At 36.7% G+C, this 57,671-nt stretch carries 65 protein-coding genes, 2 tRNA genes and 1 pseudogene (2 of these 68 only partly in view); 57 read left to right on the top strand and 11 right to left on the bottom strand.

Annotated elements, in window-relative coordinates; translation table 11 throughout:
• The 11 genes from fliP to CPRO_RS13800 form a co-directional block, all read left to right on the top strand.
• Positions 1–563, top strand: the 3' portion of a protein-coding gene (gene fliP, locus CPRO_RS13850) for a flagellar type III secretion system pore protein FliP (protein ID WP_066053115.1). 94 nt of this gene lie to the left of the window's left edge; only the last 563 of its 657 coding nucleotides appear in the window; its start codon lies off the left edge, out of view; it ends in the stop codon at positions 561–563.
• Between the two features lie 15 nt (positions 564–578).
• Positions 579–836, top strand: a complete 258-nt coding sequence (fliQ, locus tag CPRO_RS13845) for a flagellar biosynthesis protein FliQ (RefSeq protein ID WP_066053112.1) — start codon at positions 579–581, stop codon at positions 834–836.
• A gap of 85 nt (positions 837–921) precedes the next feature.
• Positions 922–1,686 (top strand): flagellar biosynthetic protein FliR, encoded by a 765-nt coding sequence (locus tag CPRO_RS13840; RefSeq protein ID WP_066053109.1) that lies wholly within the window; start codon positions 922–924, stop codon positions 1,684–1,686.
• Positions 1,687–1,797: 111 nt separating this feature from the next.
• A complete protein-coding gene (gene flhB, locus CPRO_RS13835; protein ID WP_066053106.1) occupies positions 1,798–2,862 on the top strand; it encodes a flagellar biosynthesis protein FlhB in 1,065 nt (354 codons plus the stop codon).
• An 18-nt stretch (positions 2,863–2,880) separates the two neighbouring features.
• A complete protein-coding gene (flhA, locus tag CPRO_RS13830) occupies positions 2,881–4,938 on the top strand; it encodes a flagellar biosynthesis protein FlhA (RefSeq protein ID WP_066053103.1) in 2,058 nt (685 codons plus the stop codon).
• Positions 4,939–4,955: 17 nt separating this feature from the next.
• The gene (locus tag CPRO_RS13825) at positions 4,956–5,717 is read left to right on the top strand and encodes a sigma-70 family RNA polymerase sigma factor (RefSeq protein WP_236782356.1); all 762 of its coding nucleotides are present in this window, start codon (positions 4,956–4,958) and stop codon (positions 5,715–5,717) included.
• A gap of 91 nt (positions 5,718–5,808) precedes the next feature.
• Entirely contained in the window at positions 5,809–6,555 is a 747-nt protein-coding gene (locus tag CPRO_RS13820) for a flagellar hook-basal body protein (RefSeq protein ID WP_066053100.1), read from the top strand.
• A gap of 93 nt (positions 6,556–6,648) precedes the next feature.
• Complete coding sequence (locus CPRO_RS13815; RefSeq protein ID WP_066053096.1) at positions 6,649–7,419, top strand: flagellar hook-basal body protein; 771 nt, start codon at positions 6,649–6,651, stop codon at positions 7,417–7,419.
• A gap of 30 nt (positions 7,420–7,449) precedes the next feature.
• Entirely contained in the window at positions 7,450–8,076 is a 627-nt protein-coding gene (locus CPRO_RS13810; protein ID WP_066053092.1) for a chemotaxis protein CheC, read from the top strand.
• A complete protein-coding gene (locus CPRO_RS13805) occupies positions 8,069–8,554 on the top strand; it encodes a chemotaxis protein CheD (RefSeq protein ID WP_066053089.1) in 486 nt (161 codons plus the stop codon). The genes CPRO_RS13810 and CPRO_RS13805 overlap by 8 nt, the downstream gene beginning before the upstream one ends.
• A gap of 215 nt (positions 8,555–8,769) precedes the next feature.
• Entirely contained in the window at positions 8,770–9,693 is a 924-nt protein-coding gene (locus CPRO_RS13800) for a chemotaxis protein (protein ID WP_066053087.1), read from the top strand.
• A 143-nt stretch (positions 9,694–9,836) separates the two neighbouring features.
• On the opposite strand, the gene CPRO_RS15095 is transcribed toward CPRO_RS13800, so the two are convergent.
• Both CPRO_RS15095 and CPRO_RS13790 read right to left on the bottom strand, forming a co-directional pair.
• A complete protein-coding gene (locus CPRO_RS15095; protein ID WP_157881691.1) occupies positions 9,837–10,541 on the bottom strand; it encodes a late competence development ComFB family protein in 705 nt (234 codons plus the stop codon).
• A 178-nt stretch (positions 10,542–10,719) separates the two neighbouring features.
• A complete protein-coding gene (locus CPRO_RS13790; RefSeq protein ID WP_066053084.1) occupies positions 10,720–11,493 on the bottom strand; it encodes a ParA family protein in 774 nt (257 codons plus the stop codon).
• Between the two features lie 139 nt (positions 11,494–11,632).
• Here CPRO_RS13790 and fliD point away from each other — a divergent pair, with 139 nt between their 5' ends.
• Genes fliD through CPRO_RS13775 form a run of 3 tightly spaced genes read left to right on the top strand, consistent with a single transcriptional unit; the run spans position 11,633 to position 14,934 of the window.
• Positions 11,633–14,092 (top strand): flagellar filament capping protein FliD, encoded by a 2,460-nt coding sequence (gene fliD / locus CPRO_RS13785; protein ID WP_066053081.1) that lies wholly within the window; start codon positions 11,633–11,635, stop codon positions 14,090–14,092.
• A gap of 25 nt (positions 14,093–14,117) precedes the next feature.
• Positions 14,118–14,504: a flagellar export chaperone FliS gene (locus CPRO_RS13780; protein WP_066054093.1), complete on the top strand. Its 387-nt coding sequence runs from the start codon at positions 14,118–14,120 to the stop codon at positions 14,502–14,504.
• 22 nt (positions 14,505–14,526) lie between these two features.
• Positions 14,527–14,934: a hypothetical protein gene (locus CPRO_RS13775; RefSeq protein ID WP_066053080.1), complete on the top strand. Its 408-nt coding sequence runs from the start codon at positions 14,527–14,529 to the stop codon at positions 14,932–14,934.
• A 98-nt stretch (positions 14,935–15,032) separates the two neighbouring features.
• Here the strand turns inward: CPRO_RS13775 and CPRO_RS13770 are convergent, their stop codons facing one another.
• Entirely contained in the window at positions 15,033–15,884 is an 852-nt protein-coding gene (locus tag CPRO_RS13770) for a C39 family peptidase (RefSeq protein WP_143149011.1), read from the bottom strand.
• Positions 15,881–16,567: a cell division ATP-binding protein FtsE gene (locus CPRO_RS13765; RefSeq protein WP_066054088.1), complete on the bottom strand. Its 687-nt coding sequence runs from the start codon at positions 16,565–16,567 to the stop codon at positions 15,881–15,883. Before CPRO_RS13765 ends, CPRO_RS13770 begins: the two co-directional genes overlap by 4 nt.
• 416 nt (positions 16,568–16,983) lie before the next feature.
• On the opposite strand from CPRO_RS13765, the gene mscL reads away from it, so the two are divergent.
• A complete protein-coding gene (gene mscL / locus CPRO_RS13760; RefSeq protein WP_066053076.1) occupies positions 16,984–17,373 on the top strand; it encodes a large-conductance mechanosensitive channel protein MscL in 390 nt (129 codons plus the stop codon).
• 284 nt (positions 17,374–17,657) lie between these two features.
• Here mscL and CPRO_RS13755 read toward each other — a convergent pair.
• Positions 17,658–17,728 (bottom strand) — tRNA-Gly (locus CPRO_RS13755).
• A gap of 161 nt (positions 17,729–17,889) precedes the next feature.
• Between CPRO_RS13755 and murA the strand changes: the two genes are divergently transcribed.
• From murA to ftsH, 3 genes are all read left to right on the top strand, one after another.
• Positions 17,890–19,152 (top strand): UDP-N-acetylglucosamine 1-carboxyvinyltransferase, encoded by a 1,263-nt coding sequence (murA, locus tag CPRO_RS13750; protein WP_200777687.1) that lies wholly within the window; start codon positions 17,890–17,892, stop codon positions 19,150–19,152.
• Positions 19,153–19,243: 91 nt separating this feature from the next.
• Positions 19,244–19,531 (top strand): MarR family transcriptional regulator, encoded by a 288-nt coding sequence (locus CPRO_RS13745; RefSeq protein WP_066053073.1) that lies wholly within the window; start codon positions 19,244–19,246, stop codon positions 19,529–19,531.
• 244 nt (positions 19,532–19,775) lie between these two features.
• Positions 19,776–21,623, top strand: a complete 1,848-nt coding sequence (gene ftsH / locus CPRO_RS13740; protein WP_066053071.1) for an ATP-dependent zinc metalloprotease FtsH — start codon at positions 19,776–19,778, stop codon at positions 21,621–21,623.
• Positions 21,624–21,889: 266 nt separating this feature from the next.
• Here ftsH and CPRO_RS13735 read toward each other — a convergent pair whose 3' ends face one another.
• A complete protein-coding gene (locus tag CPRO_RS13735; RefSeq protein WP_066053066.1) occupies positions 21,890–23,155 on the bottom strand; it encodes a stalk domain-containing protein in 1,266 nt (421 codons plus the stop codon).
• The gene (locus tag CPRO_RS13730) at positions 23,145–24,581 is read right to left on the bottom strand and encodes a sigma 54-interacting transcriptional regulator (protein ID WP_066053063.1); all 1,437 of its coding nucleotides are present in this window, start codon (positions 24,579–24,581) and stop codon (positions 23,145–23,147) included. The genes CPRO_RS13735 and CPRO_RS13730 overlap by 11 nt, the downstream gene beginning before the upstream one ends.
• A 219-nt stretch (positions 24,582–24,800) precedes the next feature.
• Here CPRO_RS13730 and CPRO_RS13725 point away from each other — a divergent pair, with 219 nt between their 5' ends.
• From CPRO_RS13725 to CPRO_RS13655, 15 genes are all read left to right on the top strand, one after another.
• Positions 24,801–25,943 (top strand): acyl-CoA dehydrogenase, encoded by a 1,143-nt coding sequence (locus CPRO_RS13725; protein ID WP_066053060.1) that lies wholly within the window; start codon positions 24,801–24,803, stop codon positions 25,941–25,943.
• 76 nt (positions 25,944–26,019) lie between these two features.
• Entirely contained in the window at positions 26,020–26,811 is a 792-nt protein-coding gene (locus tag CPRO_RS13720; RefSeq protein ID WP_066053059.1) for an electron transfer flavoprotein subunit beta/FixA family protein, read from the top strand.
• 134 nt (positions 26,812–26,945) lie between these two features.
• Positions 26,946–27,998, top strand: a complete 1,053-nt coding sequence (locus CPRO_RS13715; protein WP_066053056.1) for an electron transfer flavoprotein subunit alpha/FixB family protein — start codon at positions 26,946–26,948, stop codon at positions 27,996–27,998.
• Positions 27,999–28,276: 278 nt separating this feature from the next.
• On the top strand, positions 28,277–29,371 hold the full coding sequence (locus tag CPRO_RS13710) for an iron-containing alcohol dehydrogenase family protein (RefSeq protein WP_066053054.1): 1,095 nt from the start codon (positions 28,277–28,279) through the stop codon (positions 29,369–29,371).
• A gap of 279 nt (positions 29,372–29,650) precedes the next feature.
• The gene (locus CPRO_RS13705) at positions 29,651–31,018 is read left to right on the top strand and encodes an HAD hydrolase family protein (RefSeq protein ID WP_066053052.1); all 1,368 of its coding nucleotides are present in this window, start codon (positions 29,651–29,653) and stop codon (positions 31,016–31,018) included.
• A 1-nt stretch (position 31,019) separates the two neighbouring features.
• Positions 31,020–31,742 (top strand): tRNA threonylcarbamoyladenosine dehydratase, encoded by a 723-nt coding sequence (locus CPRO_RS13700; protein ID WP_066053049.1) that lies wholly within the window; start codon positions 31,020–31,022, stop codon positions 31,740–31,742.
• 452 nt (positions 31,743–32,194) lie between these two features.
• Positions 32,195–33,088, top strand: coding sequence for a hypothetical protein (locus CPRO_RS13695; RefSeq protein WP_066053047.1), 894 nt, complete (start codon positions 32,195–32,197; stop codon positions 33,086–33,088).
• 266 nt (positions 33,089–33,354) lie between these two features.
• Positions 33,355–34,983, top strand: a complete 1,629-nt coding sequence (locus tag CPRO_RS13690) for an ABC-F family ATP-binding cassette domain-containing protein (protein WP_066053044.1) — start codon at positions 33,355–33,357, stop codon at positions 34,981–34,983.
• 3 nt (positions 34,984–34,986) lie between these two features.
• Positions 34,987–36,024, top strand: a complete 1,038-nt coding sequence (ltaE, locus tag CPRO_RS13685) for a low-specificity L-threonine aldolase (RefSeq protein ID WP_330383847.1) — start codon at positions 34,987–34,989, stop codon at positions 36,022–36,024.
• Positions 36,025–36,214: 190 nt separating this feature from the next.
• On the top strand, positions 36,215–36,496 hold the full coding sequence (locus CPRO_RS13680; protein ID WP_082754377.1) for a LysO family transporter: 282 nt from the start codon (positions 36,215–36,217) through the stop codon (positions 36,494–36,496).
• Positions 36,493–37,080 carry a LysO family transporter gene (locus CPRO_RS13675; RefSeq protein WP_066053042.1) on the top strand — a complete coding sequence of 196 codons (588 nt, stop codon included), beginning with the start codon at positions 36,493–36,495 and terminating at the stop codon, positions 37,078–37,080. Before CPRO_RS13680 ends, CPRO_RS13675 begins: the two co-directional genes overlap by 4 nt.
• A gap of 73 nt (positions 37,081–37,153) precedes the next feature.
• Positions 37,154–37,237: transfer RNA gene (locus tag CPRO_RS13670), tRNA-Leu, on the top strand.
• A 160-nt stretch (positions 37,238–37,397) separates the two neighbouring features.
• Positions 37,398–38,354, top strand: coding sequence for a tyrosine-type recombinase/integrase (locus tag CPRO_RS13665; protein ID WP_066053040.1), 957 nt, complete (start codon positions 37,398–37,400; stop codon positions 38,352–38,354).
• A gap of 272 nt (positions 38,355–38,626) precedes the next feature.
• A complete protein-coding gene (locus CPRO_RS13660; protein WP_066053038.1) occupies positions 38,627–38,866 on the top strand; it encodes a hypothetical protein in 240 nt (79 codons plus the stop codon).
• Positions 38,867–38,886: 20 nt separating this feature from the next.
• The gene (locus CPRO_RS13655; RefSeq protein WP_066053036.1) at positions 38,887–39,102 is read left to right on the top strand and encodes a hypothetical protein; all 216 of its coding nucleotides are present in this window, start codon (positions 38,887–38,889) and stop codon (positions 39,100–39,102) included.
• A gap of 328 nt (positions 39,103–39,430) precedes the next feature.
• On the opposite strand, the gene CPRO_RS13650 is transcribed toward CPRO_RS13655, so the two are convergent.
• Both CPRO_RS13650 and CPRO_RS13645 read right to left on the bottom strand, forming a co-directional pair.
• Complete coding sequence (locus CPRO_RS13650) at positions 39,431–39,736, bottom strand: hypothetical protein (protein ID WP_066053033.1); 306 nt, start codon at positions 39,734–39,736, stop codon at positions 39,431–39,433.
• 71 nt (positions 39,737–39,807) lie between these two features.
• Complete coding sequence (locus tag CPRO_RS13645) at positions 39,808–40,002, bottom strand: Arc family DNA-binding protein (protein ID WP_066053031.1); 195 nt, start codon at positions 40,000–40,002, stop codon at positions 39,808–39,810.
• 593 nt (positions 40,003–40,595) lie between these two features.
• Here CPRO_RS13645 and CPRO_RS13640 point away from each other — a divergent pair.
• A complete protein-coding gene (locus tag CPRO_RS13640) occupies positions 40,596–40,823 on the top strand; it encodes a hypothetical protein (RefSeq protein WP_066053028.1) in 228 nt (75 codons plus the stop codon).
• Between the two features lie 99 nt (positions 40,824–40,922).
• Here the strand turns inward: CPRO_RS13640 and CPRO_RS13635 are convergent, their stop codons facing one another.
• Positions 40,923–41,657 carry a hypothetical protein gene (locus tag CPRO_RS13635; RefSeq protein WP_066053025.1) on the bottom strand — a complete coding sequence of 245 codons (735 nt, stop codon included), beginning with the start codon at positions 41,655–41,657 and terminating at the stop codon, positions 40,923–40,925.
• Between the two features lie 93 nt (positions 41,658–41,750).
• On the opposite strand from CPRO_RS13635, the gene CPRO_RS13630 reads away from it, so the two are divergent.
• From CPRO_RS13630 to CPRO_RS13590, 10 genes and pseudogenes are all read left to right on the top strand, one after another.
• On the top strand, positions 41,751–42,611 hold the full coding sequence (locus CPRO_RS13630) for a hypothetical protein (RefSeq protein WP_066053022.1): 861 nt from the start codon (positions 41,751–41,753) through the stop codon (positions 42,609–42,611).
• 58 nt (positions 42,612–42,669) lie between these two features.
• A complete protein-coding gene (locus tag CPRO_RS13625) occupies positions 42,670–43,374 on the top strand; it encodes a hypothetical protein (protein ID WP_159430689.1) in 705 nt (234 codons plus the stop codon).
• Between the two features lie 592 nt (positions 43,375–43,966).
• On the top strand, positions 43,967–44,719 hold the full coding sequence (locus tag CPRO_RS13620; protein ID WP_066053016.1) for a DUF3102 domain-containing protein: 753 nt from the start codon (positions 43,967–43,969) through the stop codon (positions 44,717–44,719).
• 69 nt (positions 44,720–44,788) lie between these two features.
• A complete protein-coding gene (locus CPRO_RS13615; protein WP_066053013.1) occupies positions 44,789–44,974 on the top strand; it encodes a DUF5659 domain-containing protein in 186 nt (61 codons plus the stop codon).
• Between the two features lie 230 nt (positions 44,975–45,204).
• Positions 45,205–46,449 carry a hypothetical protein gene (locus CPRO_RS13610; RefSeq protein WP_066053010.1) on the top strand — a complete coding sequence of 415 codons (1,245 nt, stop codon included), beginning with the start codon at positions 45,205–45,207 and terminating at the stop codon, positions 46,447–46,449.
• Positions 46,449–47,045 (top strand): hypothetical protein, encoded by a 597-nt coding sequence (locus tag CPRO_RS13605; protein ID WP_066053007.1) that lies wholly within the window; start codon positions 46,449–46,451, stop codon positions 47,043–47,045. The genes CPRO_RS13610 and CPRO_RS13605 overlap by 1 nt, the downstream gene beginning before the upstream one ends.
• A 36-nt stretch (positions 47,046–47,081) precedes the next feature.
• Positions 47,082–47,168 (top strand): annotated as a pseudogene (locus tag CPRO_RS16295) (hypothetical protein); the annotation flags it as partial.
• A 24-nt stretch (positions 47,169–47,192) separates the two neighbouring features.
• Positions 47,193–47,717: a hypothetical protein gene (locus CPRO_RS13600; protein ID WP_066053005.1), complete on the top strand. Its 525-nt coding sequence runs from the start codon at positions 47,193–47,195 to the stop codon at positions 47,715–47,717.
• A 72-nt stretch (positions 47,718–47,789) separates the two neighbouring features.
• Positions 47,790–48,008, top strand: a complete 219-nt coding sequence (locus tag CPRO_RS13595) for a hypothetical protein (protein ID WP_066053002.1) — start codon at positions 47,790–47,792, stop codon at positions 48,006–48,008.
• A complete protein-coding gene (locus CPRO_RS13590; RefSeq protein WP_066052998.1) occupies positions 48,001–48,561 on the top strand; it encodes a M15 family metallopeptidase in 561 nt (186 codons plus the stop codon). Before CPRO_RS13595 ends, CPRO_RS13590 begins: the two co-directional genes overlap by 8 nt.
• Positions 48,562–48,563: 2 nt before the next feature.
• Here the strand turns inward: CPRO_RS13590 and CPRO_RS13585 are convergent, their stop codons facing one another.
• Positions 48,564–48,959 carry a hypothetical protein gene (locus CPRO_RS13585; protein WP_066052995.1) on the bottom strand — a complete coding sequence of 132 codons (396 nt, stop codon included), beginning with the start codon at positions 48,957–48,959 and terminating at the stop codon, positions 48,564–48,566.
• A 64-nt stretch (positions 48,960–49,023) separates the two neighbouring features.
• On the opposite strand from CPRO_RS13585, the gene CPRO_RS13580 reads away from it, so the two are divergent.
• The 13 genes from CPRO_RS13580 to CPRO_RS13520 form a co-directional block, all read left to right on the top strand.
• Entirely contained in the window at positions 49,024–49,434 is a 411-nt protein-coding gene (locus CPRO_RS13580) for a phBC6A51 family helix-turn-helix protein (protein WP_066052991.1), read from the top strand.
• A 555-nt stretch (positions 49,435–49,989) separates the two neighbouring features.
• The gene (locus CPRO_RS13575; protein WP_066052987.1) at positions 49,990–51,234 is read left to right on the top strand and encodes a PBSX family phage terminase large subunit; all 1,245 of its coding nucleotides are present in this window, start codon (positions 49,990–49,992) and stop codon (positions 51,232–51,234) included.
• Positions 51,235–51,246: 12 nt separating this feature from the next.
• Positions 51,247–52,563, top strand: a complete 1,317-nt coding sequence (locus CPRO_RS13570) for a phage portal protein (protein ID WP_066052984.1) — start codon at positions 51,247–51,249, stop codon at positions 52,561–52,563.
• Positions 52,553–53,308, top strand: a complete 756-nt coding sequence (locus CPRO_RS13565; RefSeq protein ID WP_066052982.1) for a minor capsid protein — start codon at positions 52,553–52,555, stop codon at positions 53,306–53,308. The genes CPRO_RS13570 and CPRO_RS13565 overlap by 11 nt, the downstream gene beginning before the upstream one ends.
• 128 nt (positions 53,309–53,436) lie before the next feature.
• Complete coding sequence (locus CPRO_RS13560; RefSeq protein ID WP_066052979.1) at positions 53,437–54,003, top strand: capsid assembly scaffolding protein Gp46 family protein; 567 nt, start codon at positions 53,437–53,439, stop codon at positions 54,001–54,003.
• A 24-nt stretch (positions 54,004–54,027) separates the two neighbouring features.
• Positions 54,028–54,813 (top strand): phage major capsid protein, encoded by a 786-nt coding sequence (locus CPRO_RS13555; RefSeq protein ID WP_066052976.1) that lies wholly within the window; start codon positions 54,028–54,030, stop codon positions 54,811–54,813.
• A 308-nt stretch (positions 54,814–55,121) separates the two neighbouring features.
• Positions 55,122–55,418, top strand: coding sequence for a hypothetical protein (locus CPRO_RS13550; RefSeq protein ID WP_066052973.1), 297 nt, complete (start codon positions 55,122–55,124; stop codon positions 55,416–55,418).
• Positions 55,415–55,720: a phage virion morphogenesis protein gene (locus CPRO_RS13545; protein WP_066052971.1), complete on the top strand. Its 306-nt coding sequence runs from the start codon at positions 55,415–55,417 to the stop codon at positions 55,718–55,720. The genes CPRO_RS13550 and CPRO_RS13545 overlap by 4 nt, the downstream gene beginning before the upstream one ends.
• On the top strand, positions 55,710–56,090 hold the full coding sequence (locus CPRO_RS13540) for a hypothetical protein (RefSeq protein ID WP_066051334.1): 381 nt from the start codon (positions 55,710–55,712) through the stop codon (positions 56,088–56,090). Before CPRO_RS13545 ends, CPRO_RS13540 begins: the two co-directional genes overlap by 11 nt.
• A 2-nt stretch (positions 56,091–56,092) precedes the next feature.
• The gene (locus tag CPRO_RS13535) at positions 56,093–56,635 is read left to right on the top strand and encodes a hypothetical protein (RefSeq protein WP_066052967.1); all 543 of its coding nucleotides are present in this window, start codon (positions 56,093–56,095) and stop codon (positions 56,633–56,635) included.
• Positions 56,636–56,699: 64 nt separating this feature from the next.
• Positions 56,700–57,056, top strand: a complete 357-nt coding sequence (locus CPRO_RS13530) for a hypothetical protein (RefSeq protein ID WP_066048766.1) — start codon at positions 56,700–56,702, stop codon at positions 57,054–57,056.
• Positions 57,057–57,103: 47 nt separating this feature from the next.
• Entirely contained in the window at positions 57,104–57,337 is a 234-nt protein-coding gene (locus CPRO_RS13525; protein ID WP_236782355.1) for a hypothetical protein, read from the top strand.
• Positions 57,334–57,671, top strand: the start of a protein-coding gene (locus CPRO_RS13520) for a phage tail tape measure protein (RefSeq protein ID WP_066052964.1). 1,633 nt of this gene lie beyond the right edge of the window; 338 of the gene's 1,971 nt are visible here — the first part of the coding sequence; its start codon is at positions 57,334–57,336; the stop codon falls past the right edge of the window. The genes CPRO_RS13525 and CPRO_RS13520 overlap by 4 nt, the downstream gene beginning before the upstream one ends.

Here is a 57,671-nt window from a genome sequence, read left to right as displayed (position 1 = left end):
TTATTATGACAACGTCATTCACAAGAATTATTATTGTGATGTCTTTTTTGCGAAATGCGCTAGGAATGCAACAGACTCCACCAAATACAGTTTTGGTGGGTATAGCCCTGTTTCTTACGCTTTTCATTATGTCCCCGGTGTTGAATCAAATAAATGAAGAGGCTTACATACCCTATAAAAATGAGCAAATCACCGGGCAGGAAGCATTGGATCGCGCATCGGTCCCAATGAAGAACTTTATGCTGAAACAAACAGAGAAGGAAACCTTGGACATGTTTATGGATTTTTCAGGGGAGAAGATTACGGATCAGTATGAGGATTTACCTTTAACGGTTGTGATTCCCTCATTTATGACAAGTGAATTGAAACGAGCTTTTATTATGGGTTTCCTGTTGTTCCTTCCCTTTTTATTAATTGATATCGTGGTATCCAGTACACTGATGTCAATGGGTATGATTATGTTACCTCCCGCTATGATTTCACTGCCGTTTAAAATTTTATTATTTATTACGGTAAACGGGTGGCAGTTGTTATTCTCTACATTGATTAAGAGCTTTAATTAGCCGGGAGGATAATATATGACAAACGGAGAAGCTTTAGATATTATGCGTTCAGCTATTATGGTGGCGATGAAAATCGGTGGCCCCATCCTTATACTTAGTATGATTATTGGTGTTTTTATATCGATCATACAGGCGGCAACCCAAATTCATGAACAAACAATCACATTTGTTCCAAAGGTTTTATTGATTGTATTTGTTTGTATCATTTGCGGGCCATGGATGCTTGAAACCTTGCAGGATTTTGTGTATGAGGTGTTTAAGCTTATGCTTTGATTGGTTTTAGATTTGTCTTTTAGACAAAAGGTGGGAAAAGGAAAATACATTTTGCACTAATGTAATTTCGGAGGCAAAGAAACAGATGGATTATTATAAAAACTTTGTTTTCTTCTCGTTTATATTAATGAGAATGTCGGGATTTGTTCTGCTGAATCCTATTTTTGGGAGGAGAAATATTCCTGCTATTGTGAAATCCGGATTGATTCTTGCTCTGGCTATGATTGTATTTACTTCTTTGCCACAACAGCAGATGGAGCTTTCGGGCGTGTTTGAATACGGCGTGCTTCTGATTAAGGAATTTGCAGCAGGTGCAGCCATTGGCTTTGTAATCAGTTTATTTCTATTTGTCATTATTTTTGCAGGTGAAATCATTGATTTGCAGCTGGGGTTATCCATGGCAAAGATATTTGATGCACAAAGTAACACCTCTATTGCATTAAGCGCAACCTACTATAATATTTTATTTATGTTTTTGTTCTTTGCAATGGATGCCCATTTAGCTATTATTCATATTTTATTAAATTCAGTGCAAGTGGTGCCCTATGGACAGATTGCTTTGGGTCAGGAAGTGGCTCAAGGTATATTGGATACCTTTATTTTGTGCAGTGAGCTTGCCTTAAAAATGGCATTTCCCGTTATTGCAATTGAATTTATGTGTGCAGTTGGTATGGGAATTTTGATGAGAGCCATTCCGCAAATCAATGTTTTTGTTGTTGATATTCAGCTTAAAATTTTTGTGGGATTACTTACAATGCTTATTATTTTTACGCCAATGGCGGATTTTTTGAATACATTGGTGCTAACTATGGTGGACAGCGTAAGGCTGATTCTGATGCAAATGGGTTAAAAATAATTAGATAAGTGGTTTACTGAATAGTCCTATGCTTTTACGAAATATATAGAAGTGACTTGGGAGGATTTATCCCGCAAATAAGGATTCGTATAAGGGGGGAGAACATTGGCTGGAGATTCCAAAACCGAGAAGGCCACGCCCAAGCGAAGGAAGGACGAGCGTAAGAAGGGAAATATTTTAGTCAGCAAGGATGTGATTGCTGTTGTATCCTTAATCGGAACCTTCTTCGCTTTAAAAGTTTTTTTCCCTCAAATGCTCCAAACGATAAATACGTTTATTTATAAAGCCTTTCATTATGCCCAAACCAAAACGGATATCACGAACGATTTTGCAATGGAAGTATCAAAGGAGACCATGCTTGCATTTTTTCAAATTGCGGCACCCATTGTTTGCATCTCCGTGGCTTTGTCAATCCTTGCAACCGTTGCACAGACTAAGCCCATTTTTGTTGCAGACAGTTTAAAACCGAAATTCAATAGAATGAATCCCCTTCAAGGGATAAAGAAACTCTTTTCTGTAAAAAGCGTATTTGATGTGGTAAAAGGAATTATAAAAATAACCATTTTAATTGTAATGCTGTATTCCTTTATTTCCAAAAGTATTTTATCAGTTACCAGAACAATACAAGGGGATGTTTATCCATCCTGCGCATTGTTGTTGAATTTGACAATGTCTCTTGTTTTCAAAATATGTTTGGCTTTTTTAGTCATATCTGTATTGGATTATTTCTTTCAATGGTGGGAATATGAGCGTCAGATTAAGATGTCTAAGCACGAATTGAAGGAAGAATATAAGCAAATGGAAGGGGATCCTCAGATTAAAAGCAAGATTAAAGAGGTTCAACGAAAAATGGCCATGTCTAGAATGATGCAGGCAGTTCCCCAAGCGGACGTTGTAATCAAAAATCCTACCCATTTTGCAGTTGCATTAAAATATGATTTAGAAAAAGACAGCGCACCCATACTTCTTGCCAAAGGGCAGGATGAGGTTGCTCTTCGAATTATAAAAACGGCTGAAGAGAGCGATGTTTATGTTCTGGAGAATAAGCCCCTAGCAAGAGCTATCTATGCTATGACAGATCTTAACCAAGAAATACCCGCAGATTTTTACGGTACCGTTGCGGAAATTTTGGTATATGTATATCAATTGAAAAATAAAAAGATACTTTAACTTGAAATGGTGTGAGATATGAAAAAGTTATTACAAAACTCAGTTTCCTTGTTTGTAATCTTAATTGTATTACTGCTGCTTATTCCCTTAAGGCCTTTTTTGTTGGATACTTTATTTATTATAAATATTTCAGTATCCCTCATCATATTGCTGATTACAATGAACATAAAGGAGTCTTTGGAGTTCTCTATTTTCCCTTCGCTGCTTTTGATTACAACCCTTTTTCGTCTTGGCTTGAATATTTCTTCAACCAGACTGATTTTGACGGAACAAGGTGAAGCAGGAAAGGTTATTGCGGCCTTCGGCAAATTTGTTTTACAAGGAAATGTAGTTGTAGGTACGATTATATTCATTATTATTGTGCTTGTTCAGTTTATCGTAATCTCTAAGGGCGCTGAGCGTGTTGCTGAGGTTGCGGCAAGATTTACGCTGGATGCTATGCCCGGTAAACAGATGGCAATTGATGCTGATTTAAACTCAGGCCTCATCACAGAGGCAGAGGCAAAGGTTAGACGTTATAAAATACAAAAAGAAGCAGACTTTTATGGAGCAATGGATGGTGCCACCAAAATCGTAAAAGGTGATGCCGTTATGTCCATTATCATTACGGTAATCAACTTTTGCGCAGGCGTTATTATTGGTTTGGTGCAATCGGGAATGTCTTTCTCAGAAGTATTGAAGGTTTATTCCATTGCAACCATTGGTGATGGTTTGGTTTCACAGATTCCCGCACTTTTGATTTCAACTGCTACGGGTATGATTGTAACAAGAGCGGTATCAGACGGAAGTTTGAACACCGATGTGGCCACTCAGTTTTTGGCTCAGCCTCAGGCTATGCTAATGGGTGGGTCAATTGTAGGTTTGATTTCGGTCATTCCCGGAATGCCTACCATAGCGTTGCTGCTTACCTCGGCAATGTTGCTTTCCTTGGGCTATTTCTCACGAAGAAATATGAAACTTGCCATAGCACAGGATGCCGGAATGCAAGAAGCGGAATTTCCCCAGCAGATGGCCAGCGAGGAGGACTACTTTAAGGATGTAAACAATATTTATCCTCTACTAAATGTGGAGCCCATTGAGATGGAGTTTGGATATAGCCTGATTCCCTTGGTGGATGATTCCGGAGGCGGAAAGCTGATTAACAGAATTGTTATTTTCCGACGGCAATACGCCCAGGATATGGGGTTTGTCATTCCTTCCATTCGGCTGCGAGACAGTGCATCCCTAAACCCTAATGAATATTCCATTAAAATAAAAGGTGAAGAAATAGCCTCAGGAGAGATTCTTGTAGACTATTATCTGGCCATTGAACCTTCAGATTTGGCGGGAGAAATCGACGGCATTGACACCATTGAACCGGCTTATGGAATACCCAGTAAATGGATATTGCCTGAGAATAAGGAGTTGGCTGAAATTTATGGGTATACGGTCATCGACCCCCTTTCTGTTATGCTGACACATATGTCAGAAGTGGTTTCCAAACACTCCTATGAGTTGTTATCCAGAGCAGAAGTGTTGCAGTTGATTGAGAACGTGAAGGCGAGCATCCCGGAACTTGTGGAAGAAGCCTTTCCCAATATTATTTCTTACAGCAGTTTCCAGAAGATTTTGTCAAACCTCCTAAAGGAGGGAGTGCCAATCAAGGATTTGGTTACAGTTATTGAAACCATTGTTGATTCTTCTTCTACTACCAAGGATTTAGACATGATTACGGAAAATATAAGGGTTGCTCTAAAGCGTACCATTACCCGTAAGTTCTGCGAAGGTGGACAAATGAAGGTGATAACCCTAGATGCGGAGCTAGAAAAGATAATTGTTTCAAGCATGGCAAAAAGCGAGCATGGCATATATCTGTCACTCAGTCCTGACATATTGCAAAAGGTTTTATTGCAGGTTTCGGAAAATGTGAAAAAATTCAACGATATTTCGGTGAAACCCGTAATATTGACAAGCCATGTGGTAAGAGTATATTTTTATCGATTAATAGAGCAGTTTTATCCCAATGTCAGCGTTATTTCCTTTAACGAAATAGCGAATAATGTTCAAATTCAATCCATTGGAAATATTGTGTTATAACATAGGAGCGAATCATATTGAAGAAAAAACGCAACGAAATGACAAATGAAGAGCTTTTTGCTGAATACAAGGCCACCAGTGATTTGGGGATTAAAAATGAGCTGGTTTTAAGGTATGTACATATCGTAAAGAATGTGGCAATTCAGATGCGTGGTGTCTATCATGATTTTACCCAAATAGATGACATCATAAATGAAGGTGTTCTTGCTTTAATGCATGCAATTGATAAATTTGACATGGATAAAAATGTGAAGTTTGAAAGTTTTATTGCCAAGCGCATGCGGGGGATTGTAATCGATATTGCAAGAAAAAACGATTGGGTTCCCAGAAGTGTTCGAAAGGCGGCAAAAGATATTGATAAAGCCTTAAGTGCCTTGTATACGGAGTTGGGGCGTGCCCCTTCCGACGAAGAAATTGCACAATACCTGAATGTGACTGTTGAAAAATATTATGATGATTTACGCAAAACGAACCTGATGAATGTTCTATCCTTTGAAATGCTATTGGATGATGGAGAAAACGGTGGGTATCAAAATCAGGTTATGAATACGAATACGGAAACCATGCCGGAGCATTACCTTGATAGCATGGAGTTGGAGCGGGAAATAAAAATGGGCTTGGAAAGCTTAAGAGAAAGAGAAAAGCTTGTTGTTTCACTGCATTATGTGCAGGATTTAAATATGAAAGAGATCGCCGCTGTTTTAGGTGTCAGCGAGCCTAGGGTTTCTCAGATACATTCTAATGCATTAAGAAAGCTGAGACTGTACTTAAAAGAATAGTTTAGTATAATGTTTAACATTTTAAAAGATTTTTTAACAAGATGAAGGATTACAAAAAGTGGATTAGAAACACTCCAGAAGGAGGGGGAAAATGTTTAAAGGGTTTTATAATTTATCATCAAGCATGCTAACGCAAAATAAAAATTTAAATGTTATCAGTAATAACTTAGCCAATGTTTCCACCAGTGGTTATAAGTCAGATAAAATGGTTTCGGGAACATTCCAGGATGCAGTAATGTCCAGAACCGGGAATAATATTACGGGTGCAGAAGGGAGCCCTTTGGGCAATTCCTCCATGATCACCGTACCATATGAAACGGTAACAGACTTTTCTGATGGTGGCTGGGAGGAGACCGGTGGTATATTGGATTTTGCGATTAGCGGGAAAGGCTTTTTTGAAGTAGATAGACAAGGAGAAAAAGTATACACCCGTAATGGTTCCTTTAGCTTGGATCAGGAAGGATATGTGGTGCTACAAGGTGTGGGTCGTGTGAGTGGTACAAATGGCCCGATCTTGATAAAATCCGATGATTTTCAGGTGGAGCCTGATGGAGGAATTTATGATGCAACAGGTAATTTGGTTTCCAAACTGAAAATTGTGGATTTTGAAAAATACGATGACATGAGCAAGGTTTCCGAGGGAGTTTTTTCCGGAGGAACAGTCCAGAAAACAGATGCAACCCTTTTATGGAAATATGTGGAAAATTCCAATGTGGATCCCCTCAGGGAGATGACGGATATGTTGGTTAATCAAAGAACTTTGCAAAGTGCAGCTCAAATATTGAAGATGTATGATGCTATGGCAGTCAAAGCCACAACAGAAATTGGCAGAGTATAAAGTAAGGGTTGTAAATGCTTCATAACATGTTTTGACGTCTCTATTGGCAGATTGTAAATTGCCAATGGTTTTACTTGCAAAGGAGAATCGCGTATGGAAATGTCATTTTATAATGGGAAGGTTGGAGCTGCTGCACAACAGACAAAGCTGGATGTAGTTGCCAATAATATAGCAAATGTAAATACAGCAGGTTACAAAACAAAAAACCAATCCTTTTCCGATTTGATGTACAACAATATGGCTGGAAAAGATGGATTAGAATCTAAAGTAAAGGTAGGCAGTGGTGCAAAGGCAGATAGAACCAGTATTTCTTTTGAAAAAGGCAGTACGAATTTATCTTCCTCAGATTTAGATTTTACTATTGAAGGACGAGGATTTTTTGCTCTGCAAAATCCCCAGACGAAAAAGTATTGTTATACGACAAATGGAAGCTTTGTCTTGTCCCAGAAGGAGGATGGCTTCTATTTAACGTCAAAGGAAGGGTATTTTGTCATTGGAGAGAGCGGAAATCCAATTAAAATTAAAACCGATGATGGAAATTTGACAGAGGAGGAAACCGACAAGGATGGCAATCCACTGGACGGTGAAACTGTTTCCGTTAAAGATGCAAAGCCCGCTGTGTTTGATTTTCCTAGAACTGAGGGTATGCTAAGTATTGGTGATACCAATTTTGTTCCCGTTGAAAAAAACGGGAAACCTTTTCTGGTGGAAGCAAGGGTAACAAGTGGAAGCTTTGAGGGTTCAAACGTAGATATCTCTAAGGAATTTGTAAAGGTAATTGAAGCACAAAGAGCTTATCAGTATTCTCTTAGAGTGGTTCAGACAACAGATGAAATTCAAAATTTGGTTAATAATTTAAGATGACGGATAACATTCTAGATGGCTGGAGGGACTATGAAAATAAGTAAATATGAAGAAATGAACGGATTTGCCATAGATATGCTTCGTGAAATCGGCAGTATCGGCACCGGCAATGCCGCAACAGCCCTTTCTAACACATTGTCAGCTAAAATTTCAATGTCTTTACCTGAAGTGAAGATTATGGGTTATAATCAAGTCATTGATTTTTTAGGCGGGCCTGAAAAAATAGTTTCAGCGGTCTTGGTGCACATGACCGGTGAATTCAGCGGTATTATGCTTTATTTATTGGATTTTGATTTTGTAAACATTGTTTTTGAAAGACTTTCCCTTGGTAAAATTGAGCATTTTGAAGATATTGACGAAATCAGGGCATCTGCAATTGCCGAGGTCAGCAATATCATCATTTCATCCTATGCGAATGCAGTATCCCAGTTAAGCAGTATTTCAATCAATCTTTCTGTGCCTGCCATGGCAATTAATATGTTGGGTGGAATTATGTCTGTTCCTATGATAGAATACGGATATGTGACCGATACAATTATGGTTGTTGATGGTAAATTTATTTATAATGGCGGAGAAATGACCAGTAATTTGATTATGCTGCCGGATATCAAATCGTTGAATTTTTTATTGAATAAGCTGGGTGTTTTTAATGAATAAAGAGATTGCAGTGGGAATTGCAGATATGAAGTTTACCAGGATGGAAGGACGCTTGATCACATATGCCCTTGGCTCATGCGTTGGAGTTTGTTTATATGACCCCATTGCAAAGGTTGGAGCCATGGTACATATTATGCTTCCTCAAAGATTAGAAAACAGTGCAGATGCGAATGTATATAAGTTTGCCGACACGGGGATACGAGCAACAATCAAAAAAATGGAGGTCTTTGGAGCCTTAAAAAGAAGACTTATAGCAAAAATTGCCGGTGGTGCCAAAATGTTTGATATCCCCGGTGGTGGTTCCTTAGGGAATATTGGTCAGCGTAATATTGAAAGTGTTCGTAATACCTTACGGGAAGAAGGCATTCCTATTATCAGTGAGGAAGTGGGCGGAAATTTTGCAAGGACTTTGGTTTTTGATTGCAGCAATGGCCAAGGAAATATAAGATCATTTGGAAGAAAAGAAATAATTTTTTAACAAGAAAAGAAATTTTGTCGGTAGTAATGAAATCTGAAATAAATCAGGACTTATAGTTTTTTTTATGAATTCTCTAATTGCTGTTTTTTTGTAAAAATTTGTGGTATTATGTAAGCAAAGGTATTTGCATATCATCACGAATATGTAGTTTTCAATTTATATGTAACATGTTTCATGCATCAAAAGGATTACTACAATTTAATGGAGGAATACATATGGCCGTAAAAAATAAGAGCGAAATTTTACTTGAAACAGGAACAAATGAAATAGAAATTATGGAGTTTAAAATCAATGATAAGCTCTATGGAATTAATGTTGCCAAAGTGAGAGAGATTATGGTGGCAGAGGCTGTTACGGCGATGCCCTTAGCTCATCCTGTTGTGGAAGGCGTTTTTAAGCCAAGAGGTTCCGTTATTACTGTAGTAAATCTGGCTAAATATTTGTATGGAAATGAAGCAACTAACGGTGAGCGAGATTTATTTATTGTCACTAATTTTAATAGAATGCACATTGCTTTCCGCGTAAACAGCGTGGAAGGCATTGTCCGAATTTCTTGGACAGATATCCAAAAACCCGATAAAACCGTAAGTGGCGGCGAAGAGGGGGTAGCTACAGGTATTACAGAAATTAATGGAGATCTGGTAGTAATTTTGGATTTTGAAAAAATAGTTTCTGAAATTGCCCCTCGTACAGGCATTCAGACGGAGGATATTGCTAAGCTGGGAGAGAGAAAAGTTAGTAATGAGCCTATTGTTTTGGCGGAAGATTCAATCTTGTTGTCTAAGATGATACTGGAATGCTTGCACAAAGCGGGATATAAAAACATTACAAAGTTTGATAATGGACAAGAGGCATGGGACTACTTACGTAGCATTCAAGATGAGGATACTCTTGCTGAAAAGGTATCCATAGTGATTACCGATATTGAAATGCCCGCCATGGATGGTCATAGATTAACAAAACTAATTAAAAGTGATAAACTTTTGAAGGAACTTCCTGTTATTATTTTCTCTTCATTGATTAATGAAGAGCTATACATCAAAGGAAAGCAGATTGGCGCAGATGAACAGATTAGTAAGCCTGAAATTGGGAGCTTGGTTGAAGTTATCGATCATTTGCTTGAAAAGAAAAGAAGATAAATATCATTTTGCGTCTTATTTATGATAGATAAAAAGCCCGTATTGCTAAGGCTACAGAGATAACCTGTAGGTGGCAATCGGGCTTTTTTAATAATCTAAATGAATCCGTATCCTCAGGCAGACACAATGATATTTGCTATGCATTAATGCAGAGGTTTTTCCTTTACGGTTACACAAGCGCTTGACAGTTGGGTGGCAACAGGGGTTTTAAATTTTTCACGATAAAAACTAAGTAAAGGAATGATTTTAGGATTATCTACGACGATATATTTTGCAGGAAGGTTTGTAAGTGCAATTGCAATCACATCGGCAGCACATCTTGGGCAGGTACAAACATCAAACATAGTTTGAAATTCTTCCAGACGCTCCAATACCAATTTTTCATAAACATTTATATAATGAAAAACATGTTCTTTGGGTGCTTCCGCGGGTGGCTCCTGATGAATAACTGCAGTGGACGTAGGCACTTCTTCACCTTCCATGTGTTGTATCTTGGGTTCTGGGACAGAAACCTCTGCTGTGGCTTCTGTGTCTGGTTCTATAGTAGGCATTTTATAGATTTCCTCCACGGTACTTTCTTTCTCCACGAGCTGATTTTTTTCGGGAAGTTCTCGAGTAGCGGGGGAGGAGGGGTTACCTTCCTCTTCTACAAGTGCCTCTAAGTTTTCATTGATTTTTTCGGAAATTGATTTATCATTGGAAGGCTCAAATCCCATAAACATTAAATCATTTGACACATCAGAGCCTGTATCATCAATTTCCATTTGTTCATCCAGAGCTTGATGCTCATCCTTTGCCTTAGAGATCAGGTTCAGGACGTGGGCGGTCTTATTGGTTTTACGCGCCATTTTAATACCTCTTTTCAAATAAATAATAGACAAAGCGTATCGTAAATAAATCATAACAGGCATTTGTTATGGGCTACGCTGTAAAAAGTTAAATTAGTTGGCTCATAGCCAAAGTAAGCCCCAAAAAAAGCAATAGAATACCCCTATGTATAGAGAGAATTTCAAGGAGACTATGTGATTATTTTCTTGCTCTTTTACAACGAATCAGAACTTCTTCAATGAAGTCTATGTAATCAAGGGTTGGCTTGGATCTGGGGGCATACATCAGAACACAGGAACCGTGGGCAGGGGCTTCGGCAACTGCCACGCTGGCTCTGATTTTTGCAGAAAAAACAGAGGTATTCAGCTGGCTGGCGATCTCGTTTGCCATATCGGCAACTTCAAGGGCCAGATTTGTACGACTATTATATTTTGTCAACAGCAAGCCCAGAACATTTAATTTTGAGTTATAGAATTTTTTTACTGTCTGTGCAGTCTCTTTTAATTGGCTGACGCCCAAAAGGCTCAGAATTTCGGGAACCATAGGCACAATCAGATGGTCAGAGCAAACATAGGCATTCACTGTTAATATATTTAATGCCGGTGGTGTATCAATTATGATAAAGTCATATTTATCCATGACAGATTCAAGTGCCTCTTTCAGAAGGTACTCTCTGCCGGAGCGGTTGAATTCAAGCTCTGCACTGCTTAACAAAATATTTGAAGGAATGATATCACCGTATTCTGTTTCTTGAATCACATCTTCAATTTTTGCTTCGCCGCGAAAAACATCATAAATCGTTGCTGTATTTTCTATATCAAGACCTAAGGAGAAGCCTAAGTTTCCCTGTGGATCTAAATCTATTCCAAGAACTTTATATTCTTGAAGGGATAAGCCGGTAATAAGCGTTGCGGTGGTTGTTGTTTTCCCTACGCCGCCTTTTTGGTTTGTTAATGTAATGATTACTGACACGAGTATCACCTCATAATTTTTAAATTGTGGTACTGAACTATTAATAAAAGTATACTATATGTCGAAAAATAAGTATAGAGGAAAATTAGATAAGAATGGATATTGAGCACATCATTTACTATATTGAAGGAGGAATACTATGGCAACAATATCAAGCCTCACTTCTACGTCATCTTCCAGTAATGCCTATGGAAGCCAATCCAAGGGGATTGGTGGTCTTGTCAGCGGTTTGAATACCGATGAATTGATTGATGGGATGACGGCGAGCACAAGAAGTAAAATAGCAAAGCAAAAGCAAAATAAAACATTATTGTCATGGAAGACAGATGCATATCGTGCAATCAGCGACAAACTGGTGAGCTTCGCCAATAGTTACACTTCGTACTCATCTGGCACAAACCTTTATAGTGCGAATTTTTACTCAAGAAGTGTAATCACCCCATCGGGTAGTAACAGCAAGTATGTTACAGCCAGTGGAAGTGTTACCGGCGGTCAGCAATTTACTGTAAATGGGATTAAGCAATTGGCACAGGATGCCAACTTTACTACAACAGAAACTTTATCAGATAACTACATACAAACCGAAGCAGTTAATTTTGGAAATGAAGATATCTCGACTATATTGGGGAAAGCTTTTATTGTCCAATATGGAGATAAACAATACACTGCTTTTATGCCTCCAAAAGAAGGGGGCGGCCCTTATACCAATGCGGAAGAAGTAGCCAAAGGGATGAACAAAGCCTTAGAAAATGTAGACATTGGTGGTAATAAAACTTTAGCCAGCGTCATGAATGTGTCTGCTGATGGTGAAACATTAAATTTCAAAAATACCAGTGAAGCCGGCAATGCTTTAAAAATTGTAAATGGCGATGCCGAACTTTTCAAATCTTTGGGAATTATTTCTGGTTCTTCCACCATTATGGATAAAAGTATTACCTCAGCAGGATTAAATGCTCTTGCAGAGATAAACCCGGATGACCTTAAAAAGGAAACAACTTTTGCAGAAAGAATGAAGGGGAAATCCCTTTCCTTTGAATACAATGGCACAAGGAAGGTTATTACCTTTAATGACGAAACAAAATTAAATGAAACAGATTTCAAAAATTATTTGCAAGATGAATTGGATACTGCATTTGGTAAAGGCAGAATTCAATTGACAAAAGGCAGTGATAATACTTTTCAATTTAAAACAGTGCTTCCATCTGGGGCTGAGGATAAATCATCTGTATTATACGTTTCCAGCTCATCCATTGGTATTACGGGAGAGGGCAGCGTTTTTGGCATTGAGAATGGCTCATCAAACAAATTGAATTTGACAACAACCCTAGATAAATCCGGACTAAAAGGTGCTGAAACTGCAGGTCTTGTTGATGGCAACGAATATGAGATTACAATTAATGGGGAAAGCATTAAAATAAAATATGAAAAGGATAAAACTTCCCTGAAGGATATTATTGATGCAATCAATTCTAATAAAAATGCGGATGTCAACATTTCCTATCAAACAAACAGTGACTCGTTCTCCATTGTTTCTACACAAAATGGTGCCTCGGGTTCTGTAAAAATTGGCGCTAGAGATGGTGATGGGAATATAACGCAGTTAAATGAGCTGGAACAACTGCTTTTTGGAAAACGTAAAGCAGACGGGACAATTGATTCCAGCAATAAAGAGTTGAATGGAAAAGAGGTTAAAGGACAGGATGCAATTATCCTAGTAGACTTTGACGGAGAAGGCGGAGCAGATGCGACGGAAATTTCTCGTTCAACAAATTCTTTTAATCTAAATGGAATGAAAATTGTAGCCAATGGTACCTTTGGATATCAGGATAATGGGTCTGGTGTGATGGAATATGTTGGTGGAACAGAAGGAATTAAATTTAGTGCCGGAGTTGATACAGAGAAAGTAATCAAAGCCATCAAGAGTATGATTGATGAATATAACACCTTGGTTGAAGACAGTAATGCGGCTATCAAGGAAAAACGTGACAGAACTTATACACCCCTCACAGATGAACAAAGAAAGGACATGTCGGAGTCTGAAATCACTGCATGGGAGAAGAAGGCGAAAGCAGGGCTGTTGCTTGGAGATTCAGATATATCTAGCTTAGCCAACGATTTAAGATTTGTCTTTATGAAGACAGGCACCGAAAGTAATCAGTTATCGGATATTGGTATTACCGTTTCGTCCAATTGGGCGGATAATGGAAAGATAACACTGGATGAGACTAAGCTCAAAAATGCATTGCAGGATGATCCGGAGAGAGTTAAGGATCTTTTTACAGAAGATTTGAAAGATAATAACCTTATGACAGGCGGGGTTATGTCGAGAATGAAGGCGATCACAGATAAGTATGCTGCAACTGTGGGCGCAACAAAAGGTAAATTAATAGAAAAAGCCGGTAATGTAAAGTCCCCTAGTTCAATGCTTAAAAATGCTTTACTTACGGAGATGAACGATATTGATAAAACAATTAAGAAATATGAAACAAAATTAAAAACAGAGCGGACAAGATATCAGAATCAGTTTACACGATTAGAAGTGGTTATGCAGAAGATGAACACGCAAAGTGGTTGGTTGAGTCAGTATAGTGGCCAGTAATTGGTTGAAAGGATTGGCATACAGTATGAACAATTATGGTTATCAAAATTATAAACAGCAGTCCATTAGCACAATGACCTCCGGTGAGCTATTGACGCTTCTTTTTGATGAATCCGCAAAAAGACTTACAAAGGCAGAAATGGCAGTGAAAGCTGAGAATTATCCTGAGTTTGAAGCATGCATGAACAGGGTTTCGGAAATTATCAGATATCTTGACTCGACTTTAGATAAAACGTATTCCATCGGGCAAGAGATTTCTAAGTTGTATGAGTATTTTCAGTTTCAGATTGCTAGAATTAATGCGGGAAGAAATATTGAGTTGATTCAAAATTTAAGGTCTATGCTTTTGGATCTTAAAAACACCTTCAAAGAAGCGGATCGTATCACTCAGGCGGAGCTGGTGAAAAATTAGAATCGCGGAGGATGAGCCCGGTATGAATACAGCATGGATGGAGATTATTTTGAATCTCCAAAAAAAATATAATAAGGTGAATGAGTTACAGGATGTAACAAAACAAATGTCGGAATGTTTGCAGCGTAACGACTTATATGCGTTCGAGTTGTTCGTAGAAATGCGCACAGAAATCATGCTTGAACTGGACAACTTGCAATACTTACAAGAAGACTTGTTACAGAATTTGTCTGAAGAAGAGCAAGCATTGGCAAAAAGAGCACTGACATTGGACGTAGAAGCTACTTTGCTGGAAAATCCCGATATCAGGAGAATGAACGAGATTTATTGTAAGATAAAAAGAAGCGTGGAAAGTACAATCCAATATGATAAGGCAATTAGCCTTAAAATTGGAGGAGATGATTCTTTTTATAGAAATAAAGGGGAATAAAGGTCTGCGCAGTACATACTTCTTTTGAAAAGAATAAATAAAAAAGGCTTATGCGAGAGTGCATAAGCCTTTAATAATTATAAAGATATGTGAAAAGCCTAGGTGGCTTTTCCGATGGACCAAAATGGCCCGCCTGAACTAGCGGAATATTTTGCTTCATCTAAGATTGTTTGAATATCCCAAGTTTGTTTGCTGTTTTCCGGGCTTTGAGAATCGGCAATCAAAACCTGTCCCTTCGGTGTAACGCCTCGAAGAATGATAAAATGCCCTTGGGAAGTGAATAATCCTCGATCCATGAGCACCACCACCAATTTTCCATTGGATAACTCCTGAACAATGGTTTCTTTCGTCGGGCTTTTCAAACTCTTTGAGGAAAGGCCATAATTCTGTGCGCCTTTTGGAATGATGGAATGGTAGGAGCCACTGTTGTTACAAAAATGACCATTGTCAAAAGCCCATTTTGCAGTGGTTTCCGGAGTCACTTCATTTTCTGTCAGACTGCTTACCACCATAGCAAGGGTGGTTGGGCCACAACCAAAAACACCGATGATATTATCACCACCATAAATCTTTGTTTTCCAGCGGGAATCATTTTGAGAATAATAAATCAAGTCAATTGTGTCGGAATGCAGAATTGTTTCATCTGTTTCCGTTTCTTTATCTTTCTTTTTTGCGGATTCTTTTTTCTCAGCAGCTTTTTTTTCAGCTGCAAGAGCTTTTGCCAAGGCAGCAGCTTCCCGCTTTGCATCAAAAGCCGCCTTTTCTGTTTTCAGCGTCAATACTAGTTGAGAGGCATGCTGGGAGACACCTTTTATAAAATAATCTACATCCCATGGGGTAACCCGAGTAGCAAATAAATACAGAAAGAACAAAAAGCTGATATATGTTCCAACAAATGCTGTACTAAAAAATTTTTTAAATGTATTTTTTTTCCGTTTTCGTTTTTTCATATAATCCAACCATATTTTCCTTTGCTCACATCACCAAGAACTTTTCCATTTTGCATTGTTATCACGCGTTTTTTCATGATATCCACAAACTCTTTTGCGTGGGTGGCAATTATGATTGTGATTCCCAATTGATTGATTTCATTAAATAAAGACATGATATCGAGGGAAGAATCATAATCCAGATGGGCAGTGGGTTCGTCAGCTATTATAATTTTTGGATTATTTATCACAGCCCTTGCCATAAGAACTTTGAAGGTCTCACCGCCTGACAAATTACTTGGATAGTCATACATTTTTTTACTCATTCCAACCAAACCAAGGGCTAAGGGGATAGATTCGCGAATGGATTTACTGGAATGACCTGTTGCTAACATGGGTATCTCTAAATTTTGATAAATTGTTTTATGTTCAATCAATAAACAATCATAATTAATGATACCCAAAAGTCTTCTGTAATAGGGGAAATCTTTATGGTTCAAACTGCCTAGAGAGAGATTATTTACAATGATATCTCCCGTTGTAGGCTTTAACTCCCCTGTAAGAAGGTTGATTAGCGTACTCTTTCCTGAGCCTGTTTGCCCCACAAGAAATACAAAATCCCCATCCTTAATTTCAAGAGAAACATTTTCCACACCCATTTCGTTATTTGGATAGGTTTTTGACACATTATGGAATATAATCAAAATTCTCATGCCTTTCAAATAAGTTTGATTTAGACAAATAAAGCCCTTTTTCTTTCTTTTAGTATAACACCGAAGCGAAAAATTGTATATACTGCTAAATAATAGAAAAGAAAATATTTCAGTGAAATTTTTTATTTCATTATATCCAATTTGGCTGAGATTATAAGGATTCTTTGTAGAATAATTCAAAAAACGCGGAGATAAAACATAATAATTGATAGTATTTATGAGACGGTTTTATATTGAAGAGGGAGAAAATCGGTATTTAGATATCTTAGGAAAGAGTATTGTAATTTTTAATGATATAAGAGCATTAATGCGGATTTTGTAATATGATTGATATTTATTGTAGAATATTGTATATTGAAAAGAAAATCAGTTTTACTCTTTTGATCAATATAAAAGGAGGTCGTTATATGCTTCATGAATTTAAAAAGTTTGCGTTAAAAGGTAACGTAATTGATCTGGCAGTAGGTGTTATCATAGGTGGTGCTTTTGGTAAAATTGTTACTTCATTAGTAAATGATGTTTTGATGCCTATTCTTGGCTTGCTTTTGGGGGGAATCAATTTTGTTGATTTAAAGTACGTCATTACCCCTGGTGTAGGAGATGTCCCAGAAAGTGCAATTTTATATGGTTCTTTCATACAGTCTATTGTGGATTTTTTGATTATTTCATTTTCGATTTTTATTTTCATTAAGATAATTTCAGTGAGAAAAAAAGAAGAAAAGTCTGCGCCCCCACAACCAGCCCCAGAGGTTTTATTACTGGAAGAAATTAGAGATTTATTAAAAGAAAAAGAATAAAATAGATTTTTATAGACACGAAGTTTTTTTCTTTGTGTCTTTTTTCTTTGCTATGGTTTTTAAAATTGTAATTTTAAAATTAATGGGTGCTGTTTTATTGGACAAAATAAAAAAATCTCCTCAAAGTGAGTAGATTTTTGAAATTTTTCATGTGATAAATGAATCCCATTTTTTTAAATATACAAATGATTTCTGTCCCGAAGAACAGCTTTTTTTTGTAAATTTTTCTTGATAGTTCAAGGCTTTATTGATATTTTTAAGAACTTTCTGGTAATACTGCAAAAAGCGGATGATGGGAATCGAACCCACCTCTAAAGCTTGGGAAGCTTTCATTCTACCGATGAACTACATCCGCAAAGATATATATTTATTATACCAGAAGATTGCCAACTGTAAAGCGTGAAATTAAACAAAAATTTTACAAATACGGTGAATATTTTATCGGTTGCTTTTGCTTCCGACGGACATAATAAATTCGCAATCATTATTATTTTTATAGAAATGCGAGGGATGGGTATGGAAAAATTTGTAATTCATCATACAGATTTGCTTCAAGGAAAAGTGCGCATAAGTGGTTCAAAAAATGCAGCTTTACCAATTTTAGCAGCCTGTTTATTAACACATGAGCCCTGCATCATTGAAAATGTTCCTCCTCTCACGGACGTTTTAAATATGCTGGAAATTTTGAAGGGTTTTGGCGCAGAGGTATCCTATGACATGGAAAAAGAAGTTATTTCTATTTGCGCCAGAGAATTGACTTCCATTGAAAGTTTTTATGAGCAAGCAGGGAAGATGCGCGCCTCCTTTCTTGTGGCCGGACCGTTGCTATCCAGATATGGTCAGGCAAGATTGCCCCATCCCGGAGGCTGTCAGATAGGAAGCAGACCCATCGATTTGCATTTAAAGGGCTTTCATACAATGGGGGCAAAGAGCAAGCAGGAACACGGAATCATAGAACTAACGGCAAAAAAATTAAAAGGTGCAAATATTTATTTGGATTTTCCCAGTGTTGGGGCAACGGAAAATATTATGATGGCGGCAGTATTAGCCAAGGGTAAAACGGTAATTGAAAATGCGGCGGCAGAGCCGGAAATCATCGATTTGGCAGATTTTTTGAGAGAATTAGGTGCAGATGTACAAGGTGATGGCACTGATACTGTGGAAATTATTGGTGGGAAAGAGCTTGGAGGTGCAACTCATCAGGTGATTCCTGATAGAATTGAAGCAGGAACTTTCATGGTTGGAGCGGCAATTACGGGAGGAGACATTATTCTAGAGAATGTAAGAGAGGAGCATTTAAAACCGGTGATTGCAAAACTTGCGGAATGCAATGTGAAGATTGAATCAATCCCTGAGGGACTTCATGTTTATCGGAAAGGAAAGCTTCAGCCCTTGCAATTAAAAACAATGCCTTTTCCCGGTTTTCCCACAGATATGCAGGCTCCTTTTATGAGTTTGATGACTATGGCTAAGGGAACCAGTGTAATTACTGAAACTGTTTTTGAAAATCGATTTACTCATGCTGGAGAGCTTCAACGTATGGGGGCGGATATTCGTATTGAGAGCCGCAATGCAGTGATTGAGGGCGTGGATGAATTAACAGGCAGTAAAGTTCGTGCAACGGATTTAAGAGCAGGTGCGGCATTAATTCTTTCAGCTTTAGCGGCAAAAGGGGAAACGGAGATAGGTGACATTCATCATATCGAGCGAGGGTATTATAAAATAGATGAGAAATTAAGAGGATTAGGTGCGGATATTCAACGTACCGAGGAAAATTAGTAATGATATAGGAAATCTTAACTGTATTTTAATTGCCTTACGATTGTTAGGGTGTTATACTGTCAGCAACCTAACAATCGGAGGTGATTATATGGAGTTTCAGTCAAAATTTTGTGTCGAATTGAAATCTATTGTCAATTCTATTTGCAGACAAATTGCCCAACAGCCAAGCAATAAAGAAGCTGAAAATTTAACTACAATGCAAATTTGGATTATGCACTATCTTTATGACAATCAAAACAAAGATGTTTTTCAAAGAGATTTAGAAGCGGATTTTAATATTAGAAGGTCAACTGTATCTGGCATTCTTCAAATTTTAGAAAGAAAAGGATATATTATGAGACAAAGCGTCGCCCATGATGCAAGGTTGAAAAAATAACCCTTACAGAGGAGGCAAATTGTCTTTACCGTGATATTTTACAGCAGCTTTGCCTTATGGAACAGAAAATGACAGAAAACATTTTGGATGAAGAATGGATGGTATTTTATAAGGTTCTCGAGAAGATAAAAGAGAATTTGAATGATATGTAAATGAGAAGTGACAGTGGGGATAAATATAGAAATGAAAATATACATAGCAAAGGATTTGAAACCTTGGGAAGAAAAGAAAGAGAGTGGACTGTATGGAGAATAAAAAGAAGCCATTTATATATTATTGGATATTGGCCTTATTGGCCATGTTCCTATTTAATACCTTTTTACTGCCTTTGTTTACAAAGGATGCAATGGAAAAGGTTAGCTATGATGTGTTTTTAGGTGATTTAAAAAATGAGAATGTCAGTGAAGTACAAGTGAATGAAGATAATATATATTTTATTTTAAAAGGAACCAAAGACGGGGAAACTGGAGTTCAGCCAGAGAAGGTTTATGTAACCAGCCGTATGGATGATAGCATGTTGGTTGATCGGTTGGACAAGGCTGGAGTTAAGTTTAATGAGGTAAAACCGAAGCAATTATCCCCCCTCATTAGTACTGTGATTATGTTAGTTGTATTTGCTTTATTTTGGCGGTTTGTTATGAGTAAGATGACGGGAAAAATGGGCGGCATGGGTGGTAATGCCATGTCCTTTGGAAAGTCAAGCGCAAAAGTTTATGTGAAAGCGCAAACAGGCAAGACTTTCGTAGATGTGGCAGGACAGGATGAGGCAAAGGAAGCCCTCACCGAAATTGTTGATTTCCTTCATAACCCATTCAAATATACAGTTGTAGGGGCAAAGATGCCAAAGGGTGCTTTGCTTGTGGGCCCTCCGGGAACGGGTAAAACCCTTTTGGCGCAAGCTGTTGCAGGGGAAGCAAATGTACCGTTTTTTTCTATCTCTGGCTCGGAATTTGTTGAAATGTTTGTTGGTATGGGTGCGGCTAAGGTAAGGGATTTATTCAAGCAAGCAAACGAAAAAGCTCCATGTATCGTGTTTATTGATGAAATTGATACCATTGGTAAAAAGCGTGATGGGGGCAATGGAATGGGCGGAAATGATGAAAGAGAGCAAACATTAAATCAACTTTTAACGGAAATGGATGGATTTGACGGCAAAAAGGGTGTAGTCATTTTGGCGGCGACAAACAGACCTGAAACGCTGGATAAAGCATTGCTTCGTCCTGGTCGCTTTGATAGGCGCATTCCTGTGGAATTGCCTGATTTACAAGGGCGAGAGTCCATTCTAAAAGTGCATGCACAAAAAGTAACCATGGAAGATAACATTGATTTTGGCCCTATTGCAAGGGCAACTGCCGGAGCATCCGGAGCTGAACTTGCAAATATTATTAACGAGGGTGCCCTAAGAGCCGTTCGATTGGGACGTTCTAAAGTAAGCCAAAGCGATTTAGAGGAGAGTGTAGAGGTAATTTTAGCAGGCTATCAACGAAAGGGAGCTGTCGTTTCAAAGCATGAAAAGGAAATCATTGCCTATCACGAAGTGGGACATGCCTTGGTTGCGGCAAAGCAGAAAAATTCGGCGCCGGTTCACAAAATTACCATTATTCCCAGAACCTCAGGAGCCCTTGGCTACACTATGCAGGTGGACGAAGGAGAATTCTTCCTGATGGATCGGGAAAAAGCATTTAATAAAATTGCAACTTTAACAGGTGGACGTGTAGCAGAGGAGATTTGCTTCAATTCCATAACTACAGGGGCGTCTAATGATATTGAACAGGCGACCCGAATGGCGAGAGCCATGATTACCCGCTATGGTATGAGTGAAGAGTTTGGCATGGTAGCGCTGGAAACGATAAATAATCAGTATTTGGGTGGGGACACAACCTTGGCATGCTCCAACGAAACCGCCGCAAAAATTGATAAAGCTGTCATTGCAATGATTAAGGAAGCCCATGACAAGGCTTATGACATTATCTCTGAAAATAGAGAAAAGATGGATGAAATAGCAGCATATCTTCTTGAAAAAGAGACCATAACCGGGGATGAATTTATGGAGATTCTAAACGGTGAAAAGAAAGGAAGAGATGAACTATAGACCTTGGGCTTCGCCCAAACCTACTTGGGTGTCGATAAAGTTGACACCCTTTTTATTTATTTAAAGCTTTTATTTGTATATTCCAGCATAGTTTTAATCGTATTTGACTTTCTAGAATAGCCAATGAGGTATGGAAATTTTACAACAAAGAAAGAGGTGTCTACAAAGTAGGCACCCCTTTAAAGTTCAAGGTTTATTGAAATAGAAGTGTCATCTGCTCCAAAGATAGTTTTAGGAAGCAATGTGCTGAGCTAAAAGGCTCTGATTTATCCCGCTTGGGCTTGTTTTTTATCCCCTGCATCCCCTAAAGTAACAGGGTCGTTTGTTTGAAAGGAAAGGCTGTGTCCATCGGTTTTCATAACAATTGTACCACTGCGGAAGGTTCCGTAAACGGTGGCACCGCTGTTTAAATAACGTTCCAATACAGCTTTATGGGGATGACCATAGCTGTTTTCCTTTCCCGCAGAAATAACTACATATTCTGGTTTTAATATATCTAAGAATCTTTGGGATGAAGAGGTTTTTGAACCGTGGTGCCCCGCTTTTAATACATTTACCTTGCCAAATTTAGAAAGGGAAGCGGCCTCTGCTTCCTGTTCCATATCTCCGGTAAATAAAACAGAAACTTCACCATAATTTAATTGTGCTACAACGCTATTGTCATTAACATCTTTATAGTGGTCTCCTGTTTCGATGATTTTCAAATTGGCACCATGTCCTAGATCAAGAACTATGTCATTATCAAATAGCACTTTGCAATTGGGCTCATTCTGAGCTGCTTGCCAATAATCTTCATAGGTTTTGGTATCTCTTGTGGCGCCGCTGTCCATAATTTTCGATACATCATAAGCCTTTATCACATCATCTAAACCGCCGATATGATCGGCATCGGGATGGGTGGCAATGACCAAATCCAGATTGCCGTCAATATAATCCTTCAAATAGGCTACGATAGCCTTCCCATCTTTATTATTCCCTCCATCAATAAGCACTTCAAAATCTTGATTATCTATCAAAATGGCATCCCCTTGCCCTACATCGATAAAATGCACGGTTAATACTCCATCTATTTCTTGCGTAATGCTCAGTATATTCTTTTTTGCATCCCAACTGACTTTAGCACCGAAGGCTTCCAAAACAGAACGAATTGGCAAGTAGGTGCGTCCGTCCTTTACAAGGGCGGAGGTATCTGTAGCCTTTTGTATACCATTTATGACCAAATAATTCTTCCCAATGGGAACCTGTACAGTGGTATTTTCCTTATTTAGTGTCACTGTTTTTTCTGCTTCATTCCAAGAAGTTTCGCAGCCATAGGCTTCCATTGTCGCCCGTAGGGGTACCTGCATCCTTCCGTTGTTATCCGTAAAGGGATAGCCTGTCTCTGTTGAAAAAGGAATATTTTGATTATTGATATAAACAGATGCTGTAGAAGGCGCAGCATAAACAATTCCAATAAATAAGTAGAAGCCAATGAGCAAAATGCCGAAATTTAAGTATTTTCTTCCATGCATTTTATCCCGTTTATTTGCCATTATGTGAGCCCCCTTCTTGGTTATATTCTTTTTTCAGGTAGTAAGCCACTTTGTAATAGGGGAGGTCATAGCCCATTTCAGTCAGGCGGTTGGAAATTTTTCTGGGTCCGTCCCCATTTTGATATCGTTCAAAAATAAATTGAGCTACATCCTCGGTTATTTTATTTGTGGGGGGAAGAGAATCGTTTTTTTCTGTCTCTGATTTATCAGACACATCGAAGGGGATATGCTCTAATCCAACGGTGGTAGTAATATCTGTTTTTTCTCCAATATCCTCAATTAACGGAGAGGAGGCGTCAATACTATAATTAATCACATCTCGCATTTGACGAATATTTCTTGGATAAACAGCATTTAATAAAGCATGCTTTGCCTGAGGCGTAAACACCACGTGATAGTGGATTTTTCTAGCCTCCCAAACAGCAGTTTCATATTTTTTCACAAAGTGCAAAAACAACTGCTCTTTTTCCTCTAGAGAACGTTCTTGTAGAGAGGGTAAATACATTTCATATTGTCCCAACCGCTGATAAAGCTCGGGAAGAAAGACCTCATGAAGGTTTTTTGTGGATGCGGCAATGACAATAACGTTGATATCCACCTCTCTGGTATCGCCAATTCGGCGGATTTTCCCCGATTCTATAGCTTTTAAAAGAAGGTTTTGATAGTTTTCAATGGTATGGGCTTCATCTAAAAAAAGAATTCCGCCATTTGCCTGCTCAAAGAGCCCTTTTTTCTTTTTTGAACCGGTGTAAGCCCCCTCTACAGAACCGAAAATCTCCATAGCGGCAATATCCGGGTTTGTAAACTGGGCACAGTTGATTTCGATAAAAGGTGCATTTTTGCTGATTACACCAATCTCTTTGGCATAGTTATAAATTAAATTTGCCAGCATAGTTTTGCCTGTGCCCGATGCGCCTGTAATGATGGAATGACGGGGGCCACCCAAGGAGCCTACTATTTTTTTTGCTTGTCTAAACACACTTTGCATAGTTCCCAGATGAACCACATGGTTAAAATCACCTTCTGGTCTGGTGAGCTTCACCTGTATTTCCAATTGCTTGATTTTGCTGTTTAACTGATCCAGCTCCTGAATATCCTGAAAAACAGAAAAAGCCCCTAAAAATTTGCCATTGTGTATAATGGGATAGGAGTTTACAATATACTTCTTTGGGGGAACAAAATGAATGGTTTTATCCAAAACAGGCTTGCGATCTTGCAGAACAGTCAAAAGGACTGCGGCGGGGTAAAAATCTGTAATTGATTTTCCAATCATCTCTTCCTTCGTTTTCCCCGCATAATTTGCACTGATTTCATTTACATAAACAAGAATACCATCTGTATCTACTACATTTACCCCGTCATTAATCCGATCCAACACATCAGGGAGAATATCCAGAGATAAAAACAGCTCTTTTGTCAGTTTCATTAATAGTTACACCTCAATTTTGTGAGAAATTAATATTATAACAATTACTTTGTTACATTCTAACATTTATTGCAACAATTATCTATCATTAAATTTAGATTTAAGCGTAAAATCAGTAAAGGGCTTGTTTGGCACGCTAATTGCTGATAATATATAATCGTTAGAGAAATAACAATTTAGTATGCTAAATATGAAAATGATTTAAGGAGGAACAAGTTTATGGAGTTTGGCTATTCTAAAGAGCACGTTTTACTGCGAGATCTTTACAAAAAGTTCGCTGAAACAGAGGTTAAACCTTTGGCAGAAGAGCTTGATGAAGAAGAGAGATTTCCTGTGGAATCGATAAGCAAGCTGGCAAGATTCGGGTTTATGGGTATTCCTTTCCCTAAAGAATATGGCGGCGCTGGCGGAGATTATTTATCTTACTCGATGGCAGTGGAAGAGCTTGGCAAGGTTTGCGCAACAACATCAGTAATTGTTTCTGCCCACACATCCTTGTGTGCTGGCCCAATCTATATGTTTGGTACTGAGGAGCAGAAGCAGAAATATTTGGTACCTTTGGCTAAGGGTGAGAAATTGGGTGCTTTTGGTTTAACTGAACCCAGTGCAGGTACTGATTCCTCCATGCAGCAGACAACAGCAAAGCTGGATGGCGATGAATATGTATTGAATGGCACAAAGGTATTCATTACAAATGCAGGCTATGCAGAAATCTATGTAATTATTGCAATGACAGATAAAGCAAAGGGCAACCGTGGTATTTCCGCATTTATCGTGGAAAAAGATACACCCGGGTTCTCTATCGGCAAAAAGGAAAGAAAAATGGGTATTCGCGGTTCCGCAACCTGCGATCTGATTATGGAAAACTGCCGTATCCCCAAAGAAAATCTTTTGGGTAAAGAAGGACAGGGCTTCAAAATCGCAATGCAGACATTGGATGGCGGACGTATTGGTATTGCTTCTCAGGCATTGGGTATTGCAGAAGGCGCTATCGAAGAATGCGTGAAATATGTAATGGAAAGAAAGCAGTTCAAAAAGAGAATTGGCCAGTTCCAGAACACACAGTTTGAATTGGCTGATATGGCAACAAAGGTAGAAGCTACAAAGCTTTTGGTTTACAAAGCAGCTTGTGAAAAAGATGCTCATAGACCTTACAGCCACCTGTCTGCTATGGCAAAATATATGGCTGGTTCTACAGCAAGCGATGTAACAAGAAGATGCGTTCAGTTATTCGGCGGATATGGTTATACAAGAGATTACCCTATGGAAAGAATGATGCGTGACGCAAAAATCACAGAAATCTACGAAGGTACATCCGAAGTGCAGAAAATGGTTATCTCCAGCTGGTTAGGCTTGAAATAATTTGCTACAGATGTGTTTTCCAATGTAAGAACACAATCCTAAAAGATTCCAAAATATGAAAGGAGAAACTTTTCCTATGAAAATAGTTGTTTGTATCAAGCAGGTACCTGATACCGTAGAAGTAAAGATTGATCCAAAAACAGGCACACTGATTCGTGACGGTGTTCCCTCTATTATTAACCACGACGATAAGACAGGCATTGAAGCTGCCTTGACATTGAAAGAAAAAATGGGTGGCACAGTTACTGTTGTATCCATGGGCCCTCCTCAGGCAGATGTTGCTTTGAGAGAAGCATTGGCAATGGGTTGCGACGAAGCTTACCTTGTTTCCGCCAGAGAATTTGGTGGTTCCGATACTTATGCTACATCCGGCATTTTGGCTGCGGCTTTAGATAAAGTTGGCTATGATGTAATTATCACAGGCCGTCAGGCAATCGATGGTGACACAGCTCAGGTTGGTCCTCAGATTGCTGAAAAATTGCACTTGCCTCAGGTTTCTTATGTAGAAGAAATCGTAGATGCAGGAGCGGATTATGTTACTGTAAAAAGACAGTTTGAAGATGGCTATCACATTGTGAAGGTGAAAACACCTTGCCTTTTGACTGCAATTGCAGAATTGGCTGAGCCTAGATATATGTCTGTTGGCGGCGTATTCGAAGCATACACCAAAGAAATCAAAACCATTGGCTTTGAAGAATTGAAGGATGGTTTGGAATTGGATATGATCGGTTTGAAGGGCTCTCCTACAAACGTATACAAATCCTTCACAAAGGAAATGAAGGGTGCAGGTACTGTATTGAACGACCTTACACCTGAACAGGCTGTAGAAGCAATTGTGAATAAATTGGAAGAGAAATTCATTATCTAGTTTAGATAACAGATTTTTCTTGTACATAAAATGTGCCGTGAAAAAAGATTTTGAACGGCAAAGGGTCAGGGCATTTTCTAGGCAAGCTAGGCTATGTTTAGAAAGATGCTGAAAAATTTAAGGAGGAAACACCTATGAGCAAAGGTATTTTTGTAGTAATAGAGCAAAGAAGCGGCAAGGTTCAGAACGTAGGCCTTGAGCTGATCGGCGAATCCACCAGATTAAAAGAAGACCTCAAGGATGAAGTAGTTGCAGTCCTGTTGGGTCATGAAATTGAAGGTCAGGTTGACAAACTTTTCCACTATGGCGCAGACAAGGTTATCCTTGTTGACAGCCCTTATTTGAAAGAGTATGTAACAGAGCCTTATACAAAAGCTATCACAGCAATCGTTAACGAATATGATCCTGAGATCATGCTGTTTGGTGCATCTTCCATCGGCCGTGACGTGGCTCCTCGTGTAGCTAGCCGTGTAAAAACAGGTTTGGTTGCAGATACAACAGGCTTGAGAATGGCAAAGACAGAAGAAGAATTCGCGAAGGAAGCAGCTATGGGCTGTGAAGATCCTACAAGAGCACTTCTTATGACTCGTCCTGCATTCGGTGGTAACATCATGGCAACATTGATGTGCCCTAGAACAAAACCTCAGATGGCAACAGTACGTCCTGGTGTTATGAAGAGAATTGCAAAAGACACAGCAAGAACAGGCGAATTAATCAAATTCAACGTTGATTTTACAGACGCTGATATGAACGTTGAAATTCTTGAAGTTGTAAAGGCTGACAAGAAGGCTGTTGACTTGACAGAAGCAAAATTGATCGTTTCCGGTGGCCGTGGTATTGGTGGTGCACAGGGCTTCGATTTAATCAGAGACGTAGCAGATGCATTGGGCGCAGAAGTTGGTTCTTCCAGAGCATGTGTTGACGCTGGTTGGATTGAAAAAGATCGTCAGGTTGGTCAGACAGGTAAGACAGTACGCCCTGACCTGTACATGGCTTGTGGTATTTCAGGTGCAATTCAGCACGTTGCAGGTATGGAAAACTCCGAATTGGTTATTTCCATCAACAAAAACGACACAGCTCCCATCTTCGAAGTTTCCGACTTGGGTATCGTTGGTGACGTTAAGGTAATCCTGCCTAAATTGGCTGATGCAATCAGAAAATATAAAGCAGCAAAGGCAAACAACTAAGGGTTTGTTTGTCGAATATTTTAATATAAGGCAATACCGTATAAATCCCGCTGGATGCTTTGTAAGCCTATTGGAGTGCTCAGGTTAAAGAATGATGCGGTATTTAACTTAAGAATTTCGCAAGCCCCACGCCTTTTGGCGTCGGGGGCTTTCGGAATGCAGTCAAAGTATAAGCTTTATTTGAATACAATATACAGTATTCCTTATTCTTTGACGCAATATATAGTATCACTTTTTACAAATGGGTTTGTTTTTAAATCGATAAGGGGGTTGTCGAGATGGAGAGTAATTCTATTTTTTTCCCTGGCTATACAGCTGGGGAGAACGCATATCGTGAGATAGAAGCTGTATGTTCACCTTATGGGACAAAGGCGGTAGTCATTGGCGGCAAAACAGCGATGGAAAAGACCAAAGAGTATTTATTGGAAGCAACGCAGGGGAGCTCCGTAAAAATTACCGATTTTATTTGGTATAAAGGAGAGGCGGCTTTTGAGTACGCTGAGGAATTGCAGCAATTGGATGTGGTAAAAGAAGCAGATATGGTTTTTTGCGTCGGGGGCGGCAAAGCGATTGATTGTGCAAAGTTGGTTGCAGATCATCTGAAAAAACCTTATTTCACTTTCCCTACCATTGCAGCGACCTGCGCGTGTATTTCCGCATTGGGAATTTATTATCACACAAATCATGTATTCCGTGATTTTTTCCGTGTGGAAAGACCACCTGTGCATGTATTTATTTCAACAAAGGTTATCGCAGAGGCTCCAGAGGTATATCTTTGGGCAGGTATTGGCGACGGCATGAGCAAGGAAGCGGAAGTTAAATTTTCTGCAAGAGGCAAAGAGTCGGAATTAACCTTATCCGAGCAGGCTGGGGTTGCTATGTGCAGCTGCTGTACAGAGCCTTTGCTGAAATATGGTATCCAAGCTATGGAAGATTGTCGGTTAAACCGCCCTTCCGAGGCCATTGAGCAGGTTGCTTTGGATATTTTCATTAACACTGGTATGGTATCTAATATGGTAGATTCCCATAAGTATAATACCAATTTGGCACATGCGCTGTTTAACAGTATGACCATGCTGCCTCAGGTTGAGGAAAGACATCGTCATGGCGAAGTTGTTTCTTACGGCACATTGGTTTTATTGACACTGGATAAGCAGTATGACTTATTGGATCGTTTCTTTGCGTTCTACAAGGGAATGAACTTACCTACAAAGCTGTCTGATATTGAGGTTTCCGTTGAGGAATTGGATCCTGTTTTAGAGGCAGCAGTTAAAAAGTATGATTTGGACTATACGCCTTATGAAATCACCACTGATATGATTAAGGCAGCAATTTTGGAGCTTGAGGATTTTAATCTGAAGGCAACCGCTTAATGTAATACATAGAGTGAAACTTTTGAGGCAAAGGAGAAATCCTTTGCCTCGGATTGTTCATTGGAATGATTTTCAACAGGAGAGGTTATCCTTTGTTTGTAAAAATGTAAAGCCTATGTTTCCAGGATTTGTAATAAAAAATCCGTGTAAAGCAGTGGGGCTTTTTTTCTTTGCTGTTTTCAAAATACCTGCTACTTTTAGCCTTTTTTGAAGCTTGACAGCTGTGACATATGCTTTTATACTTGTGAAGAGAAAAATTAGACTTAAGGAGTGCGTAGAATGGCATATTTTCCAAGAATAGGCATGCGTATGATTAAAACAGCAATCGCTGTGGGAATATGTTTTTTAATCAGCAGTTTAACGGGCGGAAATGGTAAGCCTATTTTTTCTGCTATTGCTGCAATTATTTGCATGCAGCCTTATGTGGAGCATAGTGTGGATGTGGCTTTTAACCGTATTATTGGAACGATCATAGGGGCAGTTTTCGGGTTGATTGCGGCATCTGTGAGCTTATACATTCCTCCTGAATATGAGTATGTGCATTTTTTGGTGATATCCTTAACGGTTATCCCTGTTTTATACACAACAGTGTTGTTAAAAAAACCAGGAGCCTCAGCTTTAGCGGGGGTTGTTTTATTAAGTGTTACTTTAAGCACTGGCGATTCCACACCCCTTATGGATGCAGTCAATCGTTCTGTGGAAACCATCGTGGGGATTTTAGTCTCTTTGGGAGTAAATATGGCTCATTTACCCCGACGCAAAGAGAAGGACTTTCTTTTTGTATCTGGGTTTGATGGGGTAATCTATGGAGAAAAAACCGGAATGACCCCCTATAGCATTTTTGAATTGAATCAGTTGCTAAAGGATGGCATGGCGTTTACCATTGCAACGGAACGTACGCCTGCATCACTAATGGCGGATATAGGCATGCTTCATATGAAATTGCCAATTATCGCAATGGATGGGGCTGTGCTTTATGATATGAATGAGAAGCGTTATTTAGCTTGTCACGGTCTTTCCAAGGCGATGACGGAGAAGATTGAAGCTTTTTTGCGGGAGCTGGATTTACATTATTTTTTAAACGTAGTTTGGCAGGATGTTCTGCTGATTTATTATCATGACTTTAAAAATGAAGAAGAACAAAAGCTTTATCACCAACTGCGTCTTTCCCCCCATAGAAACTATGTTTATGGAGAGCGTCCCGAGGAGGGCATTGTAGTTTATATTCTCCTTGTAGTAAAGGATGAGACTGCGGACTTTGTTACGGAAAAATTGGTTGAAATAGATAAAGAGAGAGAACTTCTCTTTTTGAGGGATAAATTGGAGACCCCAAAAGACTACTGTCATTTAAAAATTTATCATAAAAATGCCACAAAGGAATATATGATGAATAGGCTTTTGGAAAAGATGCCTCAGAAAAAAACGGTGGTTTTCGGAAGTAACAAGAATGATGCGTCCATGATGCAGGCAGCAGACTTGTCCTTTGTAACGGTTGATGCCAGCGAAGATGCCGTAAAGGCGGCGGACTATCAGCTAAGGGGCGCAGGTGACAGCATTGTCCGTAAGATGTTCCACATATATGAGCCTTTGCCTTGGCAATCTTTGCCTAAAGAGCTGAGGAATGAAAAAAAGAAAAAGGTGAAATGAAATGCAGAAAGAATTACACGAGTTATCCAGAGCAGAGCTTTTGTTGGGGGAAGACGGTTTAAGCAAGTTAAAGCAGGCAAAGGTCGCTGTTTTTGGAATAGGTGGAGTCGGCTCCTTTGCCACGGAAGCATTGGCAAGGGGAGGAATCGGGCATTTAACCCTGATTGATGGTGATTGTGTGTCCTTAACAAACATGAACCGCCAGCTCATTGCAACCCAAAAAACTGTGGGGCAGTTTAAAACAGAGGTAATGAAAGAACGTATTTATGATATTTTACCGCAAACAACAGTGGAGACACATTCTGTTTTTTTTACCAATGAAAACAGAGGTTTGATTGATTTTGGGAAATACGATTATATCGTGGATGCCATAGATATGATTACCTCCAAAATAATATTAATTGAAGAGGCAAAAAAAGCAGGCGTGCCCATCATTAGCTGTATGGGAACGGGAAATAAGATTGACCCTTCCAAATTTGAAGTGGCGGATATTGCAAAGACCTCTGTTTGTCCTTTGGCGAAGGTGATGCGCAAAGAACTGAAAGATAGAGACATACGAGACGTTAAGGTGGTTTTTTCCAAGGAACTGCCGAGAAAACCACGGGAGTCTGGGGAAAGCGGAAAGAGACAGATACCGGGCAGCCTCTCTTTTGTGCCTCCGTCAGCCGGGATGGTTTTAGCAGGTGAGGTAATTTGCCATTTGGCGGAGATTGTGCGGGATTAAAAAAAGTCCAAGTGGCGAATAAAGTAAAAAAATTCCAGAAAATATCGGAAAAGTGGAGAGAACTATTAAGAAAAAGAAGCATTTCTTATATTTTTCTGAAACATTTCAAAATCCCTTGAAAGGGCATATATATTTGGATAGAATAAATGTAACCATAAATTTATGAATTCTTATCTTCTTCACTGAAAGCACCACTTTACTCATGCGGTGTCTGATTGGCAGGCTATGAATGTGAAGGCGGATGAAAAAAGAATCCCTAGGATGGGCATTGCCCCAGTCCAGAGGAATAGGCGTTTCAATGACCTTTTGGTAGCAAGGGCGCAACTATTTGTTAAAGGATAATTGAAAAAGGCTAAAAGCAAATGAGCTTTTTTCAATGGATGTCGACCTTATGGACATCCTGATCCCGTAATTTTTATGGTTTCTGATGAATTGCTAAAGGAGGTGTTAGGGTGAAAAATAAAATTAAAGTTGCAATCACTATGGCTTTATGTGTAATGGTTTTCTTAAGTGGATGCAATGCAAAACCTACCTCCAATGTGGAAGTAGCTTTGGCCGAAGGCGGAACAGAGAATTATATTGCTTCGGCGAAGGCGAAGCTGGAAGCAGCCCCAAGCTTTGCCGCTGATTTTTATGCAGAGGCGCAAATGGGTAAAGAGGAAGACAAAACAATTTCAAAAGCTAAAATTGAAATGCTTCGAGAACCATTGGCAGTGGGGATTTTAACTCAAGACTTGTTTGGAAAGACAACGATGGATTCTCAAATGTATTTGGAAAAAGTGAATGATGATGTAAACATGTATATGTCATATGATGGACAGTGGACAGAAATGACATTGGCAGAAGAAAATGCGAAGAAGTTTGTGGGCATGTATGATGCCGTTAAGGATATGAGTATTTTGTTGGATGCAGGGGATAAATGGAAGCTGGTTTCTGCAAAAAGCGGTATTGTGACCATAACCGGAGAGATACCGGCGCAAAAGGTTTATGACGTATCCGAAGCGGGATTTTTCCTACAGATTGCGGGAATGAATGGTGTTGGTGAAAATTATTATTCTGATGTGGAAGCAGTTCCCTTTGAAATTCAGTTAAAAGAGGATGGAACACCCCTTTCCTTTACCGTTGATTTTGGGAAAACCTTAGAAACTGTTATGAACCATGTTTTGCAGGAATTGGGGCAGGAAGGTACTGAGTCTATCAAGGTTGAAAAATATACGATTACGCAAAATATTTCTAAGCTGGGAGAAGTGAAAAAGATAGATATTCCATCTGGAGCGAGAAGTGCCATTAATTATGAAAAAGAAATTTCTTTGATAGAAAGCAATTCTGCAAAGGATAAAAAGTAGATAAAGCGTGTGCTTTTTCAGGCACATGAAAAAACCTTGAAAGAGCAGTGCATTTTTCAAAGAATAGTTACTTTATTTCGATAGCCTGAGACCCTTGTGAAAACAGGGGTTTTATTTTTTTGGTAAAATGAAGAGGAAAGGGATGAATTTCAGTAAAAAAACGTAAGAAGTGCTGATAATGAATGGATTTCATAAATAATACTGTTTTTTTTGTGGGATGATGCTATAATAAAAAGGATTGACTTGAAAAAAGGAGAGAATATACTATGATCGCAGCACAAGGTGTCAGCCTTCAATACGGGGGCAGAGTGCTTTTTAATGATGTAAATATTAACTTTACAAAAGGAAATTGTTATGGACTCATTGGTGCCAATGGCGCCGGAAAGTCTACTTTTTTAAAAATTTTATCTGGGGAAATTGAACCCAACAAAGGTTCTGTATTTATAACTCCCGGCGAAAGAATGGCTGTTTTGAAGCAGGATCACTTCCTGTTTGATGAATTGGAAGTTGTTCAGACGGTTTTGTATGGTCATAAAAGATTGTATGAAATTATGAAGGAAAAAGAAGAGCTTTATTCCAAGGCGGATTTTACCGATGAGGATGGTATTAAGGTTTCTGAGCTGGAAGGGGAATTCGCAGAATTGGACGGATGGTCTGCAGAATCTAATGCGGAAATCTTGTTAAACGGCTTGGGTATCACCAATGAATTGCATTATGTAAAAATGAAGGAATTGACAGGTACCCAGAAGGTAAAGGTGCTTTTGGCTCAGGCGTTATTTGGAAATCCTGATATTTTACTTCTGGACGAGCCAACCAACCATTTGGATATTCATGCAATCAGATGGTTAGAAGACTTCTTAATGAACTTTGAAAATACCGTTATTGTTGTATCCCATGATAGACATTTCTTAAACAAGGTTTGTACCAATATTGCGGATATTGATTATGGTAAAATTACAATGTTTGTTGGTAACTATGATTTCTGGTATAGCTTTACCCAGTTGACCCAGCGTCAAATTAAAGACCAGAATAAACGGACAGAGCAGAAAATGAAGGAATTACAGGAATTCATTCAGCGCTTTAGCGCAAATGCTTCTAAGGCTAAGCAGGCGACCAGCAGAAAGAAATTGTTGGATAACCTTCAGATGGATACCGTTAAGCCTTCCAGTAGACGCTATCCCTTCTGTAGCTTTAAGCAAGATAGAGAAGTGGGAAATGATGTTTTATTGGTAGAGAATATTTCTAAAACAATTGATGGCAAAAAGATTTTGGATAACATTAGTTTTATGATTCGTCCTAACGAAAAGGTTGCCTTTGTAGGCAAGGACGAAATTGCAAGAACTGCTTTATTCCAGATTTTGATGGGGGAAATGGAGCCTGATGAAGGCAAATTCAAATGGGGCATTACAACCAAAACAGGATATTTCCCTAAGGATAATTCAGAATATTTTGAAGGCTGCAAAGAATCTTTGATTGAGTGGCTGAGACCCTTTGCCAAGGAAGGCGAGCAGTATGATGCGGATATTCGTGGATGGCTTGGACGCATGCTCTTTAGTGGTGAGGAAGCTTTGAAATCTGCCAATGTTCTGTCCGGTGGTGAAAAAGTTCGTTGCATGCTTTGTAAGATGATGATGAGCGGTGCCAACGTATTGATTATGGACGAGCCCACAAACCATTTGGATTTGGAGGCAATCACCGCGTTAAACGAAGGTTTGTCTGAATATAAAGGTACACTGCTTTTTGATTCTCATGACCATCAGTTTGTACAGACCATTGCTGATAGGATTATTGAAATTCTACCAGGTGGAATCATTGACAGACAAATGACTTATGATGAATATTTGGAAGATGAAGAGATTAATAATTTGCGCTTAAAATTGACAGAGGAGGCGTAAGGGTTGATTAACGGAAAAATTGATTTCAGAAGTGACACAGTAACTGTACCAACGGAAGAAATGAGAAAAGCAATGGCAAGCGCTGTGGTTGGCGATGACGTTTACGGAGACGACGCCACAATCAATGAGCTGGAGAGATTGGCTGCTGAAATTTTTGGCAAAGAAAGTGCCCTTTTTGTTCCCACGGGGACAATGGCCAATCAGCTTGCTTTATTCACCCATGTACAAAGGGGTGAGGAGGTTATCCTTCCTGATAACTGCCATATAATTGCCCATGAGGTAGGGGCGTCCGCAATCATTGCAGGTGCACAGTTGCGCTCTGTACCCAATGTTAAGGGTGAAATGTCTCTGGATTTGGTTGAGCACTATATCAGAAAAGACCCAGATGATATTCATCAACCAAGAACTGCGCTGATTAGTTATGAAAATGCAGATTCTGATGGTCAGGTACGGTCTTTGGAGTATATGAAACAAGTGAAGGCGCTTGCTGAAAAATATCAATTGCCCGTTTATGTTGATGGTGCACGTATCTTTAATGCAGCTACTTATTTAAATGTGGATGTAAAAGACATGGCGCAATATACAGATACCATTTCTGTGTGCTTGTCCAAAGGCCTTTGTGCTCCCGCCGGGTCCCTATTGATGGGTAGCAAAGAGTTTATTACCAAGGCGAGAAGAAAGCGGAAAATTCTTGGTGGCGGTATGCGTCAGGTGGGTATTTTGGCGGCAGCGGGTATTCTTGCACTGAAGGAAATGTCAAGAAGATTGCAGGAAGATCATGATAATGCAAAATATTTGTGTACAAGCTTGAAAGAAGTTGAAGGCTTGGAGGTTTATGAGGAACGTCAGCAAATTAATATGGTGTTTTTCCGCCTAAAGGACTTCCCCATGGATTCTGCTACATTGGTAAAATATATGGCTGAGCATGATGTACGCATCAACGGTGAGGACAACGGAATGATGCGGTTTGTGACCCATAATTATGTTTCCAAGGAAGAAATTGATAAGGTTGTGCAGTTGTTAAAAGATGATGCTCGATAAAAGTGTTGCCCTCGTATTTCGGGGGCAGCTTTTTTATTCATAAGGGGGAATGGTTGCCATTCTAAGGTCTATGGGCATATTATAAAGTAATTTTAGTGGGGTTTATAGTGCAAGCAATTTCTTGAAGACTTGATTACCTGAATGAATTGTAAACCGATGTAAGAATGAAAATATTTATGGGGGAATGTAAATGTGGAAGATTTTTTTGGTTTTGGCAATGGGTTTTGCAATTGGTTTTTTTGGACTACTTAAGGAAAAACAAATTAAATTAAATTGTCGTCTGGAAACCCTCTGGCTTATGCTCTTGATTTTTTGCATGGGGGTTAGCATAGGCAGAAATGGCGATGTGATTCGGAATTTACCTGTATTGGGCGGGAAGGCTCTGTTATTTGCCATTTCATCAGTTATTGGCAGTATCCTTTTTGTATTTCTTTTGAGTAAGCTGTTTTTTGAAAAGGAGGGGGAAAAATGAGTATAGCCATTTTAATTGTACTGGCATTGGGCATTCTTGGAGGCATGTATATGCCTATGGAGATAGCAGCTTTTTTAGATGAAGCATCTTCTTTTATGCTTTTGATATTATTATTTTCAGTTGGCATAGATTTGGGGCTAAATCGTCAAGTTTTTAGTCAGGTGCGCCAATTGGGCTTTCGCATTCTCCTGATTCCTCTCGGTGTAATTTTAGGTTCCTTGTGTGGTGGTGCCATTGCAGCACTGATTACCCAGATGCATTTTAAAGAAGGAATGGCAATTACCGCAGGCTTGGGTTGGTACAGCTTATCTGGAATCATTTTAACAAATGCGGGAAATCCTGTTGGAGGAACCATATCCTTTTTATCTAACGTATTTCGTGAAATGCTTACCTTTATTCTAATTCCTTTTTTGGTGAAATACTTAAATTCTTATAGTGCCATTGCGCCAGCAGGGGCGACAGCTATGGATACTACTTTGGGGATGATTAGTAAACATACTGATGGCAAGACGGCTGTCATTGCTTTTATGAGTGGAATCACTTGCACGTTGCTTGTGCCTGTTTTAATACAATTTTTTCTGTAGGAGAAAAAAATTGAAGAAATCCCTTGACTTTTTTGGTCGAATATATTATTATTACTTAGCGAGTTGTCCACATGCGGATGTGGCGGAATTGGCAGACGCGCTAGATTCAGGTTCTAGTCGGGGTTTCCTGGTGCAGGTTCAAGTCCTGTCATCCGCATCAATGTAATTAGAATTACCCATAAACTCAACGGTTTTTACACTTGTTGAGTTTTTTTAGTTCCCATTTTTTCATGCTTTCATATGATTTTGACGCGCTAGATTCTTTTTAAAAAATATAGGGTTTAACGAGTGATTTTTTAATTGAAAGGATGTCTAAAATGAAAAAAATTAGCCTTAATCAGAATGAACCTATTACCATGTCAGAATGTTTTGAGCAATATATTGTTCGCTGTAAAGTAAGAAATTTGTCTGAAAAAACATTAGATATTTACAGGGTTCATTTTTCTGTACTAGAGAAATATTCAATAGCAGCAGATTGGAGTTTAAGCACTATTAATTTATTGAAAATAGATGGTTTTATCCTTTATTTAAGAGAAAGAGGTTGTAATGATATTACTGTGCAATCTTATTTAAGAGATTTAAGGGCATTTTTTTATTTTTGTATGGATAATGAGTGGATACCGCAATTTAAAATTAAACTCCCCAAGGCTGATAAGAAAATAAAAGAAACATACACAGATGAAGAATTAAAAGTATTACTTAAGAAACCTAACCTTAAAAATACTGATTTTACGGAGTACAAGACTTGGGTGTATTCTAATTATTTATTAGCTACTGGAAATAGAATTTCTTCAGCGTTAGATATAAAGATACGCGATTTGGATTTTAACAACCAATTAATTCAGATGAATACAAGTAAAAATAGAAAAGCCCAGATAATTCCTATGTCGGATAGTTTAGCTGTTATCTTAAAGGAATATCTTAACTACAGAAAGGGTACTAGTGATGATTATTTATTTTGCAATTCTTTTGGAGGAAAATCAGATTTGCGTACCTATCAAGAAATGCTTGTTAAATACAATAGAAGTAGGGGAGTAATAAAAACATCCTCTCATTTATATCGTCATACATTTGCAAAAAAATGGATTCTTAATGGCGGTGATATTTTTCGCTTACAAAAGCTATTAGGGCACAGTGATTTAACGGTAGTAAAAGAATATGTAAATATGTTTAGCAAAGATTTATCGTTGAATTACAGCCAATTTAATCCACTGGATACACTGGAAATTAACCAGAATAAAACACGAATTCATATAGAGAGTAAACGTAGGTAAATATAATATATACCCCTTTTTAAGCATAAATATTGCTTTTTAAGGGGGTATTTTTTTTAGGCATAGAATTAGTCAACCAATGTGTTAAAACCTCTGTAATCTCTGTAGATTGACGTTTTCGCTAGTAGAATAGGTAAAGAAATCTCAATCCAATTCAAAGAATTGCTGTTGCCGAAAAGTATCGCCCTATTTATGAGAAACAAGCAAAAGAAAAACAGGTCAAATTTTACGGCAACCAATATCAAAGTGTTGAAAGTGGTATTACCCCAAATTTGGTGGAAGTCCAAAAAGAAAACAACAAAAGACAAGGAGAACGTACGGACTTAAACATTGTGCCGAAACTGGCGGAACGGGATGAACAAGGAAGACAAGCCTTATTAAACGGGAAAACACAGCTCATGGCAGAACCGCCAGAAGCATCCAGCGCTAAGCAAATAGCAGATGTGCCAGTTTCGGCACCTCTGGTAGAACAAGGCAAATCTCGTGATATTGTAGCCAAAAAGTGGGGCTGAGAATTAAAGAGTTGGAAAGATTGTATGGAGTGACTGTTGGAGGTAATGGGTCTAACCAATATAAAGAGCAATTACCGCAAAATGCGGAAGTTGCTAATTCTAAAAAATCTCAAGAAGATATTGCCAAACAGATGAAGATGTCTGTTGATGAGTTAGAGCAAAAAGGAGAAACAGAAAAAATATGGTATCCACCATTTAAGGCATACCTATACGGAATATTATTCCTATCAGCTTAATTGTAGGTATACCCTAAAACAGGGCATACCTCATCCACAGAGTATGGTGGGTAACAAAACGTTATATACCCTCACTCAACTATGTTAAATTTAACATGGTTCAACCAACGGAAAAATCCGCTCGTTACTCCATTCAATATTGACCATCCTTTATCTATATCCCTTAGAAAAATGCACGTTTTTCCACTCTATTTTAAACGATACTACTTTTTTTGAGCAATTCTTCACCTAAAACATTTGAAACGAAAATAGGGGTATATTCTTAAAATATACTCTTTGTTATTTGACAAAGAAAAAAGGATATGCATTTAATGCACATCCCTATAAATTATTTTATCATTTTCAATCTGGTAATTTCCTCTGTATTATGAAGTATTGCATTTTTCAATAGTTTAATATCTAAGTTAATATTACTTACATCTTCCGCAATAAAATCTAGTTTCTCAATCTTGTCAATATTCCCCATATATCCTTCTACTAATAACTGTATATTCTTATTGGTTTGATTTTCTAAAGTTAATTTGATTTCATTTTGTCCTTGCTCTAAACTATATAATTTTTCGTTAATTGGTTGTAATTTTGTATCAAGTAAAGTTGATATATCAGTAAGTAAATTTTTTATATCATTGTCCATGTAACAACCTCCTTTTACTTAGCGGTACTGTACTATAATTTTTTAATCTAAATCTTGAATTAGTTATATATCTATTTTTTTTTATATAGCTCATCTTCATCTATTTCAATTTTCCCATGTTCAGCTTCATATTCGGAAATAACATTCTTCAATAATATTTCAATCTCTTTATTTACAGAACGTCCATTTTCTTTTGCTATAATCTTAAATTTATCCATTGTATTTTTATCAATTCTTAAAGGGTAAGGATTTTGTTGAACTGCCATTTTTATAACCACCTTTCAATATCTTAATTATATCATATAGATATCAAAGTTCAAGTATTCAAATAGATATCAAAAAGATATTGACTCGACAAAACCTTTGTGATATATTTTAGATATCAAATAGATACTTAATATCACCCAAGGTTTGAAAGCATATACTTCCCTTGTTTCTAATGTCCCTCTAACGGACAATAGGTACTAAATAAGATAAGGTGTAATGAGCCGATGCAAAAAATCATTCGCAGTAACTTCCTACACTGTACTAGGGATTATATGCGTCAGTGAGAATTTTTCTTGTATAAACTCACAATAAACAAAGAATAAGAGGGTGGAACGGTATAAGAGGATATAAGCTGACAAGGGGATATACATACTTGGTTATTAGGCTTACTAATGAAAATTAGACTCGTACAGTATTAAGCGAAGGGCAATGGCTCCGAAGTGATGATTAATAGAGGTATCTTTCCACTTGTTGGGAAAACTCTATTTTCGCTCCAAACAATCCACCAAAATGATAATTTTTAAAACCAAAATGTCAAGTGAAATTTCTAATGTCAATAAAGTTGACAATACAAATTAAAGGAGAGATTCAAATGAGATTATTAAATGAAGTTGCAAAAACTATCGTATCTGTAACAGCAGAGAAATTATGTGCTATGAAACAGAAAGAAAATGAGATTAAAGCAATATATACACCACCAGTGATTGAAAATGGTGTATTAGTTCAGATGGGGAGCGTCAAATTTGAAGCACCTGTAACTCATGTAAATAATACCGCTGGAATCAAATGGTATGAGGACAAGCTTGTGTGTCAGAGTTAAAAATTATTTAGGTATACCCTAAAATGCAGTATACCTATTAATTAGGAGTGGATAAGCTATCTATTCCTAATTTTTTGTTATTTTAATGAACAACTATTTTCACGTTTGATTTTTCTTAGTTGGCATCCCATAAAGCATTGCTTGGGATGTAAAAATGTCATATGTTGAAACAATTTTATTTACATCATAAATTAATATAGCTTTACCTAATTCAGATAGATTTTTTCTGTATTGCTCAGGGAAATAACACATAACACCATCTAATAATTTGCATGCTTTTGTTTTGTCTTCTAACATTAAATAACCGCAAAAGTAGCAAAACTGAGTTCTACCAGAATTAAAATCATATGGATTTTTGGTTAATAAAAAATTATTAAAGTGATGTATGCTTTGATTTATATAATTAGCTGTAATCAGGTCTAAGTTTTCTTTACCATTTCTCCAAGTCAAAACTCTATTATTTAAATTAATTCGTGATGTTTGATTCATTGAGATATGTAATAAATATTTCAATTCTACTGTAGTTGCATGAGATTCAGAAAATGTTTTAATCATTGCGTCAAAAACAATTTTAGATTCGTCTTTAAATTTTAGAGAATCATACATATGAGTAAATTCATGCCATAAAACAGCTTTTTGATATTCTTTTTTATACTTGTAAATGTCATTAGATATTAATAGTTCATATCCATTTTCTATCTCATTATTACGACGTACTTGAGCTATAAAATCATCACTATTAACATGTAAACAATGTTTAATAGGTGGTATTTTGTATGAAGTTGATTTGCAGAATTTTTCTATCTCTATATTAATTTCTTCAATGGTATACATTTTTTACCACTCCTTTAATAATAAATATAACACATGTATCTTTAATTAGCAAATAGAGGTACCAAAAGGAGAAGCAAAAAAGAATATAGAATTATGTGTGGTCAGTTATTTCAGCAGAATGCTATTGATAAAACAAAAGGAATTATTGCAAAACCTAGACCTAAACATTGGTTTGACTATGGTTCAAATAAAATTAAAGATGACGACTCAAAAGAACAGCGTGAGTTGAAAGAATTTAATAAGCGGCTTGTGGCTGATAAAAAACCGTACTTCATGCAATACATTTACCCAGACGTAAGAAGGATATATAAAAAATACATAACTGATTCAAATAAGAAATGTCAAACAGAGTTTAAATTTACTATCAATGAATTAAAAAATAAACCCAACAAGACCACTCAAGAAATAGAATTTTTAAAATATTATGATTATCGTATGCCAGTGGGGACACATAATTGCTTAGTAAATAAAATCTGTTGGTTGTTTGAAAATGAGTTTGATGACTACTTAGCCAACTTTAAAAATAACAACACATTCGATTACTCTATTTTAAAATCAAGCGTAAATTATTCTGCTTATACTAAAAATAAAATTGAAAAGATATATAAAGACTATTGCGATAAATTGCAAAAATATCAACAACTAATTAAAAGAGAACGAATTAACGACGATGATGCATTTGAACAAAAAAACATGATGCTGACTGTATTTAAACAAGAGTGTTCATGTATATGTCCTGACCAAAAAGAACTTGCAAATATATTAATTGATTTATGTTACCCTACAAATAAGTCAAAACAATTTGTTTGGGACATGTGTAGTTCACAAGTTATAGAAAATTTATTGGAAAAAAATAATTACATTGTTAATTATCCAGAAAAAGATGAAAATGGAAATATTTTATACATAGGTGAAAAATATTCAATGAAACAAACACAGATTGGAGAGGTTTAGTATTAACATAATTTTAAAAGAAAAAGAGTACGCAGAGAACGTATTAAAAGAGCCTAAATTGAGCAAAAAACCATCATACGATTTAAGAATTGTTGCTAAATATTTATATCATGTTGAAAATTTAAAACCAAATCAAATATATAAACGACTTGTAAAAATAATGGAAGAAAAATATTATAATTTTGCTATTTCTCAGTGGCAAGATTTATTACTTAATATTGCAAAACACGCAAAAAAACGTGATTTGATAAATATTGATTATATACCAGTTACTAAAAACGAATTACTAACAATTGACGGCATAAAAAGTAAGCCTATGAAACGAATCGCTTTTACAATGTTATGTCTTGCAAAATATCGCAATATGGTAAACGAGAACAATCGTGATTGGATAAACTATGATTTTAAAGATATTTTTAGGATGGCTAATGTTACTGCTACGATAAAAGAACAATGCTTTATGATTCACGATATGAAAGCATTGGGTTTAATAAAAATGAATAAGTTGGTAAATAATTTAAGTGTAAATGTTTGTTACATAGATAAGACGGAATCTGAAGAGGTGCTGAAGATTGATGATTTTAGAAATTTAGGATATGAATATTTGCTATATTGTGGAGAAAAGTTTTTTAGATGTAAAAGATGCGGGGTTTTGAAAAGAAGAACTGCTTCCAATATGAGTTATTGCCGAGAATGTGCTGAAATAGTAGAAAATCAAAAAACGAAAGAACGGGTACAAAAATTTAGGAGTAGTAAAATGTAACGGTTTTAAAAGTGCTACAAACCTAGTAAAATCAATGGTTGTAGAGCTTATGTCAGAATTGCTTTAGTGTATAGTAAGTAATTGTTTTATTAATCGTCTACTATGGAGAAGGAAATGTAAAAATGTATAAAAATTCTTGATGTGTTGACATTTATTTTTTGTTAAGTCTCTCAAACCCACTGTTTACAAGGGTTTCAACCACTTTTTATAAATTTTCAAAAACAGAGATAATTACAATAAGGGGACGAGCAAAAAGTGTAATAAAAGATGTGAGAATGCAATTTGTGTACTCCCCTATTTGCAAAAAAAGAGGTCTAATTGCGTTTTGTAAATTTAAAAAATGTTGATTTATCAATGTTTGTGACACTTTTTTTAAGTTACTATGGAGGACATATTTAAATTTACAAAAAAAGAGGTGAATTCGCAAATCTAGTGTCAATTTCGCCCTAGAACTAGGACTATTTTTAAGTTACTATGGAGAGGGTAATTTCTAACTCTATCATCACCACCACCAAGAAACTAAGCATCTAAACAGGTGCTTTTTTATTATCAAAATACTTTCAAAATACAAACTAAAAGGAGAAGATGTAAAATGGAAAATTTAACAGTAAGAAATTTAGAGGTAATTGAAAATGAAATCATCCAACTGAAAGAACAAACAGCACGCAATATTATTTTAATTGGTAAAGCATTAATTGAAGCTAAGAGCCAGTTAAATCATGGTACATGGGGTATTTGGTTAGAAGAAAAGTTTGATTTTACACAAAGAACAGCAAACAAATTTATGCAGTTGGCAACTACATTTAATGTGTCAAATTCGAATTCGCTTTCCAATTTGGGGCAGACGAAACTATTTTTACTTATGGATTTACCAGATGAAAAAAGAGATGCGTTTATAGAGGAAAATGACATTGAGAGTATAACCACTAGGGAATTGAAAGAAAAAATCAAAAATGTAAAAAATATTATCAATCAAGATGAAAGAGATTACAACTCATATCAAGTTAAAGTTTCAGAATTAAAAGAATTTCCTAACCACACAAAATATTTCCCTAACATTGTAGGGGAGCAATATATTAATTTCCTAAGAAGTATTGAAACATCAGGAGTTATTGAATCAATTATAATTACTCAAGATAAAATGATTGTTTCTGGACATCAACGTGTTAGAGCTTGTAAAGATTTAGGGATTGAAACTATTCCAGCTAGATACTTTTATTATGATAAAAAAGGAAATGATTCATATGAAAAAGAATTATTTTCTTGGTTTTGTATTGGTAATTGTATGTGTGGTCAAATGGATTATTACAGAGAAGCTAAAAAACATTTAGATGAAATGAAATAAATTAATAACTAAATGGGGTACGCCAGTTTCGGCGTATGCCCATAATATCTAAAGGAGAGGATATATCCAATGAATAAAAATTTTAAAGTCATTCATAGCCTACAATTAATGATGCACTTAGTTAGAAATGGATTCAATGTATCAAAAGTAACAGATGCCTACCCTAAACAGGGTGAAGAGAAATCAAAGTATAAGGTATTTCTATTTGAGAATACACCAGAATTGAATGAATGTTGTTTGATGTTTAAGAAATAGGTTCTCACCTTTGAAGGGGAATAGTATTTTTGATTCGCCTTTGAAGGCGTACCAATAATACAATTTGAGTTTGAAATCATTGATTGCCAGACAGACCATTGGTCGCTTTGCCAACATATTGATTAACGTTTCACTTCAAAGGGGTTCGTAAAAACATAGTTACCAGATATTAACCACTCAATTATTGGAGTGGCTTTTTTTATGCAAAGAAATAAGGAGGATATTAAATTATGACAAAAGTAAAATGTATGTATTATGGCAAAAGGTACGAAAGCAAACCACAAGGCTATGAAATTGCAAGTGTTCAAAAGAATTTAACCAAAACAGAAATATCTATTGAGGATTTGGCACAAGGGTTATCACATGGAGCCACGTTTAAGCCAGCATATTTAAATGGCAAGAAAACAACTGACTGGATTCAGCAGCAACTATTTGCTTTAGATTTTGACGAGGGTACAACTATTCAAGAGGAATTAATTAGATGCAAGGAATTAAATATATCACCTTGTTTTGGGTATACCAGTTTTAGTTATACACCAGAGCATGAAAAATTTAGATTGGTATTCTGTGCTGATAGAGTGATTACAGATATTGAAACCAGAGATAAAATTCAATCATCGTTAATGGAAGCTTTCAAACATTGTGACATAAAATGTAAAGATGGCAGCAGATTATTCTTTGGCGGTAGAATGTTAATTTATGAAGATTATTCAGCTACGATTAACACTGATGAAATTATAAGTAAACATTATGTGGAGGAAATTAAGTCTGCTAAGGTTAAGAAAGCTCTTATTGCCAATAGTGGTAAGGTAGATAAAGTTAAGAAAGAATGTAATATTGTCAATAAATCAGGGGAAAATATTCAAGCTATTATGGATAGGAATGCTGATAAATTAAGGGTTATTCTCGGTATGGGGGATTTAGGGGTAGGTAATAATAAGATATCTTCTTTATCACCTACTATTAAAACCCCCCTCACCATATTTAAGTGTCAGAATGATTTATATAGTTACATAAACAGTATTGATTTAGCGGAATATTTAGGAGTAAGTAATGAAATGTTCAACTGTATTCTACCATCACATGAAGATGATTCACCTTCAGCACATATTTATATTTCTGATAATGGAACACCATTATATAAATGTTTTGGTTGTGATAAAGTAAGAACTATCATAGGAATTACAGAGGAATTAGCACACTGTAGAAGAAGTGAAGCGATTGAATTTATCAAAGCGGTATATGGATTAGAATTAGTTGAAAGTGATTGGACAAGACAGCAGAAACAATTAATGATTGACAGTGCAAATTATCTTGATACTGAAGAATTTAAAGAAGAATTTCCAGAGTTATCAAAATTGATTAGGACTAGGAAACATCATATTCAGAAATTGTTGATGCACTTTACACAGTACGTTAATGAGGATTTACAAGTTGATGGAAAACCTTTATTTTTGGAAGTTATACTACATTAATGAAAGTGTGTGAAATAAATCCTAATAGAAGCCAAACATTCTCACAATCATTAACATTATTTACATTATTGAATATGCTGGACAAAGTAACCGTAGAAAAGATACCAGAGGATGAATTAGCGAAAGCTAGAGCAATTGCTATAAAATATGGACATAAAAAATTAACGAACTTCTATTCATTTGAAGAATATGGAGTCACTTCTCTATCAAATTCAGAAGAGATTGCAAAAATATTAAAAGAAAATAATATTACATTAAAGGGTATAAGTAGAGAATATGTATTAAGGACGTTTGGTACAGAATTAGCTGACAAGGTGTTTCCCCAGTACAAGTATGAGAATAAAAAAGGTACAAGTGAAAAATCAGATGATGCTACAACAGAGTTAGCTAAAATGGTTGCAAACGCTATCGGAACAGATAAGTATATATTAGAAAGCGAATTAAAGAAAACACAGAAAATGGAATTACAATGGAAGAAATCAATGCAGGAAATATTGAACGCCTATGACTTAAAAAGAGTAAGGTTAAATAAACAAATAAAAGCTGATTTTGGGATAACTTGTGAGGGGTATCCTTTTGTTATAGTTAGAAGTTAGTTATTGCTAATTTAATTTATGTAGGTAGTTGGTTGTACATCATGTACAACTTTTTTTATTGTAAAAAATTATACCCTGCGTCCATTTGGTCGCAAGGTGAGAGACACTATTCAAACGATTTAAAGAAAGGTAAGAGTGACTAACAGAATGAGTAATTATCAATTTACAAAAGATTTAAAACATGGCAAAGTAGGAGAAAAGTGGTTTCATGATTTCTGTATCGACAAAGGTATTATTTGTATTAATGTAGGGGAAGATGGATTTTTAGGAATTGAAAGTGGTATTGATTTTATTGTCCAGTATACAGATGGTACTATTGCTAAATTTGACGTTAAGTTTGATTCAGTAATGCATAGGACAGGGAATATGTTTATTGAGACTTACCAAGATACAGGTAAAAAAGGATGGTATTACAATTCTAAATCAACCTGTTATTGCTACATTGACGAATACAATGGTGTCCTATGGATGTATACCAAGTCAACATTAGAAGAATACATAAACAGCCACAAATTAAACTTGAGAAGCATTACTAAGAAGATTGATAATAGAGAAGTTACAGGAATTCTAGTTAATATCAATAAATTCTCTGATTGGTGCATTGAAAATAATCATAATTTAATTAAGTATGTTAGACTGCTTGATATTGATGATATTGATGAGGTTTTATAAGGGCTAGACATTATTTAGGGGTACCGATTTTTTCGGTATCCTTTCTACTATTACATATAAGGAAGTGTAAAAATGAGCGATAATGCAAAAATTACAATTCAAAACTTATTGACAGTGAAAAGCATAGTTACAATACTATTGACTGCTATATTCAGCTATTTGGCTGTAATTGGTAGAATCAGTGGAGAACAATTTCTGACTATTTTCTCAGTGGTAATTGCTTTTTATTTTGGTAGCCAATACCAGAAAGGAATTCAATCGCCAAATAAGGAGGTTGAGAATAATGAGTGACATAACTAAGCCTTGTAGAGACATTCAAGAGTTGTCTCCACTGGCTCAAATAGCCTGTAATCTGTTCCGAGACGAGTGCAAAAAGGTTGGATTGATTGTTTGCATTACAGAAACTTATCGTCCGCAGCAACGGCAAAACTGGCTATATGAGCAAGGCAGAACTAGGGCAGGAAATGTGGTTACATGGACAAAAAATAGTAGGCATACTAGTAGAATGGCTTGGGATATTTGCAAAAATGTTAAGGGGCAAGAGTATTCTGATAGTGCTTTCTTCTCCAAGTGCGGAGAGATTGCAAAGCGTTTAGGTATCACTTGGGGCGGCACATGGAGTACACCAGATAAGCCACATTTTGAGATTAATAAAAGCTGGAAAGCACCAGTAATGGAGGACGACGAGGTGGTTGAGAAGGATAAGTTGATTGTTAATGGTAAGGAATTTACTGTTGAATTGATTCGTAAGGATGGAACTACTTATATTAAGACAAGGGACATTGCCGAGGTGCTAGGGTTGAAAGTTGGAAGCAAGGGAAAAATTCCTGTGATTAACAGATGATATTAATATTCAGGAGGTACAGGTGTAAATGAATTACAAATTTCTGTAATGAGTTTATTTCCTTGTGTGGCGAGATAATCATAGATTAGGATTGTAATGTTTCTAGCTAATTCTGTTGATAATGGTGTAAGCGTAAAAATTAAATATAAGAGGGCAAATATACATCTTGTTTTCCAATGTTTAACACTTGTTTCATATCCATTCAATCCAAGAATATTTTTAAAAAATCCTGCTATCTTATACGCAATTGCATAAGCGAATAAGTCAACCAATTCACCTATGCTCAATATTACAAAATAACAAATAAGAGTTTGTTGTGGATTATTAAATGCAGGTGTTTTGATTGTTGCAATGGAGGAAATAATCATATATACAGCAATAAAGAAAATACGGGACATAAGTTTCCTCCTAAAAGATTTATTACTATAATACCATATATTTACATAGAAAGGAAGTCATAATATGCCAAAAAATAGAGATAAAGATGGAAAATATATTCCTGCAACAGGTTTAACCAAACAACAAACAGAAGCTATTTATTTGATTGTTTATGAGGGGAAACAGGGTAAAGGAGTTTATGAGGCTATAGGAGTTTCTCCAAGTACATATTACGATTGGTACAAGCAAGATTTATTTAGTCAAGAGTTGGAAAAAGAAAGAAAAGTAATGAGAAGACAATTTAAGAATAAAGCTTGGAAAAGACTAGGAGATGTATTGGAGAATGCAAGTTATAGAGATGTGATGCCAGCTATAAGAATGGTGCTGGAAGATGATGAGAGTAGTTTCTACTTAAACAATAAGTTGGAAGTCAACCAAAATACCACAGAAACTATTACAATTAAGCTTGTAGATGATAGTGAAGATGTCGATTAAACTATAAGTTACTTCTATATTATACAATTAACTATTCGCAAAATTACTGTTTCGTGAACAGATTAAAGCCTATGGGAAATAGCTATAAACGTTGATTTCATAGGCTTTATTTAATGTAACAATCAAATAAAAATTTTATCTGTTGGTACTAATAGTAATATAACAGTGAAAATTAATGAAGAAATCCACGACACAAGGACAGAATGAAGTAGTTTATAAGTTAGGTAGGGGGAACACCCTTTTAAAATATACCCATCCCCCTGTTTGAGTACAGATATATCACACAGCTAATTTTATTACCAGAGTTCAATCAAGGTTTGGTAAATTTACCAAAGGCTGAAGATGGGGAAGGTTTTCAGAAATCTGAAAAGGTTACTCAAAAAAAAGAAACCAATGTATCCATCATAAGGATACTTATATGAGGTGGTGTTTTACCACCCCAAAACGGGTGTCGCTACAAAATAGAAAGCGATTTCTAATTTGGAAACGCTATTTTCAATCATGCAGGATATGCATAGTACGCACAACCTAACATAAGGAGGATGACAACAAAAAATGAATATAACAATAGACAAAAATATATTTAACCCCGTATACTCCCCATACTTAACAGATTATTCAAACAGATATGAAGTCTATTATGGTGGCAGAGGTTCGGGCAAAACAAAATTCATATTTCAGAAATTACTTCATAAATCCCTATCTAATAAGCGCCGTATTCTTTGCATGATGAAAACAACCAATGCAATTAAACAAGGTATCTGGCGAGAATTAATGGACTTACTGGACGAATGGCAGATAAGAAAATTAGGCAAAGTGGAAATCAATCGTTCCGATATGACAGTGAAATTGCCCAATGGGAGTGAGTTTATTTTCAAAGGGTTGGACAATGAAGAAAAAGCAAAAGGTATCTCAGAAATTTCAGATTTATATTTGGATGAAGCAAATTTATTTTCACAGGATGATTTTATTGCGCTGAATGGTTCTATCCGTTCCAGAAAATATAAAAATCTGCAAGTGCTAATTTCCTTTAATCCAATGAGTAAGTCAAACTGGATTTATTCTTACTTTGGCTTCGATACCGAAACAGTACCCAAAAATACAACAATATTACATACAACCTATCGGGACAATAAATTCCTACCCGACACATACCATGATGAAGTTTTGCTTCCCATAAAAGAAAGAAATCCAAGGCTATATAATATTCTTGCGAACGGCTTATTTCAAACAACGGACAAGCTTATTTTTAGCAATTGGGAAGTACAAAATTTTGACATGCATGAGTTAGTTCAGAATAACAATGAATTACATACTTGTACAGGAATGGACTTTGGTTTCAGCAATGACCCGACAACGGTTATTTTATCACTGGTGGATGAAAAGACGAAAACTTTATATATCTGTGATGAAATTTATAAAAAAGGTATGCTAAATACTGACATTGCAAGGGAAGTCAAAGAAAAAGGATGGCATAAAAATGTTATTGTCGCAGATTGTGCGAATCCGAAGGATATTACTGATTTGCGGAGAATGGGCATAGATAGAATTCGTAAATGTCGCAAGGGAAAAGATAGTATTCTTCATGGGATTAATAAGTTGCAAGAGTATAAAATTATTGTCCATAAGAAATGTGAAAATACTATTTTAGAACTGGATAACTATACTTGGGAAAAAAATAAGCAGACAGGGGAATATATCAATGTTCCGATTGATGATTTTAACCATGCGATTGATGCCCTACGTTATTCCATCCAGTCCATAAAGAAAAAAGCTAATATATTAACAGCACGATTGTAAAGGGGTGAGAAATTGTATTACCTAGATAAAAACACAGCATTAACCATAGAACGTATTGAAAAGTACATAGATGATTTCAAGTTCCGTTATCAGCCGAGACTATTGAAAAACAAGCGATATTTTGATTGCAAGAACGATAAAATTATGAACCGTACTTTTAAGGACTTCAGTAAACCTAATAATAAAATTGCTTCCCCTTGGGCTGAATATACCACTACATTGATTAGTGGCTACTTTGCTGGTAAGCCAGTGACCTATGACACACAAAGCGAAGAATTGAAATCTATTTTAACTTCATATGCAGTAAAGGAAGTTTCGCATAACCAGAGCATTGCAAAGGATTGCTCAATTTATGGTATAGCTGCGGAGCTCCTTTTTATTAACGCAGATAAACAGGTACAATTTGAGAAAATTGAGCCTAGCACTGTAATTCCTATTTATTCTACGGATATTACCAAAGAATTGAATTATTGTATTCGCTTTTGGGATAGTACAGATATTCTTACAAATGAAACTACGACTACTATTGAAGTGTATGACAGTAGAGAAGTAACATACTATAAGAAGTCTGTAAATGGGACAGTACGAACAGGTCAAGAGAGCCACTATTTCAGAGAAGTTCCCATTAATATTTACTATAATAATGAGGATTTAACAGGGGATGCGGAAAAGGTACATCATTTAATTGATGGTTATGATATTAGTCTATCAGATACCGCAAATTTCAGAGAAGAATTGAATGATTCCTATTTGCTTGCGATTAATACTGGTTTAGCTAATGAGGATATTTATGCCATGAAGCAGAATCGAATTATTGCAGTAGATGGAATTGGAGAAGGACAACAAGCAAGCATTTCATTTTTAAATAAGGATTCCAACGATACCGAGAATGAAAATTATAAGAATCGCCTTGCAAGTGATATTAAGATGTTCTCTTGTATCAGTGAGTTGGAAAACAAATCTCATACAACGGCGACACAAGCAAAATTGTCTATGTTGTCTCTTGAGCAGAAATGTGCTATCAAGGAAACCTTTTTCCGCAAAGCATTATTGAACCGTTGGGAAATGGTATGCAATTATTATACTCTTTTAGGGAGTAGTATTTCTATTGATGATTTAAAAATTACGTTCCTTAGAAATATTCCCTTAGATTTAGTAAGTATCGGTGATTTTGTGGCTAAAATGGCACCTTATATTAGCAAGCGTTCGCTAATTTCACAAATTCCGTTTATTTCAGATATTGATGGGGAATTGTCTGCAATAGAGCATGAAAACGCTATTAATTCATATGAGGAAGATATTTTAAGTGGTGATGATAATGAACAATAAAGCTTATTGGGCTGAAAGAATGGAGAATGCGCTTAAGCTATCTGAAAAGCAAGTGACACGTCCACTAAAATTATTGTATCGGAAAGCCTTTAAAAATATCAGAACTGAGTTACTTAATATTTGGCTTGATATGGCTGGTGAGGGTGAAATATCCCAATCAGCCTTATATCAGAGAAATAGAATGTCCAACTTACAAGCATTACTTTCCAAAGAATTAAGGAAGCTTGGAGAAACCAACATAGAGTATATGCAAACAAGCCTATATAATACTTTTCGCAATGGGTATGAAAGCATGGATAAATTTCTTGGTATCAAGGGTACATTCTCTTTTATGGATGAACAGGTAGCAAAGCAAATTGTCAGTCAAAATTATAAGGGTGCAAATTTTTCAGAACGTATATGGATTGATATGGATAAATTACGCTTGCAGATTGAGGATAGCATTACTAAGTCAGCATTACAGGGGAAAGACGTAAGAAAAGTTGCAAAGGTATTGCAGGAAAGAATGAATGTGGCATATTCCAGTAGCAAAAGGATTACAGTAACGGAAACTGGACGTATATTTAATGAATCTGCAAGGCAAAAAGCTATGGACAGGGGATATAACAGTTATAGCATTTTAATTGAACCTGATGCTTGTGATGATTGTGTGAGAGAGTTTACAGGGAAGCATTTTAATATAAATGAGAGTGTACTTCCTCTGCATCCCCATTGCCATTGCACCATATTAATTGATATTAATTAGAGCATTCTCCCAATTTGGGATGGTGTTATTTTTATGCCTTTTTAGGGGTTAGGCTTTAAATAAACAACTATTACAATACAGAATTAAGGGTTGGCAAATTTGCCGAAACTTCATAGGAGGAATTTATTATGGAAGAAAATACAAACATTAATGTTGATGAAACACAGGAAACAGAAAATACAGAAAACAAGACATACACTCAAGAAGAGGTTATGGCTTTACTTCAAGCTGAAGCTGATAAACGAGTAACACAGGCTTTAAAAAAACAGCAAAAAGATTATGAAAAGAAGCTTTCTCTTTCTGGCTTGGATGAACAGCAGAGAAAACAGGCTGAAAAGGATATGGAGATTCAAGAGCTGAAAGACAAGCTTAGAGAGTTTAATGTAATGCAGACGAAAACAGAAATCACCAAAGTATTATCTGCTAGGGGCTTAGATGCTAGATTTGCAGATTTAATTGAGATTGGTGATGATGTGGAAGAAGCACAATCTAGGATTGATAGTTTGGACAAGCTTTTCAAGGCGGCAGTAGCAAAGGAAGTACAATCAAGAATTGGTAGCAATACGCCGAAAGCTTCTACCACTGGCTTAGAGGGCAATATTACCAAGGAGCAGTTTAGGAAAATGAGTATGTCAGAACAGACAGCACTTTATCAAAACAACAAAGAATTATATGAACAGCTTGCAAAAATGTAAGCTTATAGAAAGGATGATTAATTTATGGCAACTTTAGGAACAGGATATGAAAATTTTATTATTGAGAACAAAATGACAGATTTGGTAAATACCCTTTTGGATGCTCGTTCTCTTATGACAGTAGACTCTTCTTTGTCTGGTGTAGCAGGTTTGAAAAAGATTGTAAATAAGTATACTTACAGCGGTGCAGTTGAAAAGCTTGAAAAGGGAGCAAAAAATACTGTAATCGGTAGTGTTGCGTTCGTACCCACTGAGTATGAAATTGAAAGATACCAGCAGACATTTAGATACAATGATATGGATGTGATGCAAGACCCATACTTACTTGATACTGCAACAAGTGGTGCGTCAGTTGTAATGGCTAACAAGATTAAGACAGATTATTTTACTGAACTTGCAAAAATCTCAAATGGATTTGAGTACACAGCTTTTAATTATGCAGCAATTGTAGATGCCCTTGCAGAATTGAATAAGGAAGTTGAAGAAAATATGTTCATTATCATGGGTAATGACTTACGAGCAAAAATTAGAAAGGACAGCGATTTCATTTCCAGCAAGCAAGGCGAAATTTTATATACTGGACAGTTTGGCACGATTTGTGGACTGCCTGTTCTATTCTCCAAACTTGTACCAGCGGACACTGCCTATATTACAAAGAAAGATGCAATTAAATTCTTTGTAAAGAAAGAAGGTTCTGTGGAACAGGATAGAGATATTGAAACAAAAGATAATACTGTGACTTATGATAGATATGGTGTTATGGCTTTGGTAGATGAAACCTATAGCATTAAGTTAACAAAGAAAGCTTAAATTGTATTGAGAGGGGTGTGTCAAGTTTGATGCACCCTTTTATAATGAGGTGAGAAAATAGAACAGTATTTAGATGTTGCCAAAGCTGTTTTTGAAGCCTATACCAATATTACCTATGATGAAACCAATGTAAAGCACTTCGCCATGATTCAGGAAATGGCAAAATGTCATAAAACCAAAGAGGGTAATGAGGGATTAAATAGTATTTCAATTTCTGGCACAACAGAAAACTATAATGAGTTTTATCCTTATTATATTAGAGTTATGTTGGATAGCGTAGCAAAGCCTAGAAGTAAGGTGAGATTTCTATGAGATATGAAACCTATAAATTATTTCAACTGGTAGAAAATTTTGATGATTACGGCAATAGCAAAAATGATTTTGAATTCCTAGAAAATATTTCTGTTCATATCAATGAACAACATATTAAAGTATTGGGAACAGAAACTTGTTATTTTGTAAAGGCATTACAAGGGGTTACACCTTACGATAAATTTGAACTTGGAGCAGAATACATGATTTCAAATTTTAGTCATGAGTATAAAATAATTTCTTTCATCAATGGACGATTAGCACAGCTTATATTGGAAGAGGTGAAGGTATGAATGAGATTTCTTTAAATATTGAGAATGTTATAAAAAATATACTTCCCTCTGTGATAGATAAAGGACTGGATAAGGCAGGATATATTGTGGAAAATGATGCAAAAAGAAAAGTAGGTGTTAAAACAGCCACACTTAGAAAAAGTATTACCCATGATGTGGAAGATGGTACTTGCTATATTGGAAGTAATGTTGAATATGCGCCTTACCATCATGAAAAGAATCCATTTCTTGAGGACAGTATACAGGAAAACATACAAGAAATTAAGGATTGTTTTAAGGGGGTGCTTGACAATGCTGAATGAAATTTTAACAATTCTAAAAGCTGACAGTGAATTATATTCCCTCTTGGGTGCTACTGTATCAGACAGTAAAATTTATATGAATCAAGGGAAAGCTGAAACTTGTATCAGCTATAAATATTCTATCATTTCGAGTGATGGAATTAAGGCACAAAGCAAGCTAGAAATGAACTGTATTAGTCCCGATTATGGTAAAGCTGAGAGTATATTGAGTAGAGTAAAACAGCTATTAATTACAGTTGGAAATAAACAATTAAACAATGACATTTTAAACGTAGCCTTGAATGGTGGAGGGAGTCTTTTTATTGAAGAAACCAAACAACACATCATTAAGGCTTATTTTATTTTGTCAATTCGAGAAAGGATGATTTAAACATGGAAAAAATCGTATTAGGTAGTGGCAAACTGTACATTGATGAATTTACTGGTGCTTTACCTGAAGATGCTGTTTTGGAAGTCGAAACTAAACTTTTGGGATACATTCAGGGCGGTGCAACGTTGAGTTATAAACCTAGTTTTTACGAAGCAAAGGATGATTTAGGTATAGTATCTAAAAAAATGATTACCGATGAAGAAGCCGTTTTAAAATCTGGTGTTATGACTTGGAATGGAAAAACATTGCAAAAACTTTGTTCTACTGCGAGAGTGACAGAGGATGCAACAAAGAAAATCAGAATTGTAAAAATCGGTGGTGCATCTAAATATGATGGGAAGAAATATGTAATCCATTTTGTACATGAGGATGCGGTGGACGGTGATATTCGTATTACAATTGTCGGCAGCAATGAAGCTGGATTTGAACTTGCATTTGCTAAAGATAAGGAAACGGTTATCAACGCAGAATTTAAAGCGCAGCCACAGGATAACGAAGGAACTCTGATTCTGTATAAGGAAGAAGATAGCGGTATTACAGCGTAAATGACTAAAGGGGGATACCATAAAAATGGTGTCCCTTTTCTATTTAAAAAAAGGAGTGAAATAAATGCTAGATTTGCAGAAAGCTTCAACCGAACTATATGAAGTAAAATGGCTTGACGGTAGTATTTTGAAATTGCAGAAACCTACCAGAGCTATGGAGCTTAGTTTCTTTGATATGCAAAATAAGGAAATGGACGAAAAAACAGCACAGACATTATTGTATAACCTTTTGTTCCGTATTTTCAACAGACGAGAGCCTGTAACTATTGAAAAGAAAGGTTTCTTTCATAAGCTCACAAAGAAAAAAGAATTGCTTGAAATCACAGAAAGTGAAATTGAGAAAATCCCCTATGATATTTTGTTTGAGGTATTAAAGGAATACTTTGATTATTATTACAAAAATCTGAAAATGGGGGAATAGTTCTCCCCTATATGCCCTCTGATACAGGGGAGGAAGTCAAGGAATACTTGACAACGGAAACAGAGGAATTAAAAAAAGTATCCGATTATTCAGGGTTAAATTTTGATGAATGCTTAAGCCTTGGAATGGATACCTATAAACAACTTTTTAGAGATGCGTTCATTCACGATATGAAGCAATCTAAGGAAGGTAAAGAGTATCTGGAGGACTGTTGGCTTTTACAGCAAACGACACCTGATAGGGGTAAATTAAAGGAACGGTTCGGAGGTGACAATAAATGATTGACTTAGGTGCTTTGGTTGCTAGAATACAGGTTGATAGCGGAGACAGTACCCAACAACTAGAAAATTTCAGTGGTAAAGTTGAAAATGCAGATGGGAAAAGTGTTGGTTTAAAAGATGCATTGAAAAAGTTAGCAGCTGGTTTTGCTATTGGTGCAGCTATCAAAAAGACTGCGGATGCTGTGGTGGATTGTGTCAAAAAGGCTGATGAATTAAAGCAATCTTTTAATACCCTCCAAACACAGACAGGCGCAACAGATACCGAAATGGAAGGGCTAGAGCAATCCCTTAAAAATATCTATGCAAATAATTACGGTGAAAGTTTTGAGGATAT

Source organism: Anaerotignum propionicum DSM 1682, from assembly GCF_001561955.1.
Classification (GTDB): Bacteria; Bacillota; Clostridia; order Lachnospirales; family Anaerotignaceae; genus Chakrabartyella; species Chakrabartyella propionicum.
Note: the sequence above shows the minus strand (reverse complement) of the source record. Positions and strands in the feature narration are given on the sequence as shown.

Coding starts and splice junctions, on each gene's coding strand:
- fliQ (WP_066053112.1), top strand. CDS start 579: ATGACAAACGGAGAAGCTTTAGATATTATGCGTTCAGCTATTATGGTG.
- CPRO_RS13840 (WP_066053109.1), top strand. CDS start 922: ATGGATTATTATAAAAACTTTGTTTTCTTCTCGTTTATATTAATGAGA.
- flhA (WP_066053103.1), top strand. CDS start 2,881: ATGAAAAAGTTATTACAAAACTCAGTTTCCTTGTTTGTAATCTTAATT.
- CPRO_RS13820 (WP_066053100.1), top strand. CDS start 5,809: ATGTTTAAAGGGTTTTATAATTTATCATCAAGCATGCTAACGCAAAAT.
- CPRO_RS13815 (WP_066053096.1), top strand. CDS start 6,649: ATGGAAATGTCATTTTATAATGGGAAGGTTGGAGCTGCTGCACAACAG.
- CPRO_RS13810 (WP_066053092.1), top strand. CDS start 7,450: ATGAAAATAAGTAAATATGAAGAAATGAACGGATTTGCCATAGATATG.
- CPRO_RS13805 (WP_066053089.1), top strand. CDS start 8,069: ATGAATAAAGAGATTGCAGTGGGAATTGCAGATATGAAGTTTACCAGG.
- CPRO_RS13800 (WP_066053087.1), top strand. CDS start 8,770: ATGGCCGTAAAAAATAAGAGCGAAATTTTACTTGAAACAGGAACAAAT.
- CPRO_RS15095 (WP_157881691.1), bottom strand. CDS start 10,541: ATGGCGCGTAAAACCAATAAGACCGCCCACGTCCTGAACCTGATCTCT.
- fliD (WP_066053081.1), top strand. CDS start 11,633: ATGGCAACAATATCAAGCCTCACTTCTACGTCATCTTCCAGTAATGCC.
- CPRO_RS13780 (WP_066054093.1), top strand. CDS start 14,118: ATGAACAATTATGGTTATCAAAATTATAAACAGCAGTCCATTAGCACA.
- CPRO_RS13775 (WP_066053080.1), top strand. CDS start 14,527: ATGAATACAGCATGGATGGAGATTATTTTGAATCTCCAAAAAAAATAT.
- CPRO_RS13770 (WP_143149011.1), bottom strand. CDS start 15,884: ATGAAAAAACGAAAACGGAAAAAAAATACATTTAAAAAATTTTTTAGT.
- mscL (WP_066053076.1), top strand. CDS start 16,984: ATGCTTCATGAATTTAAAAAGTTTGCGTTAAAAGGTAACGTAATTGAT.
- murA (WP_200777687.1), top strand. CDS start 17,890: ATGGAAAAATTTGTAATTCATCATACAGATTTGCTTCAAGGAAAAGTG.
- CPRO_RS13745 (WP_066053073.1), top strand. CDS start 19,244: ATGGAGTTTCAGTCAAAATTTTGTGTCGAATTGAAATCTATTGTCAAT.
- ftsH (WP_066053071.1), top strand. CDS start 19,776: ATGGAGAATAAAAAGAAGCCATTTATATATTATTGGATATTGGCCTTA.
- CPRO_RS13735 (WP_066053066.1), bottom strand. CDS start 23,155: ATGGCAAATAAACGGGATAAAATGCATGGAAGAAAATACTTAAATTTC.
- CPRO_RS13730 (WP_066053063.1), bottom strand. CDS start 24,581: ATGAAACTGACAAAAGAGCTGTTTTTATCTCTGGATATTCTCCCTGAT.
- CPRO_RS13725 (WP_066053060.1), top strand. CDS start 24,801: ATGGAGTTTGGCTATTCTAAAGAGCACGTTTTACTGCGAGATCTTTAC.
- CPRO_RS13720 (WP_066053059.1), top strand. CDS start 26,020: ATGAAAATAGTTGTTTGTATCAAGCAGGTACCTGATACCGTAGAAGTA.
- CPRO_RS13715 (WP_066053056.1), top strand. CDS start 26,946: ATGAGCAAAGGTATTTTTGTAGTAATAGAGCAAAGAAGCGGCAAGGTT.
- CPRO_RS13710 (WP_066053054.1), top strand. CDS start 28,277: ATGGAGAGTAATTCTATTTTTTTCCCTGGCTATACAGCTGGGGAGAAC.
- CPRO_RS13705 (WP_066053052.1), top strand. CDS start 29,651: ATGGCATATTTTCCAAGAATAGGCATGCGTATGATTAAAACAGCAATC.
- CPRO_RS13700 (WP_066053049.1), top strand. CDS start 31,020: ATGCAGAAAGAATTACACGAGTTATCCAGAGCAGAGCTTTTGTTGGGG.
- CPRO_RS13690 (WP_066053044.1), top strand. CDS start 33,355: ATGATCGCAGCACAAGGTGTCAGCCTTCAATACGGGGGCAGAGTGCTT.
- CPRO_RS13680 (WP_082754377.1), top strand. CDS start 36,215: ATGTGGAAGATTTTTTTGGTTTTGGCAATGGGTTTTGCAATTGGTTTT.
- CPRO_RS13675 (WP_066053042.1), top strand. CDS start 36,493: ATGAGTATAGCCATTTTAATTGTACTGGCATTGGGCATTCTTGGAGGC.
- CPRO_RS13665 (WP_066053040.1), top strand. CDS start 37,398: ATGAAAAAAATTAGCCTTAATCAGAATGAACCTATTACCATGTCAGAA.
- CPRO_RS13650 (WP_066053033.1), bottom strand. CDS start 39,736: ATGGACAATGATATAAAAAATTTACTTACTGATATATCAACTTTACTT.
- CPRO_RS13645 (WP_066053031.1), bottom strand. CDS start 40,002: ATGGCAGTTCAACAAAATCCTTACCCTTTAAGAATTGATAAAAATACA.
- CPRO_RS13640 (WP_066053028.1), top strand. CDS start 40,596: ATGAGATTATTAAATGAAGTTGCAAAAACTATCGTATCTGTAACAGCA.
- CPRO_RS13635 (WP_066053025.1), bottom strand. CDS start 41,657: ATGTATACCATTGAAGAAATTAATATAGAGATAGAAAAATTCTGCAAA.
- CPRO_RS13630 (WP_066053022.1), top strand. CDS start 41,751: ATGTGTGGTCAGTTATTTCAGCAGAATGCTATTGATAAAACAAAAGGA.
- CPRO_RS13620 (WP_066053016.1), top strand. CDS start 43,967: ATGGAAAATTTAACAGTAAGAAATTTAGAGGTAATTGAAAATGAAATC.
- CPRO_RS13615 (WP_066053013.1), top strand. CDS start 44,789: ATGAATAAAAATTTTAAAGTCATTCATAGCCTACAATTAATGATGCAC.
- CPRO_RS13610 (WP_066053010.1), top strand. CDS start 45,205: ATGACAAAAGTAAAATGTATGTATTATGGCAAAAGGTACGAAAGCAAA.
- CPRO_RS13605 (WP_066053007.1), top strand. CDS start 46,449: ATGAAAGTGTGTGAAATAAATCCTAATAGAAGCCAAACATTCTCACAA.
- CPRO_RS13600 (WP_066053005.1), top strand. CDS start 47,193: ATGAGTAATTATCAATTTACAAAAGATTTAAAACATGGCAAAGTAGGA.
- CPRO_RS13595 (WP_066053002.1), top strand. CDS start 47,790: ATGAGCGATAATGCAAAAATTACAATTCAAAACTTATTGACAGTGAAA.
- CPRO_RS13590 (WP_066052998.1), top strand. CDS start 48,001: ATGAGTGACATAACTAAGCCTTGTAGAGACATTCAAGAGTTGTCTCCA.
- CPRO_RS13585 (WP_066052995.1), bottom strand. CDS start 48,959: ATGTCCCGTATTTTCTTTATTGCTGTATATATGATTATTTCCTCCATT.
- CPRO_RS13580 (WP_066052991.1), top strand. CDS start 49,024: ATGCCAAAAAATAGAGATAAAGATGGAAAATATATTCCTGCAACAGGT.
- CPRO_RS13575 (WP_066052987.1), top strand. CDS start 49,990: ATGAATATAACAATAGACAAAAATATATTTAACCCCGTATACTCCCCA.
- CPRO_RS13565 (WP_066052982.1), top strand. CDS start 52,553: ATGAACAATAAAGCTTATTGGGCTGAAAGAATGGAGAATGCGCTTAAG.
- CPRO_RS13560 (WP_066052979.1), top strand. CDS start 53,437: ATGGAAGAAAATACAAACATTAATGTTGATGAAACACAGGAAACAGAA.
- CPRO_RS13555 (WP_066052976.1), top strand. CDS start 54,028: ATGGCAACTTTAGGAACAGGATATGAAAATTTTATTATTGAGAACAAA.
- CPRO_RS13550 (WP_066052973.1), top strand. CDS start 55,122: ATGAGATATGAAACCTATAAATTATTTCAACTGGTAGAAAATTTTGAT.
- CPRO_RS13545 (WP_066052971.1), top strand. CDS start 55,415: ATGAATGAGATTTCTTTAAATATTGAGAATGTTATAAAAAATATACTT.
- CPRO_RS13540 (WP_066051334.1), top strand. CDS start 55,710: ATGCTGAATGAAATTTTAACAATTCTAAAAGCTGACAGTGAATTATAT.
- CPRO_RS13535 (WP_066052967.1), top strand. CDS start 56,093: ATGGAAAAAATCGTATTAGGTAGTGGCAAACTGTACATTGATGAATTT.
- CPRO_RS13530 (WP_066048766.1), top strand. CDS start 56,700: ATGCTAGATTTGCAGAAAGCTTCAACCGAACTATATGAAGTAAAATGG.